The sequence below is a fragment of the Chamaesiphon sp. VAR_48_metabat_135_sub genome (assembly GCF_031418915.1).
Lineage (GTDB): Bacteria > Cyanobacteriota > Cyanobacteriia > Cyanobacteriales > Chamaesiphonaceae > Chamaesiphon.
The window spans coordinates 1-56,262 of sequence record NZ_JANOJV010000145.1 but is presented as its reverse complement, the minus strand read 5'-3'; the positions used below and the strand labels follow the sequence as shown (position 1 = coordinate 56,262).

The window sequence follows — 56,262 nt, the reverse complement described above, 5'->3', positions numbered from 1 at the left end:
TTTTATATTTTAAATTCCTGTTTTTTTTTGTTTTTTTTTTTTAATGATCTTCCTGTTTTTGTGGCATTACCCCCTGGTGTAACCGGTTTTTTTCCCCCACCAAGACAATGCTAGGAATCCTCGCCCGTACACCATCATCTTCCAACAAAACCCGCCCTCCCCCACTAGCGGCGGTTTTATGCCGAGGTTCCCTCCGAATAAAAAACCGACAAGACAGAAGATCTCAAATGGGTTCTATCCGCTAGAGTGCGGTAACACAGACTACGCAGCAACTCAAATAACTTGTGTACACACAGTAGCCCAAGAGCGGATTTTTCACTCCGTTAACTCTCGCTCCAAATTCGACTCGTTGACGTAGCCGCTCAGAATGAGAATCGATATGTATCGGCGAATACAGAACTAGATATTTAATTTGAAATTAACTAGAGGGTGATAGCTCGAAATATCTAAGCAAAGTTTGAGGATAGAGTAGCCAGACTAAAGTAAACTTTTGTAATAATAAATTGATGCGTTTCGGCCGTTAGCATCATAAAGTTTCATTTAACTAGTATCAAATCAGCTTTAGCCTTCCTCCTATAAATCATGAAAATCCTCCAAACTCAAACGCTCCGAGGTCCGAATTACTGGAGCATTCGTCGATCGAAGCTAATTCTTGTGCGACTGGATTTGGAGGATCTAGCCGATCGACCGTCTGATACGATTTCGGGATTTTATGACAGTCTGGTGGCGGTTTTGCCCAGTCTGGAGGATCATTATTGTTCGCCTGGTTGTAAGGGGGGGTTCCTCAGTCGAGTGCGGGAAGGGACGATGATGGGGCATATTCTCGAGCATGTGGCTCTAGAGTTGCAAACTTTAGCCGACATGCCAGTGGGCTTCGGTCGCACCCGCGAAACGGCGACTGAGGGCATCTATCAGGTCGCGATTGAGTACCAGCTCGAAACAGCAGGGCGGTATGCGGTCAGGGCTGCGTTACGGCTGTGTGAGAGCATTATTGAGACAGGGACGTATCCCAAAGCCGAACTGGAAAAGGATTTGGCGGATCTAAAGAAGATGCGGACGGATGCGACTTTGGGCGCGAGTACCGAGGCGTTGGTGAAGGAAGCCCAAACGATGGGGATTCCCTGGTTGCATCTGGAGACATGCGACATTTTCCAGTTTGGTTATGGCAAACATCAAAAGCGAGTTCAGGCTGCGCTGACTTCCCGCACGAATATTCTCGGGGTGGAATTAGCTTGTGATAAGGAAAAAACCAAGAAAATCTTGGCGAGTATGGGCGTTCCGGTGCCGTTGGGGATGACGATTTATTCCTTTGGTGAATTGGAAGAGGCGATCGACAGGCTGGGTTATCCGATCGTGATTAAGCCTTTAAATGGCAATCACGGACGGGGAATTACGATCGATATTCAGGACTGGGAGCACGCTGGAATCGCTTACGATCGCGCGCGGGAGGTGTCGAGTGGGGTAATTGTCGAGCATTTCTACCAAGGTCGAGATCACCGGATTTTGGTAGTCAACCATCAGGTGGTGGCGGTAGCAGAACGGGTACCTGCGCATGTTGTGGGAAATGGTTCTGAGACTATATCTGAATTAGTCGATCGTGAGAATCAGGATGTGCGGCGCGGTGAGGGTCATGATAATATGTTGACCAAAATCGAACTCGATGATTCTACCGATGAAATGTTGAACCGTCAGGGTTTTACGGTCAATACGATTTTGCGATCGGGTGAAGTTTGTTATCTGCGGGCGACAGCAAATCTGAGTACGGGGGGAATTGCGATCGATCGGACTGATGAGATCCATCCCGACACCGTGTGGCTTGCCGAAAGGGTATCGCGGATTATCGATCTGGATGTGGCGGGAATCGACGTAATTACCACCGATATTACTAAAACGCTCGCCGAAGTAGATGGCACGATCGTCGAAGTCAACGCCGCACCTGGATTGCGGATGCATATATCGCCTAGTCAAGGTGTCGGGCGCAATGTCGCCGCCCCGATTCTCCAGATGTTATTCCCACCTGGAACTCCCACGCGGATTCCCGTGGTGGCGATTACTGGTACCAATGGTAAAACCACTACCACGCGGCTGATCGCCCATATTTTCAGTCAGGTATACGATAGTGTCGGCTTTACCACCACCGATGGGATTTATATCGGCGATCGATTAGTCGAAAAAGGCGATACTACCGGACCCCAAAGTGCCCAAATCATCCTCCAAGATCCGACGGTGGATATTGCCATTCTAGAGACAGCACGGGGCGGTATTTTGCGATCGGGTTTAGCCTTCCAACACAGCGATGTTGGCGTAGTTTTAAATGTCGCTGCCGATCATTTAGGCTTGGGAGACATCGAAACGATCGATCAATTAGCCCGAGTCAAAGGAGTCATCGCCGAAACCGTCCATCCCGATGGTTATGCCGTCCTCAACGCCGACGATGAGCGTGTTGCCGCGATGGCAAAAGATGTACCAGGAAAAGTAGCCTACTTTTCAATGGATGCCAACAATCCATTAGTCCGCGCCCACGTCCAACGAGGCGGAATTGCCGCAGTTTATGCCGATGAATACCTGACCATCTTGCAACAAGATTGGGTTCACCGGATCGAGAAAGTCGAGCGCGTCCCCCTCACCCTCGGCGGGCGGGCACCATTTATGATTGCCAACGCCCTAGCTGCCTGTCTCGCCGCCTTCGTTCAAGGAGTTAACGTCGAACACATTCGCGCCGCTTTGCGCAGCTTCAAAGCCTCTGTAGCTCAGACTCCAGGGCGAATGAATCTATTCAACCTCGGTCGATACCATGTTCTGGTAGACTATGCCCATAATCCCGCTGGATATGCCGCCGTCGGTAGCTTTGTCAAAAACTGGACTGGCTCGGCAATTGGGGTCGTCGGGGGGCCAGGAGACCGCCGCGATGAGGATTTAATCGAACTGGGCAAACTTTCTGCCACCTTCTTCGATCGCATCATCGTCAAAGAGGATGATGATAACCGAGGACGCGCCTGGGGCGACACCGCCGAGTTAATCGTCCAAGGGATCGAGCAAGTCGCCACAGCGGGCAATCATCTAGTCCCTCACTCGATTATGCTCAATGAATCCGAAGCGATCGAATGGGCATTGGATAATGCTCCAGACAATGGTTTGGTAACGATCTTCCCCGATAATGTCAGTCGGGCGATCGCGCTAATTATGTCCCGCAATCCAATTTCCGATGCACCAGAAGCAGCAATTTCAGTTGAATTGAAGTCAGACAATTCACCGATTTTAGATGCAGTTTCAGTCGGCAATAACGGGACGCATAGCATCAAACACTAGTTAACGTCAGCGGAGATAGCAATTCTCATTTTAAAACTCTTGCTATTTCAGTAGGGGCAATTCATAAATTGCCCCTACCCTAAACCTTGAAAGTAGTATCTCATCGATCGTTGGATCTGTCATTTCGATCGAGTCTCTCAAATCTATTCAAGTGTAAGATCTAAGTCTATCCCCACGCTTGATTAACTGTATGTCTGACAACGATGAATTACCAGTAGATTTAGAGCAGATCGATCGAGATTTGCGCGGTAGAGCACTCGACAAGCAAAAAATAGCATTGGACAAACTAGCACAGCTTTCTGCCGATATTGCGGTACCGATGCTCGCCCGATTATTGGAATCGAGCGACTTTATGCAGCGGCGGATCGCGGTGATGGGTTTGGGAAATCATCGCGTGGAGTCTTCGTTTCAACTATTAGCAGGCGTAATTAAGCAAGATCGCGATCCTAATGTCATGGGTGAAGCAGCGAATGCGATCGTTGATTTTGGCGATCGAGCCATCCCATTATTGGTAGATTTATTTAAGACAACTGATAACTGGCTAGTTCGTCAAAGTATCATCCCACTACTCATCGATACCAATTCTCACGCAGAACTACTAATTACTGCCGAAATTGCGATCGCTGATGAAACTCAATCGGTGAAAGAGGTGGGAATTTTAGCTCTGGGGCATCTATTAAACTCACCGTTCCAAGTGCGAGCCTTGTCTTTGCTGCTCGCCTTATGTCACGATCCATCCTGGCGCAATCGCTGGCGGGCAACAATCGCCTTCCAAAGCCTCCAAAACTCTGCTACAAAGGCAGCGGTCGCCGAACTCCAGCAAGATAAGCATTTTCGGGTAGTAGCAGCCGCTCTAGAGGTTGCTAACCACTGGGCAAGTCAGTCTATTTAGCGTTAGTCGCTCCTGTTCGGGTAATTAATATAAAAGGAGGCGATCTAGATTCGATCGTCTCCTTTTCATTAAGTTGAAAATAGCAAGTGTTTAATTCACTTTCAACTTTCAACTAACCTACATCATTCCCATGCCGCCCATACCGCCCATGCCGCCCATACCGCCCATGCCGCCCATGCCGCCCATGTCAGGTGCAGCAGACTTAGGTTCGGGTTTCTCGACGACGAGAGCCTCGGTAGTGATCACTAAACCAGCGATCGAAACTGCATTTTGCAAGGAAGAACGAACCACTTTCGCTGGATCGACAATCCCCGCAGCGAGTAAGTCTTCAAACACGCCTGTAGCAGCGTTATAACCGATATTATCAGCAGCCGCCCGCACTCTTTCGACGATGACAGAACCTTCAGCACCTGCATTGTGTGCGATTTGACGCAGGGGTGCTTCTAGTGCTTTGGCAACGATATCCGCACCGATTTTTTCTTCCGCATCGGGTAGAGTATTCTTGAATGCGGGGATTTTACCAGCCAGATGAATCAATGTGGTACCACCACCAGCAACGATCCCTTCTTCTACGGCGGCTTTCGTTGCATTGAGAGCATCTTCAATCCGCAGTTTGCGATCTTTGAGTTCGGTTTCGGTAGCTGCACCAACTTTGATTACCGCGATTCCACCAGCGAGTTTGGCGATTCGCTCCTGAAGTTTTTCAGTATCGTAGACAGAATCGGTATCAGCGAGTTGTTGCTTGAGTTGAGCGATCCGTTTTTGGAGATCGGCACTGTTCCCACTGTTGGCAACGATCGTGGTGTTTTCTTTGTCGATCGTGATTTTAGTCGCAGTACCCAACATCTCCAGGGTAGCAGTATCTAGGCTCAGACCGATTTCTTCAGAAATTACTTGTCCGCCAGTTAGGATGGCAATATCTTGCAGCATTGCCTTGCGACGATCTCCGAAACTGGGAGATTTAATCGCTGCAACGCTGAGTACGCCACGAGACTTATTCACCACTAGGGTAGCGAGAGCTTCGCCTTCGAGATCTTCAGCAATGATTAAAAGAGGTTTAGCCGCACGAGCAACTTTTTCGAGAATTGGTACTAAATCTTGAATCGAACCAATTTTTTTGTCAGCAATCAGAATTAGCGCATCGTCATACTCAACGACCATCCGTTCTTGGTCTGTGACAAGATAGGGAGAGAGATAACCGCGATCGATCTGCATCCCTTCAACTACTTCGAGTTCGGTAATCAGTGATTTAGATTCTTCAACGGTAATCACACCATCTTTGGTGACTTTTTCCATGGCAGCGAAGATCATTTCGCCAACTTCAACATCGTTCCCCGCCGAAACGCAGGCAACTTGAGCGATGCCTTTACCTTCAACTGGTTTAGCTAGCTTGGCAATCTCCGCCACTAACATTGTCACAGTTTTATCCATCCCGCGCTTAATCCCAATCGGATTGCTACCAGCAGAGACATTCTTCAATCCTTCGTGGATCATTTCCTGAGCGAGGACAGTAGCTGTAGTGGTACCATCTCCAGCCAAATCTTTCGTCTTAGCAGCGACTTCTTGAATCAATTTCGCGCCAGCATTTTCCAGCGGATCGGATAATTCGATTTCTTTGGCGACGGTAATCCCATCGTTAACGATCTGAGGTGCGCCAAATTTCTTCTCTAACAGGACGTTACGTCCTTTTGGCCCTAAAGTAATCTTGACTGCATCAGCCAAGGCGTTAACGCCGCGTTCGAGGGCACGACGGGACTCTTCGTTAAACGCTATAATTTTCGCCATATTATTTTTATGTAATCATCTCTTCCAAAATTTAGCACTCTATGACGAGGAGTGCTAAACGGATTTCGGTCGATCTGTGTGCGGGTTTCCGAACTAGGGAATGATAGGATATCTCGTTAAGACAATAAAAAACCCCTAGGTATTGTCGATCGATCTGGTAGAGACCAACAGTACTTAGGGATGATTGATTTGGGGAATAACTTCTATTTCAATGAAGTCTTACCAAAAAAATCAAAAGTTGAACACACAAACACTCTGTAGCGTTAGTTTAACTCATTGGATATATAGTGAATAGATAAAAAAGTATGGAAAAAGTAGGGTAAAAGGTACGATCGATCTAACCAGGAAGCCTAGATTGAGTGGTAAGTAACGTAAGTTGCTAGTACTGAGCGGCGGAAATAAAGCTACTATTCGGGATTCGGGGTTCGGGATTCGGGATTCGGGAATAGTCCCATAACTTGCGCCGTTTAGTACGAGTTATAGCGAGAATTTACGACTTACGACTTACGACTTATTTGAAAAATGGATGCAGACCAAGCTATAGCAATTATTGAGACAGTTTTGGCTCCCAAATCCTTGAATTCAGTTCAGAGCCAAATCGTGCGGGGAGTCATCGCAGGCAACAGCTATCAACAAATCATTGCAGTCGCTAAAGCTAATACTCAGGAGATCGAATCAGGATTAGACAAAGCTGATGGAACTGGGCGGTTGAGGAGATATCAACTCAGTTATATCAGGGAAACTGGTGCTCGGTTGTGGCAGTCTCTCAGCCAGAAATTGGGACAAAAAGTGACGAAAAATAGTTTAGCAGCGGTACTACTTTGGTATTCAAAGCAGCCAGATTTTGCACTGGCTCAAAGTGGTAATTTGCCAGCAGACTCGACTGTTGGTAGGGTTGGGTTCGAGCGGAATTCCACAGATTGGGGTGAGGGTATCCAGCATTCAGGATCCGATCTCGAAATCGACAACCGTTTTTATGGACGGAATGAGGAAATCGCAACGCTGACTGATTGGTGTCTCTATGAGCATTGTCGGCTGATTTTCCTAATTGGGATGGGCGGGATGGGTAAAACGACACTGGCATGGGAAATCACTCATCAGCTTGAGAAATATTTCGATCGGACGATCTGGCGATCTTTACTGAATGCACCGCCAATCGCCGAACTCTGTACCGATCTGCTCCAGTTTTTGAGTCCGCAACCGCTGGTAGATTTGCCGGATGAGATCGAAGGACAGATCGAGTTATTAATTGCTTGTCTCAAACGCGATCGCTGTCTCCTCGTATTGGATAATGTCGAATCGATCCTCACAGGACAAGTCCAATCGGGGCAGTATTTACCAGGGTATGAGGGCTACGATCGATTATTTAGAGCGATTGGCGAACTGCCACATCAAAGTTGTGCGATCCTCACCAGTCGCGAAAAACCGTATACCATCGCTCGGTTAGAGATCGTCCAGCCGCGACTAGTTCGATCGATGACGATCGAGGGGATGACAGCAGCCGCCGCACATGAATTGGTACAAGCCTATGGTTGTCCGCAGCTACCAACCCAGATGTGGCAAGATGTACACGCCCACTATGCGGGCAATCCCCTCGCGCTCAAGATCGCCACGATTGCCGCTGTAGAAATGACTGGGGGTGGCGAAAAAATGCTGGATCTTTATCCCCTGATGAAGCAGGGTAAGCTCAAGTTTCGGAATATTGATGATAGTCTCGATCGACAGTTCGATCGACTATCAGATGTCGAACAGCAGCTAATCTACTGGTTAGCGATCGAACGCGAACCGATTACTGGAGCAGAATTGCGCTCGAATTTGGCGACTGATACTCGCGCACCTGGGGAAATTATTAACGCGCTGCAATCGTTATCTCGTCGTTGCATTATTGCTTGTCACGAACAAACTTGGTCGATTCAGCCAGTCATGACCACTCACTTAACGAACAGATCGATCGACCGATTTGTGGCAGAACTTGCCCCAGATGCGCCTGTCACCGAGCTGCTCCAGCAATTTTCCCATCTCAATACCTACGCGATTATCAAGGCAACTACCAAGGATTATCTGCGTCAAACCCAGATTCAGTCAATTATACGGCCGATTATCGATCGATTGTTGCCGATCTGGGTCAACTCCGAGGATCTCAGTCAACATCTCCAGCAAATCTTGGCTCGGTGGCAAACCCTAGATCCAATTCCGGCTGGCTATCTGACGGGGAATATCCTCAATTTGCTGATCGAACTAGCACCAGATCGATCTCTGAAAGACTTAGACTGCTCTCAGCTCCCGATTCGATCGGCTTATCTGGCTGATGTCAATCTCCATCATGTCAATTTTGCCGCAGCGACATTCGATCGATCGGTATTTACCCAAGGATTTGGGGGGATTGTCTTTGCAATTTGTCACCCTGCTGGCGATCTCGTCGCGACTAGTGATGCTAATGGCAATGTATCTCTATGGCAAATATCTGATGGTCAAAGGATCGCCATTTATCAAGGACATACCAATTGGACTCGTGCCTTGGCTTTTAATGCTGACGGGACGATTCTGGCTAGTTCGAGTGAAGATTGTACGGTCAGATTTTGGAATATCCAAACGGGTAAGCAGATCGGCATATTGGGACCTCATACCCACACTTTTAGAGGAATTAAATTCAGCCGAGATGGCCAAAAATTTGTGACTGGTGGCGATGACTGTCTAATTCGGATCTACGATCTGCCGAAATTGCTGGCAGATGACTCTAGATCGACGGTAGATAGCCATTGCCTCCAGAAATTAACCGGACATACCAATTGGGTGTTTTCGCCCGTTTATAGTCCCGATGAGAGCCAACTAGCGAGTACTAGTGCTGATGGTACCGTGCGGATTTGGGATCTGGCAACTGGCAACTGCTTGCAGATTCTCCCGCACGAACATTGGGTGGTGCGGGCAATATTTAGTCCTGACGGTCGGCAAATCATTGTCAGTGGGCTATCATCGACGATCTATGTGTGGGATACAAGTTCGGGAGAACTCATCAAAACGCTGACCGGACATCTCGACTGGGTGTGGTCGATCGATCTGAGTGCTGATGGTAATACCCTCTTTAGCACTGGTGAAGATCGGACGATTCGAGGTTGGGATCTGCCGACGGGAATATGTCATACGGTCTTCCGCGCCCACCAAGACCGGATTTGGACGATCTCCCTAAGCCCCGATGGTCGCCATTTAATCAGCGGTAGTGAGGATCGAACTATTAAGATATGGGATCTTCAATGGGGAAAATGTGTCAAAACTATTAATGGTTATAGCAACTGGATTAAATCGATCGCATTTGTACCAAATCGGGACTGGTTGGCTAGCTGTCATTGTGATGGCACAATTCGGCTCTGGAGTCTACAAAATCTCACTTGTATTCACACCTTGTGTGGACATACAGATGCAGTCTTGACGCTCGCAATTAGTTCCGATGGCAGTTATTTAGCCAGTAGTAGTCTCGATCGGACGATCCGAATCTGGGATTTACAAAATCTTACCTGTTTTCAGACAATTGAAACCCAATTTGAAGGAAGTTGTACGTTAGTATTTAGTCCCAATAGTGACAAATTAATTTCTGGTAATTATCATGCCGATCTCCAAATTTGGGATGTCGCCACAGGCACACTAGATCGCACATTAGCAGGTCATCCCAATCGGATTCAATCAGTTGTCGTCTGCCCAGTAAATCATCTAATTGCAACTGCTTGTGAAACCCAGATTAGGATTTGGGATCTCCAGACAGGTATCTGTCTACAGACTATCATCGCTCACTATCAACCTGTCATTTCTCTGGCTTTTAGTCCCGACGGACGGTATTTAGCCAGTGGTAGTATGGACAAAACGGTTAAAATTTGGGACACAAGTAATTGGAAATGTTCGCAAACTTTAAGTGGTCATCAAAACTTGACTATCACTGTTGCTTTTAGTCCTCACCCGATCGTCTCTGAATCTCCAACCGATTATCAATTAATTGTCGGTAGTGGCGATCGACTGATTAAACGCTGGAATATAATTACGGGAGAATGTCTCCAAACCTATATTGGTCATGAAAATTGGGTCTGGTCGATCGCTTACAGCCCCGATGGTACGAGGATTGCCAGTGCTGGCGAAGATGAGACTATTAAAATCTGGGATGTCGAGCAAAGTCAATCACTGCACACACTCCGGCTCAAACGTCCCTATGAAGAGATGAATATTACTGGAGCCACCGGACTAAAATCGGGACAAATCCAAACCCTCAAATTATTAGGTGCGATCGATGGATAGGTATTGGGTGTTGGGTGTTGGGTGTTGGGGAAATTAGCAGTCTCCAATCGACAAGTGGAGTTAAATTCGCAAAACCTAAAACCTAAAACCTAAAACCTAAAGCCTAAAACCTAAAACCTAAAGCCTAAAACCTAACCCCAATCCCCCTGTTATGTTAAAATAACAGAGTTGTTAAGCCATGAAACGTCTTTGATTAACGTATCTGACATCGATACCCTGGCCCAAGAGCTAGCTACAATTCAACAGACTGGCTCCAAGAAAATTGCACTACTGGGTTCTCGCCACGTCCCAATTACGCACCAACATCTGATCGAGATGATGAGCTATGCACTGGTACTATCTGGCAATCGGCTGATTACCTCTGGGGCTACTGGTACTAACTCTGCGGCAATTCGTGGAGCAATTAGAGCCAATCGCGATCTGCTGACCGTGATTTTACCCCAAAGTCTGGCGCGTCAACCTCGCGAGTCTCAAGACCAGTTGCAACAGGTGATGCACTTAGTTGAAAGTCCTGGAAATGATTCCTTGTCATTGGGCGAAGCCAGCGCGATCTGCAACCAGGAAATTATCTCTCGCTGTCAGCAGTTGATCTGTTTTGCTTTCCACGATAGCAATACACTGCTGCAAACTTGCCATGAGGCAGAAGAACAACGTAAAGTTGTGACTTTATTCTACTTCGATTAACCATTCCACCTCAATCCAGCATAGGTTAAACCTAGATTTCTGGCCGCAAACACCTGTTATATGAATTTCGCTAATCTCTCTACTTCGACAATTTTACTCGGCTCGATCGCGGCTGCGGCTTTTCTAGTTTATTTCCCCTATGTGGTAGTAGCCATTACCCGCTTTCAAGTCGGGTTCGATATTTCGGCTCCCCGTGCCACATTTGACAAATTGCCGGATTATGGCAAGCGAGCGAGTTGGGCACACCAAAATTCTTGGGAAGCATTTATGCTCTACGGTGCAGCCGCATTGATGGCTTATGCAACTCATCAAGATTCTCCCACAGTAGTCAATTGTGCGATCGGATTTATAGGTGCGCGGCTATTATACTCAATTTTTTATATCATTAACTTCCCGATCGGTCGATCGTTAATGTTCGGAGTCGGTTCCGTCGCCATCTTTACACTCATGTCCATGAGCATCACCAGTACCATGAATTAGAGATTAGGTTTTAGGTTTCAGGTTTCAGGTTTTAGGTTTTAGGCTTTAGGAAACAAGCATCCAGCTAACACCTAATACCCATCACCTAATACCTTTCCTAACTAAGCACATATCCTACTTAACTAAGCATATCTATGGCTTCTACATTTTCTTTTGATATTGTCAGCGATTTCGATCGACAGGAATTAGTCAACGCTCTGGATCAAACAAATCGAGAAGTTATCAGTCGTTACGATCTAAAAGATACCCAAACCACCATCGAACTAGCTGAAGATAAAATCACCATCAATACAACTAGTGAAATGACTCTGACTGCAGTTCATGATATGCTCCAGAGCAAAGCAATCAAACGCAATCTTTCGCTGAAAATCTTTGACTACGGTACGATCGAATCAGCCAGTGGTAATCGGGTGCGTCAAGAAATCACCCTCAAGAAAGGGATCGCCCAAGATATTGCCAAACAAATTTCTAAACTAATTCGGGATGAATTCAAAAAAGTTCAACCTTCAATTCAAGGCGATGTCGTCCGTGTCACTGCAAAAGATAAAGACGAACTGCAAGGAGTAATGCAAAGATTGAAGCAGGAAGATCTGCCAGTAGCTCTGCAATTTACTAACTATCGATGAGTAATTGATAATTGATAGTTGATAATTTGTAGAGGTACCTTCTGAGAGGTTGTTTGAAAAGTTCAATATTTTACTGGTTCTCAGTCTACTTTAGTAGACTTTATCTCAGTAGCCCGCGATTTACCTGCGGGTGGTTGCGAGCGAAGCTGACAATCTGTACATTATTTTATGCTTTTCAAACTCCCTCTGAGGCATTTGTATCAAGTCGAGGCGCGAGCTGTTTGAGCTTTCCCCTTCCCCTTTCTCCCCTTTCCCCTTTCCCCTTTCCCCCTTTGTGCTAGCAGCCCTCCTCTACGGTAGAGAAGATCTCCGTCTCGAAACTCTCGATCAACCCTCACCTGCTGAGGGTGAAGTTGTCATTGAGGTAGCCGCCGCAACTACCTGCGGGACAGATCTCAAAGTCTGGCGGCGGGGCGGACACGCTAAAATGCTCAAATTACCAACGATCTTTGGGCATGAAGCGGCGGGAAAAATAGTTGCAGTAGGCAAAGGTGTCACCAATTGGCAAATTGGAGATCGAGTAGTCGCGAATAATTCTGCACCATGCATGAATTGCTTCTTTTGTCAACAAAAGGAATATTCTCTCTGTCCCAATTTAACTTGGAATAACGGTACCTTCGCTCAGTATCTCAAAATTCCCGCCCCGATCGTCAAGCACAATCTTCTCCCGATTCCCAATGATTTGGAAGCCGAGCTAGCCTCGATGACCGAACCATTAGCCTGTGTCTTGCACGGCGTATCGCGGAGCGGTTTTACCCCCGATTCTAGAGTAGTCGTAATTGGCGACGGCGCGATCGGGTTGATGTTTGTCGCGGTGATGGCGAGTCAATGTCAGTCAGTCTGGCTATTTGGCGGTAATGATTCCCGCTTGGTGGTGGGTGAGCAATTAGGAGCTACTCGAACTTGGAACTACCACCAGTCAGATATTCCCAGTACTGTCCAAGATTTAACCCAAGGATGGGGTGCAGATATCGTCATCGAAGCGACAGGCGTACCGATCGTCTGGGAAACCGCGATCGCCTGCGGTCGTCCAGGTGCGACAATTAATCTATTCGGTGGTTGTCCCAAAGACACGACGATTAGCGTCAATACCGACAGGCTTCACTATAGCGAACTCACTGTCAAGGGTGTCTTCCACAATACCCCACACCACGTTACGGCGGCTCTATCACTGCTAGCGAGCAAGCAAATACCCTTTGAACTGTTAATTAGCGATCGTCGCCCCCTGACGGATTTAGCCCAGACTTTCGAGGATATGAAAAATCGGCAGGTAATCAAGGTAGCAATGATTCCGAATGAATTGTAGGGTATTTTTAAATGGCAATTTTAGGTCGGGTAAAACAACGCTGTAAATGGCTCTCTAACAACCCAATTATCAATTATTAATTAATCTCCATCAGCCGCAATTACTGCTTTAACAGCATCCTTGGCCGTAGTCTGAAATTCGCGAACATTCACGCGATCTAGTAACTTAACAGCGATAATCATCGCTAGAGCTTGGAGACTAAAAACAAACCCATAAGCTAAAACAACATTCGAGAAAATTGTCTTACCAATATCTAAAGCAGCACCGCCAAAAACCGTCGCCAAACCTTTTGCTAAAGCTTGAGATAACCCCCAAGCACCGATAAATGTCCCCGCAGTTTCGGGCACTGTCAGATCCAACATTAGTGTGATTGCGCCAGTTGTCACCAACCCCGAACAAATTCCAAATAATAACAAAGCTAACTGAAGAAAAACTGGATTGTGAGTAAAACCTGCGACAATTACCCACAACATCGATGCAGCTACCAACATACAACCCAGTCGTGCTGTTTTTTGCTTGCCCATTTTAGGAATAAACCAAAATCCCGCCGTACTTAAACCCATCAAGGTTCCCGTTCCCCAAAAAGCATTGAGTGCCGCAGTTTTACCCACCGGAAGATCGAACACCTCCCCACCATAAGTTTCTAGAATTGGATCTTGAATAAATAATCCCAATGTCATCACTACCAAAAAAGTAAAAAATACTTGAGTTTGACGACTAGCCGTAAGAATAGCGAGCGCGCGCCCTAAAGATAAATGTGTTTCTCCCTGTGTCTTTCCTGCCCGACTGGCAAAGCGAGAATATTTCTTTTCAACGCCCCAAGTAGCCACTAACGTTAGCATACAAACGATCGCCGGAATAATTAAAAATAGCCGATTAATTTGGGCTTGAACATCAGCGATTGTGGCATTGAGTTCTAATGATTTGAGTAGAACTCCGATCGTAATCGCCCCGATAATTGTACCGCCAATTAACATCGACCAATCTACTGCTACCAATCGTGATCGATCGTCCTCATCCGTAATATCTACGAGTAAAGTCGCAAAGGGAGTCGAACACATACTCACCGATAAGCCATACAAAGCAAAGATAAACCCCAGTAAACCCGCCCAGCCGTAAGTAGGTAACGCCCAGCCAAGAGCCTTGAGACTCGCTCCTAGTTGCCACATTACCTGCACGGCAATAATCGCGTTCGTCACCAGCCCTGCCGCTCCCAGCCACACGTACCCAGTGCGATAGTAACCAAATAGCGGTTTAGTATCGGAGAGTTGTCCAAAGATAATTCGGGCTGGAGCCACGAACAGCGTTAGTGCTAAAATCATCGTCGCGATCGTACTCGGTACGGCTAGTTCCTTAATCAAAACCCGATTTAGTACCCCAAATACCATCACCGACATCATCCCCAAACCCATCTGAAATAATCCCAGACGAATCATGGTGGGTAACGCTACCTTTGGGGTGGGTTTACTATTGCTATAGTTTCGATTCATTTCTGGAATAGATAAATCGCCAGTGGTCATAAATAAAATTTATAAATATAAATATCTAGATCTAAGTATACTGAAAACGACTAAGATGTAGACTTTTGCTGGACGTTATAATCGTTGTCATATCAGGGTTTGAAACGTTTAACTAAAAGTCTATGTGAATCTGACTAAATGGATGGACCATATCCAGACCAAAGCAAAAATTACCCACAGCACTCAGCAGCGACTATCGAGATGGGTGAATAATCTACGGATTAATCCAGCCAAATTATACAGCCCAAATGTACATATGGTGCAGGGCTTTGAAGGTAAGCGAGCGGCGGGAATCGAACCCGCATCAATAGCTTGGAAGGCTATAGTTTTACCACTAAACTACGCTCGCGTTTGGACGGAATTAATTTACCGCTTAACTACTCTAGCATATCTTAACTGATTTGCAAGCGGTCATGAATAGAGGACGATCGAGTGAATATTTACTCGGATCGATCGGCTCTATCCATTTAGCTAGCTCCTACTCTTTGGTAGTTCCGGCTTCCACCAACTTAACTTTGGTGGCTAAACCGAGGAGTTGCAGTACCTGAATCGTCATCCAAGTGATGTCGATTTCCCACCATTTCATCCCGTGACGAGCGGAATATTGATAAGCATGGTGGTTATTGTGCCAGCCTTCGCCGTAGGTGGTAATCGCGACCCACCAACAATTGGTAGAATTATCGGTAGTTTCAAAGTTGCGGTAGCCAAATTTATGAGTCGCGCTATTGACTAACCAAGTACAGTGATAAACGATTACCAACCGAGCAAACACACCCCAGAACACAAACGGCCAACTACCAATCGCGTATAGTACTACTCCTAGCACAACTTGCAACGGGAAAAAGTAATTATTCAAAAATTGATAGAAAGGATCGTCCGCAATATCTTTGGTGAAGCGGGGAATATCACTTTCTGCTGGAACATCGAAACACATCCACCGGACGTGACTCCAGATAAAACCCTTCTTGGAATCGTGATGATCGACATCTTCATCCGAGTGTAAATGATGATGGCGGTGCAAACCCACCCACCAGATTATCCCACCTTGCAATGCTAACGTGCCGCAAAAAGCAAAGAAATACTCCAACCATTTTGGCACCTGAAAACTGCGATGGGATAACAGGCGGTGCCAGCCTAACGTAATCCCCAAACCACCCGTAATCCAGTGCAGCAGGACTGCTACACCGACAGCTTGCCAGCTAAAGAGTCCTGGCAAAAAAGCACAGATTGCGCCAATGTGAAATATCACGAGCGCGATAATCATCGTCCAATTAAGGCGAAGTTTTGTTGATGCGGCAACAGTCATTGAGATAACCTATGAAGAGTTTTACTACTATGCCCGATCTGCGTGCAGATCCAAATAGGCAAATAATTTACCCGATCGAATCATGAACAGCGCATTACTCATTCCAGCAGCAGAAAAGGCACTATCACTGATTTTTGATGGTATTGACGGTCAAGTCAAGGGTAATCTCCGCCGAGTTTTGGAAATTTATGCTCGTCATCGCGTCGGTACGCGGCATTTTTCCAGTGTCAGCGGCTACGGACACGATGATTTGGGGCGAGAAACTTTAGATAAAGTTTTTGCAGATATCATGGGTGCGGAAGCCGCAGCGGTAAGAGTTCAATTTGTTTCAGGTACTCATGCGATCGCTTGTGCTCTATTTGGAGTACTGCGACCAGGCGATGAAATGCTATCGGTGGTAGGTGCGCCCTACGATACTTTGGAAGAGGTAATTGGAACTAGAGGATCGGGACAGGGATCGTTGAAGGAGTTTGGCATCAATTACCGCGAATTAGCCCTTACCAGCGACGGGGGGATCGATTGGGATAGTTTGAGCCATTCGATCGAATCTAACACCCGTCTCGTCCTAATTCAGCGGTCCTGTGGCTATTCTTGGCGGTCTTCGCTCTCGATCTCTGAGATCGGACGGATTGTCGAGATCGTCAAACGTCAAAATCCGCAGACTGTGTGTTTTGTCGATAATTGCTATGGCGAATTTGTGGAGGATCGCGAACCGCCTGCTGTGGGTGCAGATCTGATTGCTGGCTCGTTAATCAAAAATCCTGGGGGAACGATTGCGACTGGGGGCGGCTATGTTGCGGGGAGAGCAGATTTGGTAGAAGCGGCGGCTTGTCGGTTGACTGCACCAGGCATTGGTTCATCTGGGGGTGCTACTTACGATCAAAATCGACTGTTGTTTCAAGGTTTATTTCTCGCGCCCCAAATGGTGGGTGAAGCGATGAAGGGCAATCATTTGACTGCTTATGTGTTCGACAAGTTGGGCTATCCCGTCAATCCTTTACCTTTAGCACCGCGCCGCGATGTGATTCAGGCAATTAAACTAGGATCGAGGGAGAAATTAATTGCTTTTTGTCGATCGATCCAACAAAATTCGCCAATTGATGCCTATGTCGATCCCGTTCCTGGTACATTGCATGGCTACGAGAGCGAATTAATCATGGCGGGCGGGACATTCATCGATGGTAGTACGTCGGAATTTTCTGCCGATGGCCCATTGCGCGAACCCTATACCGCATTCTGTCAGGGGGCTACGCATTGGACGCATATCTCGATCGCCTTAGAAGCGGCAATTGCGGCGATTAATGCGCTCGAGGATTAGGGATTAGGCTTTAGGTATTAGATGTTAGGGGAATTTTTAGTGTTTAGTGGCTGCCATACAACTGACTTTTAACAACTAGTCTCTACTCTAAAACCTAAAGCCTAAAGCCTACATAGTTGGCGGTAATTCGGAAGTACAATAACCGCATTTGCTAGCAGCGATCGGGATTGTCGATAGGCAGTATGGACACTCTTTCGTATCTGCTGCTTCTATTTTTTCCTCTTTGCGTTTTACTTTAGCCAAGGCTCTGATCATTAAGAAAATAACAAAAGCAATAATTGCGAAATCGAGCAAACCGCCCAGAAATTGACCGATTAGAATTGCATTTTCAACAGTTTTTTTTGGATCTTTAGGATCGGTAATCGTTCCGAGTACCAATTTGGCTTCTCTCCAGCTACCGCCAGGAATAAAGACACTAACTATTGGCATGATAATGCTTTCAACAAAACCGCTCACGATTTTGCCAAATGCACCACCGATAATTACACCAACTGCCAGGTCGAAAATATTACCTTTCATGACAAAGTCTTGAAAGTCTTTCATAAATCCGGTTGCGGCTGCTCTAGAAGGTCTCATTGTCATAATTTAGATTCTTCCTTTATCTGGAATATTAGTAAAAAGTGAATCGAAAACATCAAATAGTATATCTCAATTCATCTGAAAATTGACTAATATAAAATGCTGAACGTAACAAACGTTACGAAACTACATTCATTACAACGGTGCAGTTAGAATGTTCATGTATCCTTTGTCTAGACAAATGCTCATTTAATGTTGATGAGAATCCGCATTAATAATAGCAACATCCCACCAACAGCAAAAGATAAGATCCACAACCAGCTAGACAGTTTTTTAATCGCTACTGCCCGATCTTTGTAACGAGCTTGAAAATCAGTCCAGGTCAAAATCAGTTCGTGATAATGCCGATTGAGATTATTGAATTTTTGCTCTGTTTCTTTGCGGATAGTATGCCGCATTGATGCGATGTCATTTTTTAGCACGGAGATCGATTCCCGATCTTCATTGGACTGCTGGAGAATTTGTGCTAGTTGCGAGCCGATTGCATCAGCTTTTTCGATCGATTCTACCGTGAGTGCGTAGAACTGCTCTTTTTCAGTCTGAACGGATTGGGAGAGTGCTCCAAATCCTCGATTGAGATCGGCAATCTTCGTTTGGAGGGTTTGGGATTTTGCAACAATCTGGGTGTGGATCGTGGTAATTTGGGCACTCAAACCATGCAGATCGGCGAGCTTTGCACCCAGATCGACACTCATCGCGGCAATTTGGAGTCGATCGGTAGAGATGGTTTGAGACAGGCTCTGAATTGTGTCATGGTATTGGTGTAATTTCTGCTCTGAGTCATCGCTGCGGGCGGCTACTTGCTGCTGGATTTTATGCAAAGAGTCATAAAAAGCTTCTTGTCCGGTGGTGGCGCGATCGTGGGCGATTACCAAGGCGTGACGGGTAGTTTCGAGTTGACCCAACATCGCATGAATCTCTTCATAGCCACCAAATTTAGCTAAACTAGTGACGATTTCTGTGCGAATTTGCTCGATCGATTCGAGCATTTCTCGGACTTTTTCGACCCGATCTTTGCTGATTTTTGCTAACTGTTGAGTCCGAAATTTAAGCTGTTTGGCTTGGAGAATACTCATATCGACAGCATCCACTCGCTCTTGGTTTCGTCGATCCAGAACTTGCAATTGGTTCTGAGCAGAAGTAAGTTGCTCGCGGCTACTACTTAGCTCTTGTAATAACTGCTGAGTATGCGTAATTGTTTCCGTAGTGGCGATCGTTGCCAGAATACTGGAAACCGAACCTAGCTCATCTGTCAATTCTGGATTTAACTGGGTTGGGTTGTGAAGTTGCCAGGAAACCCAGAGTGACTCGAGTTCGGCTTTGACATCTAATTGTGTTGGAAGATCGAGCGATTGGGGTGAATTTTCTGATTTTACAGCTTGATGCTGTTTTGCTAATGGCAAACTAGCCTCAACGCTAACAATTAGATCTTGCTCCCGTGAGGAATTCGATGGCAATTCGAGTTGCGCTGAATCTGGATCGTCCCACGGAGAGGATATCGCAACGTCAAAAGATGAATTAAGCAAACAACATACCTCCTAAAGATCGATTGACAGCAGCATCATTAATCTTTTATGTCATCCGATTCTGGTATGCTATAAAACTGTTAAATCGATTCATATTATAGCTGTTGACTTATTAGTTCCCTATCGTTCTTTTTGCTGAATATCGATCGAAAATCGACACATTTAGATGATTGGTAAATTTACCCGATCGTGCAATTAGCGCAGATTTCCTGACTAAATCTACGAGGTTCTTGCCCACAAACCTTTATAATGAGGGACGATAATCAAAATTATTTAATATAGGTAACGATCGTGGCTGCTACTATTCAATCGCCCGCTACAGCGCGTCGGGTTGTATTTCCCTTTACTGCCATTGTGGGACAGGCGGAAATGAAATTGGCTCTGTTATTAAATGTAATTGACCCTTTTATCGGTGGGGTAATGATCATGGGCGATCGAGGTACGGGCAAATCTACCACGATTCGGGCGTTAGCAGATCTACTCCCAGAAATTGATGTTGTTGCGGGAGACCCTTTCAATAGCCATCCCAGCGATCCAGATTTGATGAGTGAAGAGCTACGTCAGGAATTTCTGACGACTCACGCTACCTTCCCCGTCTCTACCAAAAAAGTACCAATGGTAGATTTACCATTGGGTGCGACAGAGGATCGGGTTTGTGGGACGATCGATATTGAAAAAGCTCTCTCGGAAGGGGTGAAAGCGTTCGAGCCAGGATTGCTGGCTAAAGCCAATCGCGGTATTTTATATGTAGATGAAGTTAACCTGCTCGACGATCACCTCGTCGATGTTTTACTCGATTCGGCGGCTAGTGGTTGGAATACTGTCGAACGGGAAGGGATTTCGATCCGTCACCCTGCCCGATTTGTCTTAGTCGGTTCTGGCAATCCTGAAGAAGGTGAATTACGCCCCCAATTACTCGACAGATTTGGGATGCACGCCGAAATTCGCACCGTCAAAGAGCCAGAATTGCGAGTCCAAATTGTTGAACAGAGATCGGATTTCGACCAAAATCCGCATAAATTTACGATTGAGTATCAAGCCGAGCAAGTTCTGCTCCAACAGAAAATCGTCGATGCTCAAACTAGATTGGCAAGTGTCACCCTCGACTACGATCTGCGCGTCAAGATTTCCCAAGTCTGCTCAGAATGCGATGTAGACGGACTGCGCGGCGATATTGTCACTAACCGTGCTGCCAAGGCTTTAGCTGCCTTTGAAGGGCGGACAGAGGTGACTCTGGACGATATTCGGCGGATTATTGCGCTGTGTCTGCGCCATCGCCTGCGGAAAGATCCGCTCGAATCGATCGATTCTGGCTATAAGGTAAATAAAGTTTTTGCTGAGGTATTTGGTGTGGAGTTAGCCGAAAAATAAGCGATTGGGATTGCGGCAAAACGTAAAACATCCGGTTTCTATATAGAAACCGGATTGCTAACTGCAAGAGTACAATTAGATCGAAGGTCAATAACTTTGAGGATCGGCAATGAGTACCTTAACTGTGCAGTTACCCCTAGCCTTGCGGTTTACAGATGAGGAATTTGAACAGCTCACAGCAGCCAACCGCGAACTCCGCATTGAATTAAGTGCCCAAGGAGAATTAGTATTTATGCCTCCAACTGGTGGAGAAACTGGAAATCGTAATTTTGAAATAGAAGGACAACTGTGGTACTGGAATCGACAACGAGGCTTGGGGAAAGCCTTTGACTCTTCCACTGGATTTAAGCTACCTAATGGTGCAACGAGATCTCCTGATGCGGCTTGGATTACAATCGATCGATGGAACGCTCTCACCGCCGAGCAACGCAAACGATTTCTGCCACTTTGTCCAGATTTTGCGATCGAGCTAGTGTCCGAAACTGATGAGGTGAGCGATACTAGAGCTAAAATGCAAGAATACATAAATAATGGTCTGCGATTAGGCTGGTTAATCAATCCCAAACATCAGCAGGTGGAGATTTATCGCTCCAATCAAGCGGTAACATTACTTGTTGATCCAAAAAGTTTAAGTGGTGAGGATGTTTTGCCAGGGTTTAGCTTAGATCTTCAACCTGTTTGGGATTAATGATCGATTCGGACATTAATGCTTCCAGATCCAAAACTGGTTCGACAACTAGTTTTAATGTCGGCATTTACGCTATTTAGAGTTTACTATTTCTGCATTGCCCGATCGAAAGATTTGACCGATAACATCATCGATCGGTGGATCGGTAATACTGAGATCTACTACGTCTAATTCTCCCAATATTTGGGACACAATTTTAGTCAGAATTTCCTGAGGTACCAAAAATCTTGCTGACGCACCTTCGATTTCCTGTACTTCTGCATATGTCTCTAACTTGTCTAGTGGATAAATATGGGCAAATTCTACCTTGACTTCCCGACAGGGTGAAAATCGCTCGACTAAGCCATTAAGACTGCCATCATAGATTAATTCTCCCTGGTGGATGACTAGAACTCGATCGCACAGTGCGGTAATATCCGCCATATAGTGACTAGTCAGCAAAATCGTGGCTTTGTACCGCTGATTGTATTCCCGCAGAAATTGGCGTACCGCCACCTGAGCATTGACATCCAATCCCAATGTCGGTTCGTCGAGAAATAATACCTGCGGTTCGTGTAGTAAGGCTGCTAATAATTCAGCTTTCATCCGTTCTCCGAGGGATAGCTTCCGCATGGGTTGGGTGAGTTTGCCTTGAATCGAGAGCATTTCGGCCAATTCTTGGATGCGTAATTCGGCAGTTCGATCGCTCAAACCGTATACCGCAGCATTAATCTTCAGGGAATCTAGCGCGGGTAAATCCCAAATCAACTGCTGCTTTTGCCCCATTACTAGGGTAATTTGCTTGAGAAATGCAGGTTCGCGTTTAACTGGTATATGTCCAGCCACCTTTACCAAGCCAGTAGAGGGGTAAATTAAACCACTGAGCATTTTCAGCGTCGTGGTTTTACCTGCTCCATTTGCCCCCAGAAAGCCGACAACCTCACCCGCCTCAATTTGGAACGAAACATCCCGAACCGCGTTAATTTCCTTGTAGGTACGCTTGAAAAAACGATCGATCGTTCCTTTTAATCCTGGCTCTTTGATGGCAACCGGATAAACTTTACTCAGTCGATCGACAATAATACTAGCCATAAACACCAGATCTAAAATTATGACTATATCGACTCTACTTATTTTACAGCAATTCTCTAATGGAGAGGCTACGCCAACGAGGATAGTCACGGAAACTCTCTGAGGCTCGATCCTGTCTTAAACTAGAGTAAGACGATCGTGGGTGTCACGATCGATCGTTCCTAGCAATCTCTATCCCTGAGGGCAAGATCGGTGTTTTTTAGTATCGTCATTCCTACTTATAATCGACTCCCCATCCTCCAAAAATGTGTGAGAGCATTAGAAGTGCAAACTCTCGATCCTCAAATGGTGACTGACTATGAGATAGTGGTCGTAGATGATGGTTCGACTGATGGCACGATCGAATGGTTGAAAACCAGCAGTGCTGAATTGCCCCATGTCAAAATTTACGAACAAGCGCATCAAGGTGCATCCGCAGCCAGGAATTTGGGAGTAGAAAGAGCGCGGGGCGATACAATTATTTTCATCGATAGCGATCTGGTAGTCACATCAACATTTCTCCAATCCCATGCGAATGCTTTATTGCAGGGACAAAAAAAACTAGGTAACGATAAACTTTTTACCTATGGTGCCGTAATTAATACCGCTAATTTTGAAGATCCCACGTCCGAATCTTATAAGATTATGGATTTTTCCAATGCTTATTTTGCAACTGGAAATGTGGCTATTGCCAGACATTGGTTGATCGAAGTCGGCTTATTCGATCTGGGTTTTAGTCTCTATGGCTGGGAAGATCTAGAATTGGGCGTGCGGTTGAAAAACAAAGGAATCGAGATGATTAAATGTCCGGCGGCTGTCGGCTATCATTGGCATCCAGCCTTCTCACTCGATCGGATTCCCCGCATGATCGAACAGGAAATCGAACGCGGTAAAATGGGTGTTGTCTTTTATCAAAAACATCCAACGTTCGATGTCAAAATGATGGTACAAATGACCATTTTTCACCGGATTTTGTGGAATATTTTATCGATCGGGGGTTTGCTCAACGAACGCACGATGAAACCATTATTGCAGTGGCTGGTCGATCGAAAAAAGCCTCAATTAGCCGAACAATTTGCGAGAATTTTTCTCAATCAATACAGCGTCCAAGAGGTACATGCCGCTTATCAACAAAGCCTAAAGTTAGCCAGTAAATCTGATGAATAAAAAGGCTGGAAATATAATTCTGTTGATTTGGATTGGCATAACTTCATTGCTAGACTTAGGCATAAGTATGTTTTTTTACCCCATTATTGTCTATGTAAATTATGCGAACGATGGTGCGCCCTTCTATGAAGATAATGCTTATGCGATACCCATTCATGAAGTAGTTATTACCCAAATCGTGGTGTCAGTATTATTATTATTGTTTGGAGTGGTTTGGTCGGCGATTGTGTTGATGTCATCGGAACGATTATTAGTCTTTCTCAAGTTCCCGACACCTCAAAATAATAAGTTTAGTCATTTCAGCCTGGGTTTATTCAAATTTGCTTTACTAACGATCGTGCTGGCGATCGTCATTGGCAATGTCTCCTTAATTCACGATCAAATTCAAGGACGTGCCGCATTTGACCGAAAGTAATCCCAATTCTCAAACGATCGACCTCAAAATTGTTAAGATTAATGAAGAAACTCCATCTCGATCGCTAATTACCCTTAACTTATGACTTCAGTACCGCGTATCTGCATCCTCGGTGGGGGATTTGGTGGTTTGTATACTGCCCTAAGATTGAATCAATTGACTTGGGAACACGCACAAAAGCCCGAAATTACCCTGATCGATCGTCACACAAACTTTGTCTTTACACCCCTGCTCTACGAACTAATTACAGGGGAAATGCAGGGCTGGGAAATTGCACCGCCTTTTGCCGAACTGTTGAAAGCAACTGATATTCGGTTTATACAAGGATCTGTAGATTGGATCGATAAACAGCAAAAATCTGTCACATTAGAAGATGGTACCGAAATCGATTACGATCGATTGGTATTGGCTCTAGGCTGTGAAACACCATCGGAAAGCGTCCCTGGAGTCACCGAACATGCAATTCCCTTTCGATCGCTCCAAGATGCCTATAAGCTAGACGAGAAATTACGCATATTAGAAGCAACTCCCACCGAAAAAATGCGGATTGCGATCGTCGGAGCTGGTTATAGTGGTGTCGAAGTAGCCTGCAAACTTGCTGACAGGCTGAAACAAAGAGGACGAATTCGATTGATTCAATCGCGAGATACCATTCTCCCTGACGCACCAGAATTTAACCGGAATGCCGCGCTCAAGGCTCTAGAACAGCGAGGAATCTGGGTGGACTTGGAAACTACAGTTTCGGAGATTACCGCCGACTCCATCGGGCTAATTTATAAAGGTCAAACAGATATTATTCCCGTCGATATCGTCATGTGGACAGTGGGAAATCAGGTGAGTCCGGCAATTAGTCATTTTGGACTACCGCTGAATCCCCAGGGCAAAATTAGCGTTACCGAAACGCTGCAAGTTACGGATCATCCTGATATCTATGCCTTAGGCGATGCGGCGGCGATGCTCGATATTGACGGTAAATCTATCCCCACCACCGCTCAGTCAGCATTGCAACAGTCCGATTTTGTCGGCTGGAATGTCTGGTCATCGCTGACCGATCGACCGCTCCTGCCATTCCGTTATACTAATCTCGGCGAAATGATGGCATTAGGCAATGATAATGCCGTCTTATCCGGTTTGGGCATTCAATTAGATGGTCCGCTGGCTTATATTGCCCGTCGGCTCGTCTATCTCTATCGTCTCCCCACTCTGGAACATCAACTGAATGTTGGTTTCAATTGGCTAACCCAGCCATTGGTAAAATTAATCTCCTAACACAATCCGCCATTCGTGCAATTGATAGCTGACACAATGGTTTTGGATGAGCGGATCGGCGGCGACAATTTGTTCGGCTTCAGCCAGTGAGCTAGCTTTAAATAACATCATCCCGCCACCACGCTCGCCCCAATATCCAGTCTTAGCTTGGTGTCCTCGATCGATCAAACCTTGTACGTAAGCTTTGTGTGCGGGCACATATCGATCGAATTCCGACTTGGGAACTATTCCAGTTTCAATTTTGACAAACCACATGGAGGGGGAGGGTTAGAGGTGGGAGGGAAAGGGGTAGAGGGGGATGGGGAAAAGGGGAAAGGGAAAGGGAATATAAAAGGATTAGAGTTACTCGAAGCATTGCTCGACTCAGATATTTGGCATCTTTCCTTTACCCCTTACCCTTTAACCTTTCCCCCTCCCCTTCCCCTAACTATGTGCAATCATCGACAGTGGGAGGAAAATTGTCAAGACTTCGCCTTGTTGAGGACTTTGACGCACGATTAGTTTACCACCGAGGAGTTGGAAGAGATTTTTGGTCACATTGAGATTGAGACTGAGATTGCCTGTCTCTGGTTGAAAAGTGAGCAGTTGACCGATCGAATGTCTCTTACTTGGGGCTGTATGGGGCTGTTCGTCTGGTTCCTGTTGGGATTGGAGTTGTAATTTTAAGCGATCGCCAACGGGGGTAACTTCGACTTGAATCCGGCTTCCAGAGGGGAGATTGCGGGTGAAGTTTTCGACTAATCCCGTTAATACGCGATCGAGAATCATCGGATTGCTGACAACGGCGGGGAGTTGCTGAGGGATATCTACAGCCAGATCGAGATTGCGGCGTTCGGCTTGTTGTTGCCAGTGGGGGAGACTTTGCTCTAATAATTGACCGATTGACATAGTGGTTAGATCTAGCGATTGGGATGGCTGAGTCGTCGCCAATTCTACCGCGCTAAAAATCAACTCCATCCGGTTAATCTGTTCGGTACACTCTCGATCGATCGCGCTCAAGCGTTTCAGGACTCGTGGAGCTAAATCTGGCTGACGTAATAGGAGCCGCGTCATCGTGCGGATGGTAGTCAGGGGTGTCCGAATTTCGTGAGTGAGTGCTTGGAGCAATTCGACATCAGCAGCGAGTTTGGCAGGTACCTCGACAGTGGCTGGTTGGGATATTGGCGGAGCGGGGGCTACAGTGGCGACAGGCTGGTGTTGGAGTAAATATTGACTGAATGCCATCACCCAGCGATAATCAGGCTCGATCGGGCTAAATTGTGCCGCTAGCTCATCTAAATAGGAGAGGTGATGAGGTGCTGTCAACATCATTCTCCCCCGTAGTGACTTCCACGCCAGATCCAAGTCATCGGGATCGAAGGAAAACTGACACCGAGGATTGCTATCTTCCTCACCAAAAACGACTAATAGACTGAATTGAGTGGTTAAAACCAGACAAAAGCGTTCGTCAGCGAGGGGATCTGTCGGGAGTAATTCGATTGGGAAATGATGTGACTGGGAAAGATGCTCGCGATCGATTCCAGTATGGTTACAGGGGAGTAATTGGCGGTTGGAATGTGGGGTGGTGAAGGTAATTGTTTGCAGTTGGGAAACGATCGAGGGATGACTGAATAGGGGTAATGGTGCTGTGATTAGCAATCCTTCGATGACTGTCTCTTCACTGAGATCTGTCACCCCAATCGGACTGGGTAAAGTTTTTAAGAGCAAAGCTTCTACCGACGCGATCGCGCTTTGCCACTGACTTTCGGCTTTGAGCTGCAATTCTTGGCGATCTGTCGAGGGATGAGGATCGGGGGGATTAAATTCGGGCACGAGCAGATCGATTCCCGTCGGTTCTGCTTTGGCTAATACCTCGCTCAATGTTGGGAGCAACCACTTTCTGACCACAATTTATTTCGATCTTTAATACTCACACCATGAGAATAACGGATCTGAGTGTCCCGAGCGCAGGTGTAAAACCGAACTCCGGTTAGGCGAATATCCGGCGATCGATCGGCATTGCTCGATCCAGTCGATTAATATTGATTATTCCTATCGATCCACTACTCCACGACTAATCCATGATTTAGTCAATCACCCACCATCAAACGAAGTAATAATCGAATGCCTGAAATAAACCCACTCGTTGGCGGAGCATCTGGCGAAAGAGAATCGATCGTCATAATTCATCCGCAGGTATGACGATCCCGATCGGCGAAATAACTGATAGATGTCTACTGATGACGCTGTACAATAAATAGTTGAGAGAGAGTCGGTGAGGTGGTTGCGAATTCGCCAGTCGAATTCGAGGAAAGTCCGGGCTTCCGAAAGACCAAACTTGCTGGGTAATTCCCAGTGCGTGCGAACGTGAGGATAGTGCCACAGAAAAATACCGCTGCAAGTAGGGAATAGGGAATAGGGAATAGGGAATAGGGAAGAAATATCTCTATCGCCGATCCCCTATGCCCTCACCCCTCGCAGTAAGGGTGCAAAGGTGCGGTAAGAGCGCACCAGCAGTATCGAGAGGTACTGGCTCGGTAAACCCCAGTTGGAAGCAAGGCAGGAGCTATGGTTGGTCTTTTCCCTGTTCCGTCACGATCCGCTTGAGGTATTTGGTAACAAACTACCCAGATAGATAACCGCCGTCTCGCAAGAGATCACAGAACCCGGCTTATGTCCGACTCTTTTCTCTATTTTTTGAATGTTATAGAGTTACTGATGTATCCGCGCCGACAACAAGAGTTAGTGAAGTTGATTAGTCGGTTGGGATTGCCTGGAGATACTCGGATCGACTGGAAATTGTTGGATGTGGCTTTGACACATCCGACGATGGGAATGCCCAACTACGAGCAGTTAGAATTTATTGGCGATGCAGTCGTTCGGTTGGCTGCTTCGGAGTTTTTGTGGGAAACTTATCCCGACAAATCTGTCGGTGATTTTTCGGCGATTCGGAAGGTACTGGTGAGCGATCGCATCTTGGCGCAATTAGCCGATGGTTATGGATTCGATCGCTATCTCACGCTCGCAGCTTCGGCGGTGGGCGACCCTTCTGGACGGATTTCGCGGCTGGCTGATGCCTTTGAGGCGGTACTAGCTGCGCTATATATGACGACGAATAATCTCCAATTAATCCGTCCCTGGCTAGATCCGCATTTTAAAAAATTAGCTACCGAAATTCTCGACGATCCCGCACGCCAAAATTATAAGGATGCCCTCCAAGAATGGACGCAAGCGCATTACAAGGCGTTACCTGAATACCGCGTACATGAAGATCCGCTCAAGCTCGATCGGTTTCAACGTTTTATTGCCGAAGTTTGGTTCCGCGATCGACAGTTGGGTATAGGTGTCGGACAGTCAAAAAAAGCCGCCGAGCAAGCTGCCGCTAAAGCTGCTTTTACACAGGTAATGGCGCAGAAATTGTGAATTTGAGCAGCCCAGATCCAAAAGCTTCTTGGAGAAGCCTTTGGATCTGTCGAGACTAGCTATTTACAGGATAGATCGAGTATAATATGAAATTGTGTCTAAACAAATATATTCCAATGCCGAAACTCAAAAGCCGCAAAGCAGCAGCGAAGCGTTTTCGCGCCAGCGGCACTGGTAAAATCATGCGCCGTAAGGCATTTAAGAGCCACTTGCTCGAACACAAGAATGCAGATCGTCGTCGAAGCCTGTCCAAGGCAACTGCGGTTGACGAAACAGATGTGCTCAGAGTGCGCGGGATGCTCCCCTACTTGTAATTGTCGCTTGCGATAATCACAGTATTCACAACTGGTAGCTTGAGGACTGACGATAGTAAGTCGATAACTAACTATCTACAACGCCGTAGAGCAAATTTAATCACCAACTATATCATTTAAACTATGACTCGGGTAAAGCGCGGTAACGTGGCGCGGAAGCACCGCAACAAGATTCTCAAGTTAGCAAAAGGTTTTAGAGGTTCTCACTCTAAACTCTATCGGATTGCTAACCAACAAGTAATGAAGGCATTACGGAATGCCTATCGGGATCGGAAGAAGAAAAAACGCGACTTCCGCCGCTTATGGATTGCGCGGATCAATGCAGCTTCTCGTCAACATGGCATGAGCTACAGTCAATTGATCGGCAACATGAAGAAAGCTGATATTCAACTCAATCGGAAGATGCTCGCTCAAATCGCGATCCTCGATTCTGCTAGCTTTGAGGCGGTAGTTAAACTAGCCGCAGCCGCAGCAACGAAATAGACATTCATGAAAGTGGATGGTGAATAGTGAATAGTGAATAGATCGGTCTTTCACCATCCATTATGCACTATCCACTATCCACTCATTAGTGATGAATAAAGCCCAATCTAATCGATTCAGATCTTTATTCTTTGCCTTACTACTAATAGCGAGTAGTGGTAGTTGGCAATGTTCGGCTCGGGCGGGAACGCTCAAAGAAATCCAGCAGCGACGAAAGTTAATAGTCGCAGTGAAAGATAATTTACCACTATTCGGATTTAGGGATTCAACTGGTAATTTACAGGGTTTAGAAATAGATATCGCCCGTAAATTAGCTACAGAAATAGTTGATAATCCTGAGTTTGTTCGATTGATTCCTGTCGTAAATCAAGATCGCCTGAAAGTAGCCATTGAGGGGAATGTCGATCTAACGATCGCCAGAGTGACAATTACACCGACTCGATCGAGAGTAGTTGATTTTAGCCGTTATTATTATTTAGACGGAACGGGGATAATTACCAACCAGGCTAAAATCGCCAAGAACAGCGACTTAATTGGTAAAAAAGTTGCAGTGCTAAATAATTCTACCACGATCGCCACACTGAAATACATCCTCCCTCAGGCAAAATTAGTCGGGGTAAATAGCTATCAAGAAGCGAAAGAACTACTAGCTACAGACAAAGTTGTCGCTATCGCTGCAGATCGGAGTCTGTTAATTGGCTGGAGCAAAACCGATCCTAAGTATCATCTGTTCCCCAACAAGTTATCGACAGAAGCCTTGGGAATTGTGATTCCCAAAGGGCTACAATACGATCCATTGCGTCAATTAGTCGATCGATCGATCGATCGATGGCAAACTGAAGGCTGGCTCCAGCAACGCATTCAGTACTGGGGGTTAAAATAAACCCTGGTACCAAATTAATTAGTGGTGACAGAATAGGGAAAGGGGTAAAGGGTAAAGTAGATCGAACGGTTAATAGTTATCAAGTAGGCGGATCGTGAGGTTTGAGTCAAGTTATCATAGATAATTGGGTATTGGGCAAATCGACCCCAACCACTATTCATTAACTACTGCTTAACAATGGATTTTTCAGATAAAAATTTACTCATCATTTACCTATCTGCATTCTTACTGCTATTAGGTGTTGCGGCTTTCTTTATCCTGAAACAAATTATCAAGACGCAGAAAATTGAGAATGCTCTCAAGAAACTAGAGAAAAAGCTCAAAAATGAGCGCGGCACTATTCCCGAATATTATGAATTAGGCAGCATTTATCTAGAGAAAAAAATGTTTGCCCAAGCGATCGTCATGCTCAAGAAAGCAATTAAAGAAGATGGACAAAAACCAGAAATGTCTCCTGTCTATAATGCTTTGGGCTATGCCTATTTCGGACAAGAACAATACGACATGGCAATTCGTCAATATAAAGAAGCGATTAAACTCGAACCAGAATATGTGATGGCGATGAATAATCTCGGTCATGCTTACGAACAGAAAAAACTGACGAGTCAAGCTTTAGAGATTTATGAGCAAGCCTTGGCACTAGAACCAAAAAATGAAACAGCTCAACGCCGGAGTGAGTCTTTGCGTCGTCGGTTGGTTGTTAGTAGTAAGTAATAAGTAATAAGTAATAACTAGTTGTTAGCGCGTAGGGTGGGCAATGCTCACCAGTTAGGTTTCAGATATTATGATAAATATTTGTGCCAGCCTACTTAGGTCAATCGATTGTTGTTTTAGAAGGGAGATTTTAGAGTGTCGGATTTATTAACAGGACAAGTGGCGATCGTCACAGGTGCATCGAGAGGAATTGGTCGGGCGATCGCGTTACAATTAGCCCAAGTCGGAGCTAAGGTCGCCGTAAATTATGCTAGCTCTAGTGGTGCTGCGGATGAATTGGTGGCGCAGATTGTCAGTGGTGGTGGAGAGGCAATAGCGGTTGGCGCAGATGTCTCTAAACCAGAACAAGTTGACGAATTAGTCAAGACTGTCATGGATAAATGGGGACGAATTGATGTCCTCGTCAACAATGCTGGGATTACTCGCGATACCTTGCTATTGCGGATGAAATTAGAGGATTGGCAAGCCGTCATCGATACTAATCTGACTGGGGTATTTTCATGTACTCGCGCAGTCAGTAAAATCATGCTCAAACAGAAGTCTGGCAGGATAGTTAATATCGCCTCTGTCGCCGGACAAATGGGCAATCCAGGTCAAGCTAACTACAGCGCGTCTAAAGCGGGTGTAATCGGCTTTACCAAGACGGTAGCGAAGGAATTATCGAGTCGAGGGATTACTGTCAATGCGGTAGCACCAGGTTTTATCACTACAGATATGACCAACGATCTCAAAGCGGAAGGAATTTTACAATTTATTCCCCTGGGTAGATACGGACAACCCGAAGAAGTCGCTGGAATGGTCAGATTTTTAGCAGCAGATCCTGCGGCTGCATATATCACTGGTCAAACCTTTAACGTCGATGGTGGGATGGTCATGGCGTAATTGACAATCTCCCCACTAGACGGCTCTCGCTACGCTTGCGCCATCTAAAAAGTGGGGAGATTCTTGCACAGAGTTAGACCAAAGTCTGACCCTGATGGGCATAGTCAAAATGCCTCTAGTAAGTCGGCTTAGATCTAATCCAAGCTTTCCCTTTACTTTTCGCAGAATGATTAAAGTCAGTGAAGGAGTCACCTCCTCCACTGCTCTCCAAAACGGAACGTGATAGTTTCCCATCATTCCGCTCCTCAGTAAAACGGTTATTGTCATTAACACGTCGTTACCAACATGTCGTCTTGCCAGAACCAAGATTCTGGCTTAACTGGTGGCTTCGGCTTGACACTATTCCAGTCAGATTTGTTGCCAAGACTGCCATCATTAGCAGTCTTTTTATCATGACAGTGCCGATGGAGTAGTTGCAGATTTTCGTATTTATCCGTTCCACCTTTTGATTTCGGGATAATATGGTCTGTCTCTAAAATATCTCCATCTTTGAAGTAGTTATCGCAGTAGGCACATTTCCCTTTTTGTTTCTTGAGTGATACTTTAACTCTCTTAGATTTGTCAGGATTATTACCCCATCTTTCACTCCAATACTTCCAATCACCGTTGTAAGGAGAAGCATTACCTTTAACTTTCACATAGCGTTTAATTTCTATATCGCTATGTTGAATTAATATCATCGGATTTTCCCCCGTGGTCGCGAACGTCCAGATATCATTTCCAATGGTTCTAAAGTATTTAAGGCGTATCCACTTTCTACCTTTATTCCGATGTCGGTGTATCCCCCATTTCAAGAGTCTGAATACTAACAGATGCCATAGTCTTGCAAAAATATTATTGCTGACTACATGAGCGTAATAATTGCACCATCCCCTTATAATTGGGTTTAGTTTAGAAATTAAGGTTGCTTGGCTTACGCCTTGCAGCTTTTTTATTACCTCTACTATCTTTCTGTAGTGTCTCTTTTGACCCTCTATACTGGGTGTGATAATGGTTTTAAAGCCTAATAATTCCCCTCTAGTTCCAGTACCTGACGTATATTTTCCCACGGGAAACTGTTGAACGTGAAAGCCAAGAAAATTGAATCCTGCTTTCTCTTCTTCAAAAACGTTTAAGGTATGGGCTAATCTGGTTTTACTTGGTTTTAATTCCAACCCAATGTCACTTAACCACTCTTCTATTTTTAACTTACACAGATTAACGATATCGATATTCTCATGTAGAATAACAAAATCATCTGCATATCTGATACATTGAATTGATTTGATTTTATCTCGCAATCCTATTTGGCGATTACGATTATCTTTCATATCAAATTTAGGGGCTAATCCCTTAATCATCTCCTCTAGTCCATGAAGGGCGATATTAGCCAATAGAGGGCTAATTACACCACCTTGAGGTGTACCTTCATCTGTAGGGAACAGCTTCTTTCCATCCATGACACCTGCTTTAAGCCAAGCACGAATTTGTCTTCGTAGGGTCGGGAAGGTATTTAATTTTGATAGAAGTTTTTCGTGATTAATGCGGTCAAAGCATTTACTTATATCTGCATCCAGAACATATTTTGATTTCTGGTTGATGGAGGTAAATATTGCCGCGATTGCATCGTGACATGAGCGTCCTGGTCGAAAACCGTAGCTATTAGGTTCAAATTTCGATTCCCATTCAGGTTCGAGAACCATTTTCACTAGAGCTTGCAGAGCGCGGTCGTACATTGTTGGTATACCCAAAGGTCTTTTTTCTTCTGTACCTGGTTTGGGAATCCAAACTCGGCGAGTAGGTTTGACCTTTGTGCCTATTTCAATCTTGTCAATCAGGTCTAGACGTTGCTTTGGAGTTAGTGATTTAACACCATCCACACCCGCTGTCTTTTTACCTTGATTGTCTTGAGTGACTCGGCGGACTGCTAATGCTCTTGTAGACCAAGAACTTATCAGAAGTTTCTGAAGTCTGCGAACTAACTTGACATCGCCACGAGTAGACGCTTGGAAAATCCGCTTTTGTAACTTAAAAACTTGACGGTCTAACTTGCGCCAGTCAATCTCGTTCCATCCATACATCGGTTTTGTTGCCGTGTTCATAGCATATTAATTACTACCTGTAGCTTTTCCTTCCGTGATACCGTGTGTACGTCAGCATATCCTTTCCATTACAGAGAGGCGTTCGCTTCTTACACAATCTCTCCCACCAGATACCTACTTTCATAGAGTTTTCGTCTTAGCTGACTACTCCCAGTATTCGACCTCTGGGAGAGTAATCCGATGGGTTACTTCGTTCCATATAACCTTTGTTTTGTGACCTGTAGGATGACACCTCTTCACCGAGTTTTCGGGTAACGCTTGATATGTCGAGCGAAATTCTCATATCACCCTGTACTAATGCCCTTTTGGGTCTTCCAGCGCATAAAGCCTTATTTCGCTGGTTCGGCGTAACGGTGATTCAAGCAGTGTCTTAGCAGAAGTTATCCATAGTCACTTACTGACGGGATACCAGTTTTAGGCTACCAGTATCTTTCCGCATTTTACCCCCGCTTTATGGATTGATGGCTAGTCGCTACCATAGGGGATATGTTTTCACTCCAGCGTCTGGAGGATTGGACTTGTGGTTTCTAGGATAATCCCACGCACCAATAAGGTTATATAGTTGTCATCTGTAAGGGATTAAAGTGCGAACTCAATCCTAATGGATTACCCTACAGAAGCCTCTCGTCCCCCGATTGCTCAGTTTAAAGAGAACGAATCGCACTTGGCTGCGCCATTACAATCAGCGTTCACATAACTAAACTTAGCCGTGCGATATAATCCGCGCTTAACTCGTTTACCTGATGGTTTCCACTCGTTGGGTTTTTCACCATATTTGGGAAGTTCATCGTTATCGAGATAGCTGGATTTGGAAGTATAGCTTTCCTCAGTTTCTTCAAACCGAATACCATACTGTTCGCACAATTGAGAGATGCGAGTCTTTAATTTAGCAGTTGGAACAGAGACAAACTTTTGATTAGTTTTAGAGCCTAAATTGATAGAATCTTTTTGACCCACGTTCCACTCAAAGACAATGGTGCCTATATTATTTTCGAGACAGTGGCTAATCACAATTCTCGCAGCTTTATTTACAGCGTCACGCATCTGGCGATTACGTTTTTCCGTAATATCGGCTAATGTTCTAGACCAGAAGCCTTGAGGTTTAGCATCTTTCATTGTCGAAATTTGTTTGTTATACCATTGATTCAAAGATTTCAAATGCTTGCCATCAACAATAAAACTAGTTCCAATATTACTCACACAAGTGAGCCAATTATTTAGACCTGGGTCTAATCCTAGTGCATTTGAAGGATCTAACTGAGTTTGAACTATTTCAGTTGAGTAGACAAATTCAGCATAAAAACATCCATTTCTAGGCAGTAATCGAACTTCTTTGACTATACTCCAATCTAAATTAGCTGGTACTGGTAGAAAGAATTCTCGTATTCCAAACCATGCTTTAACTTGATTGCCTAGCGGGAATCTAATCAAACCATTTTTGACTTTCAACCATCTTTTAGGATAGGTGACTGTAAATAACCCACCTGTTTTTCGATAGTTTGGGGCTTTAGGATTTTGAATCAAGTCACCCGCTTTTGATTTGGCTAACAGTTGTCTGAACGATTTAAATGCTTCACCTGCATTGATGCAAGTTTGCTGCATTGAAGAGGCATAGCCAGCGTTAAAATGTCTGTTTGTTTTCATTGCAGCGGTCAGATCGAATCCTGTCACGATTTTTTTGGTTTTGAACCAAATCTGACGAGCATAGTATACAGCGCAATTATAGAGATTGTTCGATTCGCGGCAGAGATACTCGATTATTGCCTCAGTATCCTTGTCCGTTTTAATTACTATTTGTTGACACTCAAACAATTTAACTTACTCTTTTGATTGATGCTATGTTTAATGATACTATATTGGTTGATGCAAGTCAACTTATCAACCAATATTGTGAGAAAAGATTCTTTTGGATACAGGCATGGCAACCATTCTGTCGGATTGGCTACAGTTCACCTAGTTTGGATACCGAAACGCCGCAAACCAGTATTAAAGGGAGATATCAAATTAAGACTAGCAACAATTTTAGAATCAGTTGCAACAGATAGGGGATGGATTATCAAGGCTAAAGAGATTGCTTCAGACCATGTTCATTTGTTGGTTGAGTATGATGAGCAAACGCCTATTTGTGAGGTTGTCAAAGCGTTTAAAGGTAGAAGTTCTAAGTTTTTAAGAGATGAATTTCCAGATCTTAAAAAGCTACCATCTCTGTGGACTCGCAGCTATTTTTATGACACAAGTGGTAAAGTTAGCACGGCGAAAGTTCTTGCCTATATCAACGATACTCACCATGAGCGACATTGAAAGTCTTGGGATTCTGACGGCGGCTAAAGCCGCACGCGAAAGCTTTTCCACCTCGTTTTGAAAAACGGGGCTACCAAGCTCCCGCTCATTTAGCGTGTATCTAGCTTTGTTCACTACCAGCAATTCTCAAAGGTGAAAACCCTCGATTCTCCATAGGGAGAGGTTCGCGGGAACGGCTCCGATCTAGTTTTTAAAAATAAAACTGTTGAAATCCGCATTTTGTCGTCAATAACCGGACGGCGATTCTCCAGGGGAGAGGCTCCGCCAACGAAGTAGGGGTAATTCATGAGTTACCCCTACTAAAATAGTGCAAAAGTTTTAAAATGAGAATTGCTGGTTAACTACTGGGTAGAAATTGGCTCTATTCTCTACCCAGTAGTTAGAGGCTGCGAGAACCACGATTGAAGCTGTCTAGAATCCAAAAGACGACTGAGTACAGCAATAATCCTAGCAACGTTCCAGAAATACAGCCAATTAGCGATCTGACAAATACATCGGCAGGGGTTTCACCCACCACATGATTTATCTCTATCGCCACATGTGCTAGCCCCAAAGCACAGCAGCCAATACCCACAGTTACGACACTTCGCCAATTAGGAGTTAATGTCTCGATTTGGGGACGAGTCCTACTCTGAGCGGCTGCACCAAAGAGCCAGATAAATAGCCACAATAATAGAGCACCAACTCCGATAATTCCACTTGTATATTGAAGCAACTGATAAATTGCGACAGACCCCATCTTAGGCCGAATCGCAGTTAAGTTAACGACTAACCAGCCATTTGAATAAGTAAGAGAATCGAAAATCAGATGGCTGGCTGCCCCGATCGCAATTGAGATAGTAATATTGAGAAGATGCGAAATTCGCAAAGGAAAGTAACTTTTTGGCGGTGGGAACTTACGGGATAATTTTTCGGGCAGAAAAGCCAAAAATGGGCACGCCAAAACGTACCGAATGACTAGTAAGCTGACGATCGAATAAGGCAGCCCTTGAATCAATATACCCGACCAAGTATGTCCGACCGTTTTAATCGGGTGCAATGTCAGGAAATAGTCAATATCAGGCATCATCGACCCGACAAAGAGGCTAGGCAAATCTAGTTTTCGATTCGAGCCAAACCAAATTGGTGCTGTGGCAATGGGATGGGCTAAGGTAAACGGCATATACAATCCGATCTGTATGTGAATAGAGATCGGCTGATTTAATTACTCACTTTTTGGTAAGATCCAAAATCGATAAACCAGATACAGGATAATGCCAAAGATGGAGAGGGTAATCAGAGAAGTTATTAGTTGAAAAACGGTTTTGATCAATGTCAGACTCAATAATCCGCCACCAGCGATCGCCAGTAGTTTACCACTAGCTGGAATACCATTAAACCAGGTGAGAAACTGTTGATACCCTCCTTGGATTCCCTTTAGCCCCAAGCTGGGGAGATCGACATCAATTTGGTTTAGGGGCTGAGATGATGCGGCGGCTCGTTCGAGATTACTCTTCAAATCTCGAATGCGGCTCTGCCAATCTTGTGGTTGTGGGGATGTCATAGGAGGGAGGAGGGGTGTGTGTGGTGCGGGGAATGTAGCTGTAACACTGTAGTAGGGAGTGTGGGGCAAACGCCCCATTCACTATCCCTTAAAACCTAAAGCCTAAAGCCTAATGCCTAATCCTTGATTACTTCAACGGCGATGACATCGATCGTGTCTGGTGGAGTATCGCGGACTAATTGACCTCGATCGACTTTAAGTATTTCACCACAGTTGGTACACTGAATTTCGCTACCATTGATACCTTGCAGGGGATTGCTACAAACTGGACATTCAGCTTCGACGATACTGCGGCGCAACCACCAGAAGAAGCCCAAAAATCCGACAATGGGGGTAATAATCGCCAATCCAATAATAACTAGGGCTGATTTTACTAACCATCCTAATCCTAGACTACCCAGTAAAAGGCAGATTGCCACAATTGTCAGCCAGGATTGAAATCGAGGTAAATTAACTTGAAATAGGTTAGGGCTGTTGTTATTCACTCAAGGTAGCTCCATAGAACTGGAAGCCTCGTCTTTTGGGATTGAGGATGGTTCCAACCTCTATTTTATCAGGAATGTCTGTCTGTTACCATTCATGTATGAAACGGTACTGCCAGTAATGGTAACAATGCGACGATCGACCATGCCCACGACCGCAAATTATATCCTGGGAGCGTGTCAATTCTCTCGTTGACCCTTGGTCTGCCTTCGGCAATCGCCTGTAGTTGTCGATCGAGATCGTCAGATATCTCCAAAAGTGCTTCAATGCGTTGGTTTAGCCGATCTACTGGGGCAACCTGACTAAAAGCGGTACACAAGTTTTCGGTAAAAACTGATGTGTTGTGGACGACGAGGAGCAAGGCTTCGGCTACTAATAATGGATCGGTTTGCACTGATGCCCATCGATCGGCGCGAAGCTCTCTTAATAGTAAGAGTTCTTGCCACATCGCTTCGGTTTGAGGCAACCAAGTGGTAATCTGCCGAATCCAGCCCAACCAGAAAAAACACCAGGTATCGCGGTAGTGATAATGCGCCTGTTCGTGGGCTAAAACAGCCTCTAGATGCTCTGTGGCTAAGGTATCGATCGAGCAAGTGGTGATAACTAATTCTGGCTTCCAGAAGCCAATTTGGGCGGTGTAGAAAGTCGGTAGATCGAGGATGCGGACTGTTTTACCGCTCAGTTCGGTGGTGGGATAAGTGCGAACTTGTTGGAGCATGTTCCGGCCAGATCGAGCTAATTTGAGTAGGTAAAATCCAGCAAATCCCAAAAATCCGATCGCCAGATCGTAGCTTACCCAGTCATTTCCCACCCAAACCATCCGTCCGTGTGGCCCCATCCAGATGATGGCGATCGCACTAGTAAATAATAGCAGTGGTGGTAATAGAAATATTGCGAGTGTCCGATCCCACCGCTGGCTCCAGGTATTTTGGTTAGCTTCCGTCCAACTGTACCGCAGTCCCCAAGCTAATGCGAAGATCGTCAATAGTACAATTAGGTGCATTACTTGCCCTCCTTGGCAGTGCGGATGGCTTTGAGTCGTTGAGCGATCGATTCTATTTGCTCTATGCTCGATCGATCCAGACTATCGGCAAAGGCTGCTACTATGTCTGGATTTCCGACGGCTAAAAATTGCTGTAACTGTTCGTAAGCTTGAATCGCCTGAGCTTCGGGGGCTGATACGAGCGGGTACCAAATAAAACTGCGTTCTTGCTTATCGCATCTGAGCCAACCTTTCTGAGTCAGGCGATTAAGAACGGTCGTGACAGAAGTATAGGCTAATTCTCGATCGGGATCGCTAAGGATGCGATCGTGAATATCTTTAACGGTGGCTGATTCTAGTTCCCACACAATCTTGAGAATTTCCGTCTCTAATGGCCCCAGTGAAAGGTTTTTGGGGCGGTGGCTAGGCAAAGGAACCATGATATTTTGGGCGATCTTCCCTTTAAGATTAACTTCTTTCGATCCCGAAGAAACTCTTTAGAAATCGCAAGTTCGACACGTTGTCGTTGGCTAATCGCTCGATTCAGTTGTTAGATTGGAGATAGTTGTAAAAAAACTTATAGATTCTTATTAGATCGCCACAAGTTCTATCTACCTACATTTTTTATGACATCGATCCAAGATCGCAATAATCTAGTCGTTATTTCCAAGCCTGTAAACCCCAGTCCCGAACTGCTTCCAATCGATCGACCGGATAGTGCTGCTCAGATCTGGCTCTACTCTGGGATCTTTTGGATGTCAGTGACGATGCTCATCGGTGTTGTGGAAGCGGTGAAACTGTTCTATCCAGAATTTTTGCAGGGTGTGCCAGCACTGGCTTATGGTCGGCTGCGTCCGGTGCATATTAACATCGGTCTGTTCGGCTTTATGAGCATGGGCTATTTGGGCGCGACATTTTATATGGTGCCGCGTTTGACGCAAACACCGCTATTTTCCGAGCGGTTGGGTTCGCTCACAGCCTGGTTTTGGAACTTCAATTTGCTGGCGGGCTGTCTGGGAATTATGATGGGCTTCAGCAAGGGGAAGGAGTATACCGAGATTCCGTTTCCATTTGATATGACGATCGGCATTCTGGTAATTGCGATCGCGGGTAACTTATTCTCTACAATTACATTACGACAGGAACGGCGGGTGTATGTGTCGTTGTGGTATATTCTGCTAGCAATTATTCCGTTCCCGATTTATTACACTTTGGGCAATGCATCTAAATTTAGTGGCATTGAAGACGCGATTATCAATTGGTTTTACAGTCACAATCTATTTGGAATCTGGCTGACTACTCTGGGTTTAGCCACCTTATACTACATCGTCCCCAAGCAGGTCGGTAAGCCGCTGTACAGCCACACGATCTCATTTGTTGGATTTTGGACATTAGCGGCTTTTTATCCCTGGAATGGCGGACATCACGTCATCTGGGGGCCAGTTCCGATGTGGGTAATGACGGCTTCAGTGACGGCTTCGATCGCGATGTTTATTCCGACATGTGCGACGATGATCAATTTCGGTGGTACCGCTTGGGGTACTTGGGCGATTATGAAGCGGGATATTGGCTATCGATTTAGTCTACTGGCTTACGCCTGCTATGTCGGTGCATCCCTGTGGGGCACGGTTTTGGCCGTGATGTCGCTCAATGCTAAACTCCATTTTACCAACATGACGATCGCCCACGTTCATCTCGGCTTTTTGGGCTTTGGTGTACCTGGTGTGATTGCTTTTACTTACTTTTATCTAGAACGCTCGCTCAAGCTCAAATACTCCCGCAATCTCGCTGAATGGCATTTCTGGTTAACAATGATCGGGATTTTCGGCTATGTAGTTTCGATGGGAATTAGTGGCTGGATTGAGGGTTCAGCATGGGAAGCAGGCGGTTCGCCCCAGAGTACCATGCTCGACAAGTATCCCTATCATGTCGCCCGTGCGATTAGCGGCTTAATCGTATTGGTGGGACAGTTTCTATTCGTTGGAAATGTGTATAAAACAGTGAATTACCCGATCGATCTCCCCGCAATTACCCCCGATTCTCTTCAAAAGTCAGGTGTCAAATCATGAGATATATTAGCGTTTTTCCGATCGTCGTCATCTTATCCTTCCTCTTTGGATCTGCCTTCACTGGACTGGTAATTGCGCCTGGAGTGGCTTCAGATATCGTTCGCGCTCCCAGCGTGGGCTTAGTTGCTTACTCACCCACCGAAGCACACGGGCGCAAAATTTATGCCCGTGAAGGCTGCGTTTACTGTCACTCCCAACAAGTCCGCAACGTCAAAGCCGATGAAAATCTTGTCGCCGCATTTGGCGTATCCAAAGCTGGCGACTACTTCTATGACTTGCCCCATATGCTCGGAACCTCCCGCCAGGGGCCAGATCTATCTAACGAGGGGCGAGTATGGCGGCGAGAAATTGGCGCACCCGCACGAGATTATCTGATCGGACATTTCATCAATCCCCGTCAGTACAATCCCAATTCGATCATGCCCGCCTTCGACTATTTATCTACCCAAGAATTGTCGGATTTAACCGATTACATCCAATCTTTGGGAGCATGGAAGGATAGTATCAAAGTAGCAGAGGCTTCGTTATGAATGGGATTGTTGGTCTATATTTAGGCATGACAGCAGATCCAGCCAAACATGCTCAGATGGGTAGCTGGTTTGGAATTGGTGATGGTGTCGTGATTATGTGGTCGCTAGTTTGGGTGTTATTGCCGATCGGGATTTTAGCATTACTATCATTAGTTTGGGCTGCTAAAAACGGTCAGTTTAAGGATGCCCAAGAAATCGCCGAACGCCAATTAAATATCGAAGATTAAGAACAGATCCCCGACTTCTTGGAGAAGTCGGGGATCTGAATCAAACCTAACAACCACAAATAAATGAAAATCCTAGTTGCAGCCGACATTTCCCCTACCGCAGTCCAGATCTGTGAATTCCTGCAAAACTACCTTAAACCCCACACCACAGATATCCCCGAAGTAACCATTCTCCACGTCTACGAACCAGAACTAGACTACACCGAAGAAGCTCCAACTAAAAATCGGCAAGCTGTACCCACCAGCGAACATGAACTTCGTCATATTTTCCAACCATTAGCCACCACCTGTAAATTGGAATATGTCGTAGTCAATCAAGCACTCGGCGATACCATTCTCAAATACGCGGCTAAAGTCGATTTAGTGGTGATGGGGCGACGTAGACGGGGACAGATGCTAGAAATGATGACAGGGAGTTTGAGCCAGTTCGTATTGCATCGTGCATCGTGTCCCGTACTAATCGTACCAGAACCGACGACGCGCCAGTTAGCATATAAAATGCTGCAAATGGAAGCTGCCCAGCCCACAATTATGCTACCTGAATCATTAGCACGATTGAAGGTATTAATTGGAGTTGCTCAAGCCGATGGGAATATCGATCTGCAAGAAAGATTGTGGCTAGAATCGAATGTTCAACAGGCAAAATTCCCAGCGGGAATAGTTTGGGAAACACTGTTGACGGAACCCGTTAATTTAGCTCAAGAGCTAGGACAAATAACCGATCCAGTTCAACAAGAATTGACTTATTATGCTGCTTATTTACTCGCAAATACTGACGGTAAATATCATCCCACCGAACAACAGGCGATCGATCTAATTGCCGCAACATTTAACTTGACATCTGAAAAAGTAGAACAGTTGCAAGAATTGGTAAATCGAGTTGCAAATTTCCAAAATATTGCCAAGGGTGAATCGATTTCCGATCCCACCCAACGATCTACAATTATCGAAGAAAAAATTCTTCGCTATGCGATGGCTACAGCCGTGCTGGGGGCAGATCCATCGCCGTTATCGGGTTCCTATACCCAGTCGGCAGCATTGGGGCTACAGATGATTCTGATTGCCGAAATTGCCGATATTTACGGGGCAGTGGACTTTGCAGTTAAACCATTTTTTGAGGAAATGGTAGGCAGTTTGGGATTAGTTAGTGCGTGGTTGATGGCGTTGGATCTAACGAAATTAGTACCCAAAGTTGGTGCTAGTTTGGGAGCTGCTGACGCATTTACAGCGACTTGGGCGATGGGACAAACGACAGTTGTTTATTTTGAAGCAGCTTATTCTCAACCAGAAGTAAGATTAGACTCGATCTCACTGCGCCAATTATTCAAACAAAATCGCAAATCTGCCGAAGCCATTTACGATCTCCATGAACTGACGATCGAATCTCAAAAACGAGAAAACGCTACTCAGATTAAATTACTCACAGAAGCTGTGAAAACTGGAAAAATGCCGACAGATAGCTATCAAAAACGCCTGCAACAGCTTCTTTTAACTATCCAGCATCCTCAACTTAACTTATTATAAATATCCCAGTCCGCGAAGGCAGATTTTGCACCACTAGCAGTTTTAACCGCTCGGAATGCAAAGTCCGCCTTCGCGGACTCAGATCTAACTGAATATAAAGAGATGTTTGACAGCCTGTCTTTTGACAAACCCCACATACTCAACCACAATAACACTGAGGAATTTCCCACTCGCCTGTTTCAGAATTTGACACTTTTTGGCTACTTGATGGTTGCGAAGCAAGACAGAAGATCCTGTGATAGGTTTTGGCGTAAGTCCTAAATCTTTCAAAAGGGTATGACTATATTGAACCGACAACTTAACTGGATTGTGACTACTACAGGTGGACTATTTAGCATCTTTCTAACAATCGCATCTCCAAACTTAATACTATTAGAAAACCACGGCGCGAATGCAAGTATATCTAAGATTGCGAGTCCAACGATCGATAGTCCGAATTATCTCATTACCGCTAGGAAAAAGAAACGACTCAAGCCAAAAGTTAGATCGACAGCAACTCCAACTCAAGTAGAATCACTAGATCTCACTCAAACGCCCCCACCACCGCTAATAAGCCCAGCAGTCCCAAATTCACCCGATCCAGTTCCTCCAACTCCCTCTACCGCAGCAGAACCAGAACTCAGTGTTGATGTTACTGGCGAGAGAAGAATTAATTTACCAAAATCATCGCCAATTCACACGATCGATAGCACTCAAATTCAGAAACAAGGGGCAAAAAGTGTCGCTGATGCATTAAAGAATTTACCTGGATTTGCGATTAATGATGTTGGTTACGGTGCAGATATTCACACCGGAACTTATTATCGTGGGGCATCGACGAACCAATTTATTATCTTACTAAATGGTCGATCGATCGGGACAAATGTCAATACTTATCACGGCGCAACGGATCTAAATAGTATTCCGGTGGATTCGATCGATCGGATCGAATTGTCCAGTGGAGCGAGTAATATTATCTATGGTTCCGAAACTTTTGGTGGTGTGGTCAATATTATTACCAAATCTTATCATGGCACACCCCAGACTAATATATCAGCAGAATTAGGCTCCTATGGTCGGCAGAATTATCGGGCCAGTTATACTGGTGGAGATCGTAAAGTAAACTATCGAATTGGGATCGAAAAATATCTAATCGACAATAATTATAGTGTCCCCGTTGGTGCGGCTAACCGCGATCCGGTGACGGGTAAACTTTCCAATGCTGATACTGATACTATTAGTTATACTGGCAATATTTCGGTAGCAATTAGCGATCGCAACCAACTCGATTTTGACGTTACTAAAATCGCCAGTCGGCGGGGTTTAGTCTACTTTGGGTTTCCCCTTCAACGTGACAGATTAAACCATGATGCGCTAAACTTAGGACTGAATTGGCGGTCTCAATTAACCGAAGACCAAAGTTCGATTCTCAATACTACCATTAGTTATAACCAAGATTATTTTAATACATTTGGGCCGAGCGGTACCAATAATCGCACGGGCATACTCGATACCAAAGCTGTAACTGGAAAAATAGATCATACCTGGAAAAACACACCGACAAATACTCTCCGCTGGGGTGGCGAACTGCAAAGTCGTCAACTAAATGGCTCATCAATTAGTACCGTTCCCGCTCGGATTGTATTTAATGATGTTGAAAATCGTAGCGTCTTTAATACCGCCCTATTTGCTGTCGATACCTGGAAAATTAGCGACAAAGTTGCCGTAGATTTAGGTGTCCGTCAAAATTTTAATAGTCAATTCGGTAATTATCTCAATCCTAGTCTCGGCTCTCGGTGGGAAATCGATCCAGCTTTCGCTCTCCGCGCATCGGTAACTGGCGCACAGCGAAATCCTGGGCTAGACCAATTATATCTATACGATACCGTGCATGGTTGGTTTCCCAACCCCGATCTCAAACCAGAAACAGGTGCAAATTGGACGGCTGGATTCGATCTCGCATTGAGCAATACATCTACAGGTACGATTACCTACTTCGGGAGTAATCTCAACAATCGCCTCGCTACCCAAGCAATTAACCCGACGACGACTCAATGGGCAAATATCGGACGAGTGGCTACCAATGGATTGGAAGTTGGAGTCAAGCAACAACTAACGCCCCAATGGTCTACTTTTTTGAATTATACCTACACTGATGCCAAAATTCAGACGGGTGTAGAAAGTGGTTTACAATTAGCTCTGGTGCCTTTTTCTGTCGCTCAACTGGGCATTGGTTATGCAAATCAAGGTTGGGAAGTCAATCTGCTCACAAATTATAATAGTGGAACCCGTCGTGTGTTCTTTAATAATCCTGGACAAACCAGTACCAACTTTGTCCCATCCTTTCTTAATTTAGATCTGAGCGCACGGGTACCGATTAGTGAGAATATCGGACTAAATTTCTATGTCGAGAATCTTGCTGATGTTCAATACGAAAAAGTAAATCGGATTTACAGCCCAGGTAGAACTTTTCGAGCAGGAGTTTCAGCGAATTTTTAGTTGTGATTTCATTGTGGGGGCAATTCATGAATTGTCTCTACTACCATTAATACCGACCGGAGCACATCCGCTATTTCACCTACCGCGTATACACAAGTCTATTAGACTTCTTTTGGAGATCTAAATCCCCCAATCCCCTTAAAAAGGGGGCTAAGATTCGGTCAAAGTCCCCCTTTTTAAGGGGGATTTCTAGGGTTTTCGCTTTTATCCAGACTTGTGTATACACGGTAGCTATTTCACTGGAGATTTTACGTCTGGTGCAAGATGTGAGTAGTCTATTTTAATTACGATTGCTAAAATAGCAATATAGTCAGCATAGGTCAGAAGTTAATGCAAGCAGAATACCGCCAACGTCGGGAACAGTTCATGTCCAAAATTGGCAATGGCACGGCAATTGTCGGGAGTGCAACCATGGCTGTGATGCACAATGATGTTGAATATGTCTATCGTCAAGACAGTGACTTTTATTACCTGACTGGATTCAACGAACCTAATGCTGTTGCTGTCATTGCCCCCCATCACGACGAACACAAATTTATCCTGTTCGTTCAACCCAAGGAACGGGAAAAGGAAATTTGGACGGGATATCGTGTCGGTGTCGATGCTGCTAAAGAAAAATATGGTGCAGACGAAGCCTACCTCATTAGCGAACTCGATGAAAAGCTGCCCCAATATCTAGAGAAAGGGGACAAAATTTACTACCACATGGGGCGCGATGAAAAGCTCAACAACAAAGTCATTACCCATTGGCAACGACTGCTCCGTTCCTATGGTAAACGCGGTACGGGGCCGATCTCGATCGAAGATCCATTCCTCACGCTCCATCCCCTGCGGATGATTAAAAGTCCCGCCGAACTGGACTTAATGCGCCAATCTGCCCATGTTGCTGCACTCGCCCACGCAAGCGCCCGCGAGCTTGCCAAACCAGGTGTCAACGAATACGAAATTGAAGCCGAAATCGAATATATCTTCCGCAAAAATGGAACAATGGGAGTAGCATATCCCTCGATCGTTGCAACTGGCGCGAACGCTTGTATTCTACACTACATAGAAAACAACAGCGAACTGAAAGATGGCGATTTACTCCTCATCGATGCAGGTTGCTCAGTCGGCTATTACAACTCCGATGTTACTCGTACCTTCCCCGTCAACGGCAAATTTACCACCGAACAAAAAATTATCTACGAACTAGTCCTTGACGCGCAAATGGCGAGTATCGAGCAAGTCAAACCAGGTACCACCTGGAAGGATTTCCACCATACATCTGTCCAGATCATCACCGAAGGCTTAGTCAATCTCGAACTCCTGTCGGGTGATGTCAATACCCTGATTGAAGAAGAAAAATATAAAAACTTTTACATGCACGGTACTGGACATTGGCTGGGTTTAGATGTTCACGACGCAGGCATCTACATGCACGGTGCCGAAACCTGGTACCAATTCCAACCAGGTAATATCATCACCGTCGAACCAGGCATCTATATCTCCCCCGATATCGAACCCGCCGAAGGACAACCCATAATTGACGATTGTTGGAAAGGTATCGGTGTCCGCATCGAAGATGATGTCCTCGTCACCGCCACCGGAAATGAAGTCCTCACCGCCGCTATTCCTAAATTTGTGGAAGATTTGGAATTCTAATTACTCAAGTTGCTAGTAATCTTGGGCGTAAATTAAAGAGACTATTTCGGGCTTCGGGATTCGGGAGTACGAAACGAAAATATTAGTAATAAGTGTGGATCTGAGGGTACCCTTTACCCTTTTCCCCTTCCCCTTACTTCACTATTCAATTTAGCTGTACACTAGCTTAACTGATGTACGATCGATTAAATTTCAAAAAAAATAGCAACCGAGATCGATTACCAATTTGGGAACGGATCGACCTCAAACGTCCGCTTAAAGCACGGTGTTCGAGTTGTCGGCTACCAATTCAACCTAATTGGCGAATTTGCCCTCAATGCGGGGCAAATTTAAACAACCGACAACCTAAGTATCCTCATTGCATTTGGGTAAATGCTTGCTGGGTAGATGTCGATCCTCAAACTGAATCGATGTTATTAGAAATACTAGAAGATGTCTTTGCCAAAGTTTTTAGTGCGTTTAGAAGTATTAATGTTTTCCTAACTTCTGAACCACCAGATCCCCAACAGTGGGGCGAAAGATTTACACATATTGGCTTGATCGTCGATCGAGAACCTGTCGATTATTTAGGTATTGCCAGCTTTCGTCAAGGTGGGGTAACAGATCGAGCGATCGTTCGCTTAGACCAAATTCTTAATACTTCCGAACGCGCTCATTTATCGTCTGGTCAATTATCAAATTTGATGGCAAATACGATCGCTCATGAAGTCGCTCATACATTAGGACTAGATCATTCTGAATTACCCGCAGATGTGATGAATGACGGCTTAGATCATCGCATTCATAGTCTGATGCCGCCGTCATTTCATGCCGAACAAATTACCCAAATGAATTATGCTATTCACCAACATCAGGCAACTCTTCTGTCGAGTCTTCCCGCTGCGAAAATCCCCAAGCAAAAATAAGTCCAATAATCGCGACTGTTAACATTTCAGGAATCTCTAGCTCGGGGAATGATGCTCTGACTAGAAGCTTGAGTCCAACTAATCCAACGGTAATATAACCAGCATCTTCGAGATGTGTATACTCATCCAACCAGCGAATAAATAATCCTGCCATAAATCGTAGAATAATAATCCCAATTGTGGCACCACTAATGACTAACCAAGTATCAGTAGATACGGCAATTGCGGTCGCAACACTATCTAAAGAAAAAGCTAAATCGGTAATCGCAATTGTTGGAACTGCTTGCCAAACACTAGTGAACTTTGGCCCATGATGTTCGCCATCTTCATCTGTCTTGGAACTAAAGTACTGAAATACTAACCAGAGTAAATAAGCAGCACCTAAAACCTGAAATTGCCAGTAGCGCACTACCCAAGTAGCCGCTAAAATCAATGTCATCCGCAGGATATATGCAAGGATCAAGCCGATATTCAATGCCTGACGGCGTAATTTATCATCGGCTAATCCTTGGGAAATAGAAGCTAGTGCAACCGCGTTATCAGCCGATAATACGGCTTCCAAGGCAACCAGCACTAGCAGCAGCATGGGTGTTGATGTACCAACTGCTAATGGAGCATCGAGTAATTTGTCAATCATCAGATCGTTAACGACTTAAATTAGGGATTAGGGATTAGGGATTAGGCATTAGGGTTTAGGGGAATGCCCTTGCGGGGAAATTAAATTCCTAATGTTTGGTAAATCGTACTATTGAAAGAACTATGTATTTATAATACCCGCATAGAATATCTAAACTTACTTATTGCCCAATTTAAAACGACAGGATACCAATCTCTATCTCATTCCTTGAGATCGATAGTTTGCGATCGATCGAACATCATAGTTATCTAATATCTTAGCAAATCTCGATCGGCTCGCAAAATAAACTAGCCCCGCAGTGCTGACATCACCAACGCTGGGAGATTTCTCCAAGTCGGGTAGGCTTCATATTTGAGTAGCTTACGAGCCATACCCAGGGTATTTTTGTGAGTGGCAAACCAGACGGGAGTTGGGAAGATCCGAAATGGTGCGTAGACGACTGATTTTTGGGGATGGTCGAATAAATAACTATTGTGGGCGAAACCGATGCCCGAACCAATATCGGCGAGAGTATTACCAGGATAAGCACCCCAGCTTGTGGAACCAAAGTAGAATAACATTGCCGACCAGAGATTGACCCCGATCGCGCCATACTTGAGATTAGCAATCGCACTGTCTAGTTCTCGATGATCTTTTTTCTGAGTTTGGCTGTCGATTAGAACTGTACAGGAGAGCGTGCCCCAAACTTGCTCGTTCGCAAAATCTACTGCTTTGGTGAGAAAATCCGGTGCGGTGTCGGCATCGATCTCAACTTCTGCCAACACCCCACAAAATGCTTCCTCAGTTAGGGCATATTCGCCCGCTACGGGGGGTAAATCGGGAATTATCGTCCACGGTACGATCTCTGGGGTGCGCGTCCCTAGGGCTTGGGATTGGGGGTATTTGTCGAGAAATGCTTGATATCGCGCTTGGGCACCTGGATAGTAGGCGATTCGCGGGGGAATTGCGGCTAATTCTTGACGGACGGCGGCTAAAAATTCGGTTTGTTGCGCCCAACCAGATGCGGTAACGAGTACTTGTCCTGAGGCACAATTAAAGCTAGCATTATGGGCGATCGTACTGGCAACTTGACGGGCTTGAAAGGTCAGATCGGATTTAGACCATTTACCTGGGACGACTAAAATCGGGGTGACGCAGCCGAGTTCGGAGGTAATTGGTTTGGTTAAACGGGGATTATTAGCTGCTTTGCGTTCCTGCTGTTCGCTTGCTGTTGCGCCCCAAACGATCGCATCGTGGGTGCGATGGGAGCCAGTAATATGAATTGTCTCGATCTGTGGGTGTTGACACAGATATTCCCCGACTTCTGCACCACCGTAGGCAATATGCAGGAAGCCAGCCTGAATTAATGGCTCGAATGCTTGGGCGATATACGTTCCCACATAAGCATTCACCGGATTCATCTTGACGATCGCGACTTGATTTTCGGTAAATAGTTTGGATAGCACATCCATCGCGACGATCGCCGAGATATTTCCCGCACCCAGAATTAGGGTAACTTTACTAGCTGTCGGTTTGCGATAGATTCGTGCTTGAGTTGAAGCAGTGCAAGATTTTAGCCACACTTGGCCACGGTACCCTAAGTATAACAGTCGATCGAGCGAATTTGATGGAATTACCTCGGCAACAAATTGCCCATCCTCCCGTTGCCAAATATTGGGCGGGGAAAGTTGTCCATTCGCCTGGAGACTGGTCATCAGCAGGCGGATATTCCGCACGGTCGAAATCGGCCCAGCAATCCATTCTTCTCCCGCTAGGGTCGATCGAGAGTCGATCCCTTTTGCCTGACATGCGGCAATCGCCCAATCTTCGGCAACTGCAAGGGTGCGATCGAGACAGGTTTGGAGATATGCTAACCGTTGAGGAATGCTCGTTTGCGCCCATTTATCTCGATGAGTGTGGAGACTGGTAATGGCTCGATCGATCTCGTCGAAGTTGGTAGTTGATTGCGACGTGGGGATAGTACTAGTCATTTCGATTTTAGATTTTGGATTTTGTGGCTGACGATCGAATCTACAGTCGAACAAATTACGCTAGGATCGTTATACATCAAAATTGTCGCTCAATGCCTCAACCACTCGCCACCCGTGGATCGATCGATTCAGTAATTACCCCATTTAATCATCGACTGGACTCAGCCCTAACTAAAAAACCAGTAACGATCCTGCAAGTGAATCTGGGTAAACGTTGCAATCTGGCTTGTAGCCATTGCCATGTGGATGCTAGCCCCCATCGTACCGAGGAAATGTCATCAGCGGTGGTCGATCGAGTTATCGAAACAATTTATACATTTCCCCAACTAAAAACTGTCGATCTCACAGGCGGTGCGCCGGAAATGCTCAATGGATTTAAACCTATTCTAGAAGCAGCCGTCGCCACTGGTAAACAGGTTATCGTTCGGTCTAATTTAACCATTTATTTTGTTCCTGGTTACGATGATATCCCTGAATATTGTGCCCAAAATCGAGTCCGGATTGTGGCTTCCTTACCTTGCTATCTGGCTGATAATGTCGATAAAATGCGCGGACAGGGAGTTTTCGATGATTCGATTAAGGCGTTACAATGGTTGAATCGGCTCGGCTATGGTCGCGACCCTAGTTTACAGATAGATTTAGTATACAACCCACCGATTCCAACATCGACAGATTTTAGATTGACTCCCGACCAAGTAGCTCTCGAACGGGATTATAAAAAGTTCCTCCTAGAACATTTTGATGTTTGCTTTAATAGTCTATTTACGATTACCAATTTACCAATCGGTCGAACTAAATTTCAACTAGAACATCACCAGCTTCACCAACCTTATCTTCAGTTTTTAGAGTCTAATTATAATTCCACCACCGTACCTCAATTAATGTGTCGCGACCAACTATCGATCGATTATCTCGGCAGCGTTTACGACTGTGATTTCAATCAGATGGCAAATCTCCCCGCTACAACTCCCACGGGTGAAATATTAACGATCGACAAACTATTAGCAGCAGGTACTCTAGATTTAATTGGTGAAATTCAAACCGAAACTTACTGCTATGGGTGTACGGCTGGATGTGGTTCTAGTTGTGGTGGAGCTTTAATATCATAGGTTTTTGATTTGATTAAAATCTATTCAGAGCAAAACCATTTATAATATGACAAGGCTATTATATTCATAATAGTAATCTAACTTAAAAATAGATCGAACTTTAAAAATATCTCGTTAATTTTCCCCAGGCACTTAGAAACGAAATGAAGCAGTATTCTCCACTCACAATCGTTGCTTATATTATGGGGCCGATGCTGATTATCATCAGCCATATCGGATCGCTGCTTGTGCTAATGACTGGCTTATCATGGGGATCTGCTCTATGGATCGTATTTTTATACCTGATCAGGATGCTGGCAACAACGGGCATTTACCATCGACTACTCACCCACAAAAGCTATCAAGCTCCAGCCTTGGTGCTATGGGTAGGTAGTATTGTGGCCGCATCGGCGGGTCATATGGGGCCAAACTGGTGGAAAGCGCATCATCTGGCTCATCATCAACATGCCGACCGAGATTTAGATCCCCATTCTCCCTATACTCCAGATCGGGGGATGAAAGGATTTTATTGGTCTCAAGCGGGTTGGCTGTTATCCTCACGGTTTTTTCCTGCCAAGCTGCCGATCGATGCTGAAAGTGATGTAGTATTAAAGACGATCGATCGATTGCACTTCGTCCCCGTGCTGGCACTAGCAGCGATCTCCTATTCGATGGGTGGGATTGAATATCTCGGTGCTTTTTTCCTCAGCACAACTCTACTATTTCATGGCGTGCAAACCGTTAACTCTCTGAGCCATCTTGTGGGCGAGCAACCCTTTGTCACTGATGACCACAGTCGCAATAATGGGTTTGTGGCATTTATAACTCTGGGTGAAGGCTGGCACAATCTCCATCATGCCTTTTCGTCATCTAGTCGGCATGGCATCACAATTCGCGCTGGAAGGGTTGTCTATCTTCCCGATCCCACATTTAGCTTCATTAAAATGCTGGAGTTTTTGAAGTTAGCCTCAAAGCTCCGAGTTCCGTCTGAAACGGCTCTGCTATCGCGGGCAAAAAACCGCGACTTAGAACAATCAGAGCTGCCAGCCGCCGTAGAAACATCCCTAAATTCTTAACTATTGAAAATTCAACAGGTTGATATACTAAATAATGAGCCTCAAGTCAGTAAGTTGGAAAAAATCTTTTTGGCTGATTGGTACCCCCAACTTTTGATTAGATAAATGTTTTTGTGAGAGCGGTTAGCTGACTAGTCCTCTAAGCACCGGAGAAACTAAAATGACTTCTAAACACGTATTTCCAGCCGTGCAGAAATATGTCCCCATCATGGGAGATATGACTGTGAAAGCCCCGATCGCCTACAAAGCGACACGAATCATGGCTAGTGTTTTCAATGCGACTCAAATGGCATTAGCTGAAGCCTATATTAACGGTTTAGAAATACCAGATTCGGTGTTTCGATCGATATTTCACACATCGATGCCGATTTTATTTCAACATGCGCCAGGGTTAGTTGCTCCCTATGAATGGGTGTTAGAAGAATCCAATCGGTTTGCTGAATCTTCACGAGAACTGATGAAGATTCAATATGATTTACCCCAAGCAATGCTGAATCAAATGTTGGGAGATTGGCCAATTATCTATCCTAAATACAGTATGGGATTGTGGGAGCGTGGAGCTACCGATTTAGAAATATCCCAAATGCACATGATCGACCAGGTAATTGAGCGATTAGGCATCGCTGATGGCGACCATATTTTAGATTTTGGCTGTGGCTGGGGATGTGTGCCCAATTACATTATGTCAAAGTTCCCTAATGTCCGCTTTACTGGGCTGAATTTAAGTCATCAACAGTGCGAGTACATGCGGCTCAAAATGCAAGATCCAGAGAGTTATCTGAGTTCAGGTCGATTCACACTGCATGAAGGCGATTTGAATGAGGTGCAGTTTGCCGAAAAGTTTGATAAAATTCTCTCGATCGGCGTGTTTTGTCATGTTGGCAATCTGACCGATACTTTCCAAAAGTTAGCCTCTTTTCTCAAAAGTGATGGTAAGGTATTCATTCATATTATTACTGCGCGGATTCCGAATAATATGTCGTCCGGCTTTACTCACAAGTACATTTTTCCTCACGGTCGCTACTGGAATTATGATGCGATACCCAGTTATAACCGCGATCTGAAAACTGTCGATCGGTGGTACCTGAATGGCATGAATTATCACAAAACAATGACAGCCTGGTTAGAGAGATTTGATGCTTCTCAATCGAGTGTCAAATCTCTCGACTATGGGATGGATTACGCCAAGTTCCGGCGAATCTGGCGGTTCTATTTACTGATGTTGGGGACAATTTTTGCGACTTGTGATGGTGAATACAATGGGAATGGTCAATATCTCATGACTCATGCATGATCGGTAATATTCTATATTTATCCAACCATTTCCTCTGTCCGATCGCCGAATCTATGCCTATATTTGCGTGAAGTGCATCGATGATTAACTCCGAAACTACGTTAATTATTTTCACGCGCTATCCCACTCCAGGAGCGGTAAAAACCCGATTGATTCCTGCAGTGGGAGCCGCAGGTGCGGCAATGTTGCATCGTCAAATGACCGAAAATACCCTGTGTCAAGCGCGAAAACTAAATCGACGAATTGAGATTCATTTTGATGGTAGCGATAGCCAGCAGATGGCCGATTGGCTGGGTACAGATTTAGTTTATCAGTCTCAAGGGGCAGGGGATTTGGGGGTGCGGATGGATCGATCGATCTCATCTGCTTGTCAGGAAGGAGATAAGCAAGTCATCCTCATCGGTACGGATTGTCCCGAATTAACGACAGAGATCCTGGCGCAAGCATTTGAACTGTTGCTCGATCGAGATCTCGTGTTAGGCGCAGCACTAGATGGAGGTTATTATTTAATTGGGATACGTCATCCGCAGCCAGCATTATTTGTCGATATCGATTGGGGTACCGATCGAGTATTGCAGCAAACGATCGACATTGCCCAGCAATTGAATTTATCGATTGGATATTTACCTAAATTAGCCGATATCGATCGACCAGAAGACTTACCATTATTAACACAGTTAGGATTAGAAACCAAAATCTCGATCGTTATTCCCGCGCTGAATGAGGCGGGGACAATCGCCAAAGTGTTAGCAGGTATTCATTCCCTCCCAAATGTCGAAATAATTCTGGTAGATGGAGGTTCAAGCGATGACACAGTATCGATTTCAACAGAATTAGGCGTGAAGGTAATCTCTGCTGATAAGGGACGCGCTCGGCAAATGAATGTCGGAGCTAAGGCAGCAACGGGCGAAATCCTGCTGTTTCTCCATGCGGATACATTTTTGCCATTCGGCTTCGAGACGATGGTTCGATCGACCTTACAGCCATGTCTGAGAGAAGAAAAACATGACCGCGTACTGACAAGTTTGCTGGACTTCGTTCTAGGTTGGTTTACCCCCCCAACCCCCCCTTATAAAGGGGGGGCTTTCGCTCCCTCCCCTTGGAAAGGGGAGGGCTGTGGAGGTGTAAAAGACTACGCAAAAACTCAAACAGATTCGTCGGTACGAGATCGTCCCATCGCTGG

At 45.3% G+C, this 56,262-nt stretch carries 48 protein-coding genes, 1 tRNA gene and 1 other RNA gene; 32 read left to right on the top strand and 18 right to left on the bottom strand.

The window, feature by feature from the left end; all coding sequences use genetic code 11:
• The first annotated feature begins 582 nt into the window (after nucleotides 1-582).
• Both cphA and RMO55_RS10715 read left to right on the top strand, forming a co-directional pair.
• Entirely contained in the window at nucleotides 583-3,309 is a 2,727-nt protein-coding gene (gene cphA, locus RMO55_RS10720) for a cyanophycin synthetase (protein ID WP_310426414.1), read from the top strand.
• A 190-nt stretch (nucleotides 3,310-3,499) separates the two neighbouring features.
• On the top strand, nucleotides 3,500-4,201 hold the full coding sequence (locus RMO55_RS10715; RefSeq protein ID WP_310426413.1) for a HEAT repeat domain-containing protein: 702 nt from the start codon (nucleotides 3,500-3,502) through the stop codon (nucleotides 4,199-4,201).
• Between the two features lie 117 nt (nucleotides 4,202-4,318).
• Here RMO55_RS10715 and groL read toward each other — a convergent pair whose 3' ends face one another.
• On the bottom strand, nucleotides 4,319-5,986 hold the full coding sequence (gene groL / locus RMO55_RS10710) for a chaperonin GroEL (RefSeq protein WP_310426411.1): 1,668 nt from the start codon (nucleotides 5,984-5,986) through the stop codon (nucleotides 4,319-4,321).
• Between the two features lie 522 nt (nucleotides 5,987-6,508).
• Between groL and RMO55_RS10705 the strand changes: the two genes are divergently transcribed.
• From RMO55_RS10705 to RMO55_RS10685, 5 genes are all read left to right on the top strand, one after another.
• Nucleotides 6,509-10,267 carry an NB-ARC domain-containing protein gene (locus RMO55_RS10705; protein WP_310426410.1) on the top strand — a complete coding sequence of 1,253 codons (3,759 nt, stop codon included), beginning with the start codon at nucleotides 6,509-6,511 and terminating at the stop codon, nucleotides 10,265-10,267.
• 189 nt (nucleotides 10,268-10,456) lie between these two features.
• On the top strand, nucleotides 10,457-10,951 hold the full coding sequence (locus RMO55_RS10700; protein WP_310426408.1) for a DNA recombination-mediator protein A: 495 nt from the start codon (nucleotides 10,457-10,459) through the stop codon (nucleotides 10,949-10,951).
• 60 nt (nucleotides 10,952-11,011) lie between these two features.
• Nucleotides 11,012-11,431: an MAPEG family protein gene (locus tag RMO55_RS10695; protein WP_310426406.1), complete on the top strand. Its 420-nt coding sequence runs from the start codon at nucleotides 11,012-11,014 to the stop codon at nucleotides 11,429-11,431.
• 134 nt (nucleotides 11,432-11,565) lie between these two features.
• On the top strand, nucleotides 11,566-12,057 hold the full coding sequence (locus RMO55_RS10690; protein ID WP_310426404.1) for a YajQ family cyclic di-GMP-binding protein: 492 nt from the start codon (nucleotides 11,566-11,568) through the stop codon (nucleotides 12,055-12,057).
• A 274-nt stretch (nucleotides 12,058-12,331) separates the two neighbouring features.
• The gene (locus RMO55_RS10685; RefSeq protein WP_310426403.1) at nucleotides 12,332-13,363 is read left to right on the top strand and encodes an alcohol dehydrogenase catalytic domain-containing protein; all 1,032 of its coding nucleotides are present in this window, start codon (nucleotides 12,332-12,334) and stop codon (nucleotides 13,361-13,363) included.
• Nucleotides 13,364-13,443: 80 nt separating this feature from the next.
• Here RMO55_RS10685 and RMO55_RS10680 read toward each other — a convergent pair whose 3' ends face one another.
• The 3 genes from RMO55_RS10680 to RMO55_RS10670 form a co-directional block, all read right to left on the bottom strand.
• Nucleotides 13,444-14,883, bottom strand: a complete 1,440-nt coding sequence (locus RMO55_RS10680) for a BCD family MFS transporter (protein ID WP_310426401.1) — start codon at nucleotides 14,881-14,883, stop codon at nucleotides 13,444-13,446.
• A 278-nt stretch (nucleotides 14,884-15,161) separates the two neighbouring features.
• Nucleotides 15,162-15,232: transfer RNA gene (locus RMO55_RS10675), tRNA-Gly, on the bottom strand.
• A gap of 129 nt (nucleotides 15,233-15,361) precedes the next feature.
• Nucleotides 15,362-16,189 carry a fatty acid desaturase gene (locus RMO55_RS10670; protein ID WP_310426400.1) on the bottom strand — a complete coding sequence of 276 codons (828 nt, stop codon included), beginning with the start codon at nucleotides 16,187-16,189 and terminating at the stop codon, nucleotides 15,362-15,364.
• An 82-nt stretch (nucleotides 16,190-16,271) separates the two neighbouring features.
• On the opposite strand from RMO55_RS10670, the gene RMO55_RS10665 reads away from it, so the two are divergent.
• Nucleotides 16,272-17,507 carry a methionine gamma-lyase family protein gene (locus tag RMO55_RS10665; protein WP_310426399.1) on the top strand — a complete coding sequence of 412 codons (1,236 nt, stop codon included), beginning with the start codon at nucleotides 16,272-16,274 and terminating at the stop codon, nucleotides 17,505-17,507.
• 108 nt (nucleotides 17,508-17,615) lie between these two features.
• Here the strand turns inward: RMO55_RS10665 and mscL are convergent, their stop codons facing one another.
• A complete protein-coding gene (gene mscL / locus RMO55_RS10660) occupies nucleotides 17,616-18,083 on the bottom strand; it encodes a large conductance mechanosensitive channel protein MscL (RefSeq protein WP_310426398.1) in 468 nt (155 codons plus the stop codon).
• Nucleotides 18,084-18,271: 188 nt separating this feature from the next.
• On the bottom strand, nucleotides 18,272-19,612 hold the full coding sequence (locus RMO55_RS10655; protein ID WP_310426397.1) for a hypothetical protein: 1,341 nt from the start codon (nucleotides 19,610-19,612) through the stop codon (nucleotides 18,272-18,274).
• Nucleotides 19,613-19,903: 291 nt separating this feature from the next.
• On the opposite strand from RMO55_RS10655, the gene bchI reads away from it, so the two are divergent.
• Together bchI and RMO55_RS10645 are read left to right on the top strand one after the other, a co-directional pair.
• Nucleotides 19,904-20,983: a magnesium chelatase ATPase subunit I gene (bchI, locus tag RMO55_RS10650; protein ID WP_310426396.1), complete on the top strand. Its 1,080-nt coding sequence runs from the start codon at nucleotides 19,904-19,906 to the stop codon at nucleotides 20,981-20,983.
• A 109-nt stretch (nucleotides 20,984-21,092) separates the two neighbouring features.
• Complete coding sequence (locus tag RMO55_RS10645) at nucleotides 21,093-21,671, top strand: Uma2 family endonuclease (RefSeq protein WP_310426393.1); 579 nt, start codon at nucleotides 21,093-21,095, stop codon at nucleotides 21,669-21,671.
• A gap of 72 nt (nucleotides 21,672-21,743) precedes the next feature.
• Here RMO55_RS10645 and RMO55_RS10640 read toward each other — a convergent pair whose 3' ends face one another.
• A complete protein-coding gene (locus RMO55_RS10640) occupies nucleotides 21,744-22,742 on the bottom strand; it encodes an ATP-binding cassette domain-containing protein (protein WP_310426391.1) in 999 nt (332 codons plus the stop codon).
• A 192-nt stretch (nucleotides 22,743-22,934) separates the two neighbouring features.
• Here RMO55_RS10640 and RMO55_RS10635 point away from each other — a divergent pair, with 192 nt between their 5' ends.
• The 3 genes from RMO55_RS10635 to RMO55_RS10625 all read left to right on the top strand — a co-directional run bounded on the left by RMO55_RS10635 (nucleotide 22,935) and on the right by RMO55_RS10625 (nucleotide 25,572).
• Nucleotides 22,935-23,888 (top strand): glycosyltransferase, encoded by a 954-nt coding sequence (locus RMO55_RS10635; RefSeq protein WP_310426389.1) that lies wholly within the window; start codon nucleotides 22,935-22,937, stop codon nucleotides 23,886-23,888.
• Nucleotides 23,881-24,303, top strand: coding sequence for a hypothetical protein (locus RMO55_RS10630; RefSeq protein WP_310426388.1), 423 nt, complete (start codon nucleotides 23,881-23,883; stop codon nucleotides 24,301-24,303). Before RMO55_RS10635 ends, RMO55_RS10630 begins: the two co-directional genes overlap by 8 nt.
• A gap of 81 nt (nucleotides 24,304-24,384) precedes the next feature.
• Entirely contained in the window at nucleotides 24,385-25,572 is a 1,188-nt protein-coding gene (locus tag RMO55_RS10625) for an NAD(P)/FAD-dependent oxidoreductase (protein WP_310426387.1), read from the top strand.
• Here RMO55_RS10625 and RMO55_RS10620 read toward each other — a convergent pair.
• Together RMO55_RS10620 and RMO55_RS10615 are read right to left on the bottom strand one after the other, a co-directional pair.
• Nucleotides 25,561-25,827, bottom strand: coding sequence for a hypothetical protein (locus RMO55_RS10620; RefSeq protein WP_310426386.1), 267 nt, complete (start codon nucleotides 25,825-25,827; stop codon nucleotides 25,561-25,563). The two genes, RMO55_RS10625 and RMO55_RS10620, sit on opposite strands and share 12 nt — an antisense overlap.
• A gap of 168 nt (nucleotides 25,828-25,995) precedes the next feature.
• The gene (locus RMO55_RS10615) at nucleotides 25,996-27,459 is read right to left on the bottom strand and encodes a HAMP domain-containing sensor histidine kinase (protein ID WP_310426385.1); all 1,464 of its coding nucleotides are present in this window, start codon (nucleotides 27,457-27,459) and stop codon (nucleotides 25,996-25,998) included.
• Between the two features lie 360 nt (nucleotides 27,460-27,819).
• On the opposite strand from RMO55_RS10615, the gene rnpB reads away from it, so the two are divergent.
• The 7 genes from rnpB to fabG all read left to right on the top strand — a co-directional run bounded on the left by rnpB (nucleotide 27,820) and on the right by fabG (nucleotide 32,250).
• Nucleotides 27,820-28,240, top strand: an RNA gene (rnpB, locus tag RMO55_RS10610) — RNase P RNA component class A.
• Between the two features lie 29 nt (nucleotides 28,241-28,269).
• On the top strand, nucleotides 28,270-28,974 hold the full coding sequence (rnc, locus tag RMO55_RS10605; protein ID WP_310426416.1) for a ribonuclease III: 705 nt from the start codon (nucleotides 28,270-28,272) through the stop codon (nucleotides 28,972-28,974).
• 116 nt (nucleotides 28,975-29,090) lie between these two features.
• The gene (rpmI, locus tag RMO55_RS10600; RefSeq protein ID WP_295615932.1) at nucleotides 29,091-29,288 is read left to right on the top strand and encodes a 50S ribosomal protein L35; all 198 of its coding nucleotides are present in this window, start codon (nucleotides 29,091-29,093) and stop codon (nucleotides 29,286-29,288) included.
• 123 nt (nucleotides 29,289-29,411) lie between these two features.
• Complete coding sequence (rplT, locus tag RMO55_RS10595) at nucleotides 29,412-29,771, top strand: 50S ribosomal protein L20 (protein ID WP_310426383.1); 360 nt, start codon at nucleotides 29,412-29,414, stop codon at nucleotides 29,769-29,771.
• 91 nt (nucleotides 29,772-29,862) lie between these two features.
• Nucleotides 29,863-30,654, top strand: a complete 792-nt coding sequence (locus tag RMO55_RS10590) for a transporter substrate-binding domain-containing protein (protein WP_310426382.1) — start codon at nucleotides 29,863-29,865, stop codon at nucleotides 30,652-30,654.
• Nucleotides 30,655-30,831: 177 nt separating this feature from the next.
• Nucleotides 30,832-31,368 (top strand): tetratricopeptide repeat protein, encoded by a 537-nt coding sequence (locus RMO55_RS10585; RefSeq protein ID WP_310426380.1) that lies wholly within the window; start codon nucleotides 30,832-30,834, stop codon nucleotides 31,366-31,368.
• A 135-nt stretch (nucleotides 31,369-31,503) separates the two neighbouring features.
• The gene (fabG, locus tag RMO55_RS10580; RefSeq protein WP_310426377.1) at nucleotides 31,504-32,250 is read left to right on the top strand and encodes a 3-oxoacyl-[acyl-carrier-protein] reductase; all 747 of its coding nucleotides are present in this window, start codon (nucleotides 31,504-31,506) and stop codon (nucleotides 32,248-32,250) included.
• Between the two features lie 266 nt (nucleotides 32,251-32,516).
• Here the strand turns inward: fabG and ltrA are convergent, their stop codons facing one another.
• Entirely contained in the window at nucleotides 32,517-34,331 is a 1,815-nt protein-coding gene (gene ltrA, locus RMO55_RS10575; RefSeq protein ID WP_310426375.1) for a group II intron reverse transcriptase/maturase, read from the bottom strand.
• 639 nt (nucleotides 34,332-34,970) lie between these two features.
• Entirely contained in the window at nucleotides 34,971-36,143 is a 1,173-nt protein-coding gene (locus RMO55_RS10570; protein WP_310426373.1) for a transposase, read from the bottom strand.
• A gap of 51 nt (nucleotides 36,144-36,194) precedes the next feature.
• On the opposite strand from RMO55_RS10570, the gene tnpA reads away from it, so the two are divergent.
• Nucleotides 36,195-36,632, top strand: coding sequence for an IS200/IS605 family transposase (tnpA, locus tag RMO55_RS10565; RefSeq protein ID WP_310426372.1), 438 nt, complete (start codon nucleotides 36,195-36,197; stop codon nucleotides 36,630-36,632).
• A 379-nt stretch (nucleotides 36,633-37,011) separates the two neighbouring features.
• On the opposite strand, the gene RMO55_RS10560 is transcribed toward tnpA, so the two are convergent.
• From RMO55_RS10560 to RMO55_RS10540, 5 genes are all read right to left on the bottom strand, one after another.
• Nucleotides 37,012-37,794, bottom strand: a complete 783-nt coding sequence (locus RMO55_RS10560) for a DUF4184 family protein (protein ID WP_310426371.1) — start codon at nucleotides 37,792-37,794, stop codon at nucleotides 37,012-37,014.
• A gap of 42 nt (nucleotides 37,795-37,836) precedes the next feature.
• Nucleotides 37,837-38,175 carry a hypothetical protein gene (locus RMO55_RS10555; RefSeq protein ID WP_310426369.1) on the bottom strand — a complete coding sequence of 113 codons (339 nt, stop codon included), beginning with the start codon at nucleotides 38,173-38,175 and terminating at the stop codon, nucleotides 37,837-37,839.
• A gap of 116 nt (nucleotides 38,176-38,291) precedes the next feature.
• Entirely contained in the window at nucleotides 38,292-38,660 is a 369-nt protein-coding gene (locus RMO55_RS10550; RefSeq protein WP_310426368.1) for a hypothetical protein, read from the bottom strand.
• Between the two features lie 92 nt (nucleotides 38,661-38,752).
• Complete coding sequence (locus RMO55_RS10545) at nucleotides 38,753-39,661, bottom strand: M56 family metallopeptidase (RefSeq protein ID WP_310426366.1); 909 nt, start codon at nucleotides 39,659-39,661, stop codon at nucleotides 38,753-38,755.
• Nucleotides 39,661-40,080, bottom strand: a complete 420-nt coding sequence (locus RMO55_RS10540; RefSeq protein WP_310426365.1) for a BlaI/MecI/CopY family transcriptional regulator — start codon at nucleotides 40,078-40,080, stop codon at nucleotides 39,661-39,663. Before RMO55_RS10540 ends, RMO55_RS10545 begins: the two co-directional genes overlap by 1 nt.
• 186 nt (nucleotides 40,081-40,266) lie before the next feature.
• Here RMO55_RS10540 and RMO55_RS10535 point away from each other — a divergent pair, with 186 nt between their 5' ends.
• The 7 genes from RMO55_RS10535 (at nucleotide 40,267) to RMO55_RS10505 (ending at nucleotide 49,014) form a co-directional block, all read left to right on the top strand.
• Nucleotides 40,267-41,709, top strand: coding sequence for a cbb3-type cytochrome c oxidase subunit I (locus RMO55_RS10535; RefSeq protein WP_310426364.1), 1,443 nt, complete (start codon nucleotides 40,267-40,269; stop codon nucleotides 41,707-41,709).
• Entirely contained in the window at nucleotides 41,706-42,239 is a 534-nt protein-coding gene (locus RMO55_RS10530; RefSeq protein ID WP_310426363.1) for a cbb3-type cytochrome c oxidase subunit II, read from the top strand. The genes RMO55_RS10535 and RMO55_RS10530 overlap by 4 nt, the downstream gene beginning before the upstream one ends.
• Nucleotides 42,236-42,466, top strand: coding sequence for a cbb3-type cytochrome oxidase assembly protein CcoS (gene ccoS, locus RMO55_RS10525; protein ID WP_310426361.1), 231 nt, complete (start codon nucleotides 42,236-42,238; stop codon nucleotides 42,464-42,466). Before RMO55_RS10530 ends, ccoS begins: the two co-directional genes overlap by 4 nt.
• 63 nt (nucleotides 42,467-42,529) lie before the next feature.
• Nucleotides 42,530-43,990, top strand: coding sequence for a DUF533 domain-containing protein (locus RMO55_RS10520; protein WP_310426359.1), 1,461 nt, complete (start codon nucleotides 42,530-42,532; stop codon nucleotides 43,988-43,990).
• Between the two features lie 276 nt (nucleotides 43,991-44,266).
• The gene (locus RMO55_RS10515; protein WP_310426357.1) at nucleotides 44,267-46,468 is read left to right on the top strand and encodes a TonB-dependent receptor domain-containing protein; all 2,202 of its coding nucleotides are present in this window, start codon (nucleotides 44,267-44,269) and stop codon (nucleotides 46,466-46,468) included.
• Between the two features lie 330 nt (nucleotides 46,469-46,798).
• Complete coding sequence (locus tag RMO55_RS10510; protein WP_310426356.1) at nucleotides 46,799-48,109, top strand: aminopeptidase P N-terminal domain-containing protein; 1,311 nt, start codon at nucleotides 46,799-46,801, stop codon at nucleotides 48,107-48,109.
• Nucleotides 48,110-48,282: 173 nt separating this feature from the next.
• Nucleotides 48,283-49,014 carry a zinc-dependent metalloprotease family protein gene (locus tag RMO55_RS10505; protein WP_310426353.1) on the top strand — a complete coding sequence of 244 codons (732 nt, stop codon included), beginning with the start codon at nucleotides 48,283-48,285 and terminating at the stop codon, nucleotides 49,012-49,014.
• On the opposite strand, the gene RMO55_RS10500 is transcribed toward RMO55_RS10505, so the two are convergent.
• Complete coding sequence (locus tag RMO55_RS10500) at nucleotides 48,947-49,651, bottom strand: DUF475 domain-containing protein (RefSeq protein WP_310426351.1); 705 nt, start codon at nucleotides 49,649-49,651, stop codon at nucleotides 48,947-48,949. The genes RMO55_RS10505 and RMO55_RS10500 overlap by 68 nt on opposite strands.
• A gap of 287 nt (nucleotides 49,652-49,938) precedes the next feature.
• Nucleotides 49,939-51,621: an aldehyde dehydrogenase family protein gene (locus RMO55_RS10495; RefSeq protein ID WP_310426349.1), complete on the bottom strand. Its 1,683-nt coding sequence runs from the start codon at nucleotides 51,619-51,621 to the stop codon at nucleotides 49,939-49,941.
• 92 nt (nucleotides 51,622-51,713) lie between these two features.
• Between RMO55_RS10495 and arsS the strand changes: the two genes are divergently transcribed.
• The 4 genes from arsS to RMO55_RS10475 form a co-directional block, all read left to right on the top strand.
• Nucleotides 51,714-52,730 (top strand): arsenosugar biosynthesis radical SAM (seleno)protein ArsS, encoded by a 1,017-nt coding sequence (gene arsS, locus RMO55_RS10490; protein WP_310426347.1) that lies wholly within the window; start codon nucleotides 51,714-51,716, stop codon nucleotides 52,728-52,730.
• Between the two features lie 143 nt (nucleotides 52,731-52,873).
• Nucleotides 52,874-53,785: an acyl-CoA desaturase gene (locus RMO55_RS10485; protein ID WP_310426345.1), complete on the top strand. Its 912-nt coding sequence runs from the start codon at nucleotides 52,874-52,876 to the stop codon at nucleotides 53,783-53,785.
• Nucleotides 53,786-53,945: 160 nt separating this feature from the next.
• Nucleotides 53,946-55,079 carry a class I SAM-dependent methyltransferase gene (locus RMO55_RS10480; protein ID WP_310426343.1) on the top strand — a complete coding sequence of 378 codons (1,134 nt, stop codon included), beginning with the start codon at nucleotides 53,946-53,948 and terminating at the stop codon, nucleotides 55,077-55,079.
• Nucleotides 55,080-55,159: 80 nt separating this feature from the next.
• The coding region (locus tag RMO55_RS10475; RefSeq protein WP_310426341.1) for a TIGR04282 family arsenosugar biosynthesis glycosyltransferase at nucleotides 55,160-56,262 on the top strand (1,103 nt) is incomplete at its 3' end.

Excerpts from the sequence above, each read along its gene's own strand:
- cphA (WP_310426414.1), top strand. The coding sequence starts at position 583 with ATGAAAATCCTCCAAACTCAAACGCTCCGAGGTCCGAATTACTGGAGC.
- RMO55_RS10715 (WP_310426413.1), top strand. The coding sequence starts at position 3,500 with ATGTCTGACAACGATGAATTACCAGTAGATTTAGAGCAGATCGATCGA.
- groL (WP_310426411.1), bottom strand. The coding sequence starts at position 5,986 with ATGGCGAAAATTATAGCGTTTAACGAAGAGTCCCGTCGTGCCCTCGAA.
- RMO55_RS10705 (WP_310426410.1), top strand. The coding sequence starts at position 6,509 with ATGGATGCAGACCAAGCTATAGCAATTATTGAGACAGTTTTGGCTCCC.
- RMO55_RS10695 (WP_310426406.1), top strand. The coding sequence starts at position 11,012 with ATGAATTTCGCTAATCTCTCTACTTCGACAATTTTACTCGGCTCGATC.
- RMO55_RS10690 (WP_310426404.1), top strand. The coding sequence starts at position 11,566 with ATGGCTTCTACATTTTCTTTTGATATTGTCAGCGATTTCGATCGACAG.
- RMO55_RS10680 (WP_310426401.1), bottom strand. The coding sequence starts at position 14,883 with ATGACCACTGGCGATTTATCTATTCCAGAAATGAATCGAAACTATAGC.
- RMO55_RS10670 (WP_310426400.1), bottom strand. The coding sequence starts at position 16,189 with ATGACTGTTGCCGCATCAACAAAACTTCGCCTTAATTGGACGATGATT.
- RMO55_RS10665 (WP_310426399.1), top strand. The coding sequence starts at position 16,272 with ATGAACAGCGCATTACTCATTCCAGCAGCAGAAAAGGCACTATCACTG.
- mscL (WP_310426398.1), bottom strand. The coding sequence starts at position 18,083 with ATGAGACCTTCTAGAGCAGCCGCAACCGGATTTATGAAAGACTTTCAA.
- RMO55_RS10645 (WP_310426393.1), top strand. The coding sequence starts at position 21,093 with ATGAGTACCTTAACTGTGCAGTTACCCCTAGCCTTGCGGTTTACAGAT.
- RMO55_RS10640 (WP_310426391.1), bottom strand. The coding sequence starts at position 22,742 with ATGGCTAGTATTATTGTCGATCGACTGAGTAAAGTTTATCCGGTTGCC.
- RMO55_RS10630 (WP_310426388.1), top strand. The coding sequence starts at position 23,881 with ATGAATAAAAAGGCTGGAAATATAATTCTGTTGATTTGGATTGGCATA.
- RMO55_RS10625 (WP_310426387.1), top strand. The coding sequence starts at position 24,385 with ATGACTTCAGTACCGCGTATCTGCATCCTCGGTGGGGGATTTGGTGGT.
- RMO55_RS10620 (WP_310426386.1), bottom strand. The coding sequence starts at position 25,827 with ATGTGGTTTGTCAAAATTGAAACTGGAATAGTTCCCAAGTCGGAATTC.
- rnc (WP_310426416.1), top strand. The coding sequence starts at position 28,270 with ATGTATCCGCGCCGACAACAAGAGTTAGTGAAGTTGATTAGTCGGTTG.
- rpmI (WP_295615932.1), top strand. The coding sequence starts at position 29,091 with ATGCCGAAACTCAAAAGCCGCAAAGCAGCAGCGAAGCGTTTTCGCGCC.
- rplT (WP_310426383.1), top strand. The coding sequence starts at position 29,412 with ATGACTCGGGTAAAGCGCGGTAACGTGGCGCGGAAGCACCGCAACAAG.
- RMO55_RS10590 (WP_310426382.1), top strand. The coding sequence starts at position 29,863 with ATGAATAAAGCCCAATCTAATCGATTCAGATCTTTATTCTTTGCCTTA.
- RMO55_RS10585 (WP_310426380.1), top strand. The coding sequence starts at position 30,832 with ATGGATTTTTCAGATAAAAATTTACTCATCATTTACCTATCTGCATTC.
- ltrA (WP_310426375.1), bottom strand. The coding sequence starts at position 34,331 with ATGAACACGGCAACAAAACCGATGTATGGATGGAACGAGATTGACTGG.
- tnpA (WP_310426372.1), top strand. The coding sequence starts at position 36,195 with ATGCAAGTCAACTTATCAACCAATATTGTGAGAAAAGATTCTTTTGGA.
- RMO55_RS10560 (WP_310426371.1), bottom strand. The coding sequence starts at position 37,794 with ATGCCGTTTACCTTAGCCCATCCCATTGCCACAGCACCAATTTGGTTT.
- RMO55_RS10555 (WP_310426369.1), bottom strand. The coding sequence starts at position 38,175 with ATGACATCCCCACAACCACAAGATTGGCAGAGCCGCATTCGAGATTTG.
- RMO55_RS10545 (WP_310426366.1), bottom strand. The coding sequence starts at position 39,661 with ATGCACCTAATTGTACTATTGACGATCTTCGCATTAGCTTGGGGACTG.
- RMO55_RS10540 (WP_310426365.1), bottom strand. The coding sequence starts at position 40,080 with ATGGTTCCTTTGCCTAGCCACCGCCCCAAAAACCTTTCACTGGGGCCA.
- RMO55_RS10535 (WP_310426364.1), top strand. The coding sequence starts at position 40,267 with ATGACATCGATCCAAGATCGCAATAATCTAGTCGTTATTTCCAAGCCT.
- RMO55_RS10530 (WP_310426363.1), top strand. The coding sequence starts at position 41,706 with ATGAGATATATTAGCGTTTTTCCGATCGTCGTCATCTTATCCTTCCTC.
- ccoS (WP_310426361.1), top strand. The coding sequence starts at position 42,236 with ATGAATGGGATTGTTGGTCTATATTTAGGCATGACAGCAGATCCAGCC.
- RMO55_RS10520 (WP_310426359.1), top strand. The coding sequence starts at position 42,530 with ATGAAAATCCTAGTTGCAGCCGACATTTCCCCTACCGCAGTCCAGATC.
- RMO55_RS10515 (WP_310426357.1), top strand. The coding sequence starts at position 44,267 with ATGACTATATTGAACCGACAACTTAACTGGATTGTGACTACTACAGGT.
- RMO55_RS10510 (WP_310426356.1), top strand. The coding sequence starts at position 46,799 with ATGCAAGCAGAATACCGCCAACGTCGGGAACAGTTCATGTCCAAAATT.
- RMO55_RS10505 (WP_310426353.1), top strand. The coding sequence starts at position 48,283 with ATGTACGATCGATTAAATTTCAAAAAAAATAGCAACCGAGATCGATTA.
- RMO55_RS10500 (WP_310426351.1), bottom strand. The coding sequence starts at position 49,651 with ATGATTGACAAATTACTCGATGCTCCATTAGCAGTTGGTACATCAACA.
- RMO55_RS10495 (WP_310426349.1), bottom strand. The coding sequence starts at position 51,621 with ATGACTAGTACTATCCCCACGTCGCAATCAACTACCAACTTCGACGAG.
- arsS (WP_310426347.1), top strand. The coding sequence starts at position 51,714 with ATGCCTCAACCACTCGCCACCCGTGGATCGATCGATTCAGTAATTACC.
- RMO55_RS10485 (WP_310426345.1), top strand. The coding sequence starts at position 52,874 with ATGAAGCAGTATTCTCCACTCACAATCGTTGCTTATATTATGGGGCCG.
- RMO55_RS10480 (WP_310426343.1), top strand. The coding sequence starts at position 53,946 with ATGACTTCTAAACACGTATTTCCAGCCGTGCAGAAATATGTCCCCATC.